Genomic DNA, 56,599 nt, shown 5'->3' with positions numbered 1-56,599 from the left:
CCTCGACCTGCCCGGCGGGCACCGAGGCGATGCCCGCCCGGATGATCTCGGCCATGTAGGCGGCCTCGTTGAGGCCCAGCCCGATGACCGCGAGCACGAAGCCCAGCGACAGTTCGGTCAGGTTGAGCTGCAGCAGCGCCGGCCCGAACGGCACCCCCAGCCGGATCGTGCCGTAGAGGGTGGGCAGCAGGCCCCAGAAGATCAACTGCACGTAGACCGGTGTGCCGCGGAACACCCACAGGTAGAACCAGGCGACCCACCGCAACACCGGATTGGGCGAACCGCGCATGACCGCGAGCAGGACGCCGAGCACCATGGCCAGCAGCATCGCCAGCACGGTCAACTGCACCGTGGTCCACGCCGCCTGCGATATCCGTTGGTCGAACAGGTATTTCGCATACACCGGCCAGCCGTATGCCGGGTTGGTCGCGGCCCCGTAGACGAACAGTGCGCCCAGAACCGCCAGCACCCCGGCGGCCAGCCAGCGCCACGGGTGGCGCAGCGGAACGGCGTCGATGCCGGCCATCAGGCGAGCGCGCCGTTGATCACCGGGACACGGATCATCCCGGATTCGAGGTTCCACGCCTGCGCGATCGCCCGGTAGTCACCGGTGTCGATCAGATGGGTCAACGCCAGCCGCAAGGATTCGGCCAGCGCCGAGCCCTTGGCCACCGGCCAGCCGTAGGGCGAGAGCCCGGCCGACTCCCCCGCCGCGATCAGCCGACCGTCGGTCTGGTCGATGGCCCAGCGGGCCACCGGATGGTCGGCCGACATGGCGTCCACCCGGCCCAGCAGCAGCGCGTTGGTGGCGACGTCCTGGCGTTCGAACTTCACCTTCTCGATCGGGGGGCGCCCGTCCAGTTCGCAGGCGGCGCTTTTGGCCGGGATCTCATGGGTGTCGGCCATGGTCGCGGTCTGCACGGCGACGCGCAGGCCGCAGGCGTCGTCCGGGTCGATCGGTGGGCCGGGGCGCTGGGTCCACAGCGTGCCGGTGGCGAAGTAGGTGACGAAGTCGACGACCCGTTCGCGCTCGACGGTGTCGGTGAACGACGCGATGCCGACGTCGAAGGTGCCGCCCCGCACCGCCGGGATGATCTTCTCGAAATCGGCCTGCTGGTAGCTGGTCGTCAGGCCCAGCACCGCGGCGACCGCATCCATCAAGTCGATGTCGAAGCCGACGACGCGGCCGCGGGCGTCGTGGAACTGGTTGGGCGGCTGGGGCAGGTTCACCCCGATGACCAGGCGACCAGCGTCGGCGATCGGCGCGGGCACGGTGGCCGCGATCGCGTCGACCCGGGTGGCGGTCACCGGCACGGCGGGCAGTCCGTCGGACTCGTCGGCGTTCTGCACGCAGCCGGCCGTGATCGCCCCGACGGCCAGCGCCGGGCCGATCACCCGCAGCCACCGGCTCCGCGCCGCCCTCACACCGGACATCTTCGTCCGATCCGGCGTCGAAGGTCGTCCGGACACGCCACGGCCGCAACAAATGTGAGAGACTCCGGCCATGCAGACGAACTCGGTTCCCAATTTGTTGCCGCACCTGTGGAAGTCCACCCTGGTCTCCGGACTGCTCGCGCTGGTCCTCGGTGTGCTGGTTCTGGTGCTGCCGGGTGAGAGCATCGTGGCGGCGGCGATCCTGTTCGGCGCCTACCTGTTGGTTACCGGTGTCGCGCAGGTGATCTTCGCGTTCAGTCTGCACATCACCGCGGGCGGGCGGGTGCTGTCGTTCATCAGCGGCGCGGCCTCGGTGATCCTGGCGGTGCTGGCGTTCCGGCACTTCGGCGACGACCCGAGCGTCGCGATCTGGCTGCTGGCCATCTGGATCGGGATCGGGTTCATCCTGCGCGGCACCGCCGCCACCGTCTCGGCGATCAGCGATCCCGAACTGCCCGGCCGGGGCTGGACGATCTTCGTCGGGGTGCTCAGCTTGCTGGCCGGTCTGGTCATGCTGGCGTCGCCGTTCGCTTCGCTGTTCATCCTGACCCTGGTCACCGGCAGCTGGCTGATCGTGATCGGGATCTTCGAGATCGTCTCCGCGGTGAGCATGCGCAGCGCCGCCAAGCGCGTCGACCGGGTGTTGGCGCCGCGGTAACCGCGGGCGTCAGCCGTTCTTGCTGGGGAAATAGCGCACGACGCCCTCCTGGACCACGGTGGCCACCAGTTGGCCGGCGCGGTCGAAGAAGTGCCCGGTGCCCAGCCCGCGCAGGTCGGTGGCCACCGGTGAGGTCGTGGCGTACAGCAGCCAGTCGGTGAAGTCGACCGGCCGGTGGAACCAGATCGAGTGGTTGGCGCTGGCGGCGAAGATCCGGTCGAAGCCCCACGACAGGCCGTGGGTGGTGATGATCGAGTCCAGCACGGTGGTGTCCGACGAGTAGACCATCGCCGCGGCGTGGAGCACCGGGTCGTCGGGGATGGGGCCGCCGGCCTTGACCCACACCCGGTTGTAGGTGAGCCGTTCGCCTTTGTCGCGCATCACCCAGGACGGGTCGTTGGTGTAGCGCCACTCGATCGGCTGCAGTGCGCCGACGAACATCGGCACCGTCTTCTCATAGCCCCGCAGCAGTTCGGTGATCGGCGGCAGCGCGTCCGGCGCCGGGACGTCGGGGGGTGCGATGCCGTGTTCGAGGCCGCTGCCGCCGGCCAGGTAGCAGACCATGGTCGACGACAGCAGGGTGTCGCCCTGGTACGCGTCGACCCGCCGGTTGGCGAACCGGCGTTCGTCGCGCAGCCGTACCACCCGGAACTCGATGTCCTTGTCGATGTCGCCGCCGTTGATGAAGTGCACGGTCAGTGCGCTGGGTGGCAGGGCGCGCTCGAGGGTGCGGCTGGCCGCGACGAACGACTGTGCCATCAGCTGGCCGCCGAAGGTGCGTGGCGGATTCTTGCTCGGATGTGAGCCGGTGAACGTGTCGTGGCCTGTCGGCTGCAGATCAAGAAGGGCCAGCAGCTCCTGAAAGTCGTTGCTGCTCACTAGACATCGTCCTCACCGATCCGGTGCACGTGGATCATGTTGGTCGAGCCGACCGTGCCCGGCGGGGCGCCTGCGACGATGACGATGAGGTCGCCGCGGCTGTAGCGGCCGAGTTCGAGCATCGACTTGTCGACCTCGCGGATCATGTCGTCGGTGGACTGTTGGAACGGAACGATGAATGTTTCGGTGCCCCAGGTCATCGCGAGCTGGCTTCGGATCTGGGGCAGCGTGGTGAACGCCAGCAGCGGCAGCCTGCTGTGCAACCGGGCCAGTCGGCGCACGGTGTCCCCGGACTGGGTGAACGCCACCAAGGCTTTGGCGCCCAGTCGTTCCCCGATGTCGCGCGCGGCGTAGGAGATCACGCCGCGTTTGGTCCGCGGGATGTGGCTCAGCGGTGGGGCGCTGATGGAGTCCTCGGCGACGGCGGCGAGGATGCTGCTCATCGTGCGCACCGCCGCCAACGGGTGCTTCCCGACGGCGGTCTCACCGGAGAGCATGACGGCGTCGGTCCCGTCGATCACCGCGTTGGCCACGTCGGAGGCCTCGGCGCGGGTCGGGCGCACGTTCTCGATCATGGACTCCAGCATCTGGGTCGCCACGATCACCGGGCGGGCATTCTCCCGGGCCACCTGGATGGCGCGCTTCTGCACCATCGGCACGACCTCGAGTGGCATCTCCACGCCGAGGTCGCCGCGGGCCACCATGACGGCGTCGAAGGCCAGGACGATGGCCTCCAGGTTGGCGACGGCCTCGGGTTTCTCCAATTTGGCGATCACCGGGACCCGGCGGCCGACGCGGTCCATCACCTCGTGGACCAGTTCGACGTCGTTCGGTGAGCGGACGAAGGACAGCGCCACCATGTCGACGCCGAGTTCGAGGGCGAACTCGAGGTCTTCGACGTCCTTTTCCGACAGGGCGGGCGCCGAGACGTTCACCCCGGGCAGCGAGATGCCCTTGTTGTCGCTGACCGGTCCCCCGACGGTGACGGTGCAGACCACGTCGTCGCCGTCGATGCGGTCCACGACCAGGGCGACGTTGCCGTCGTCGACCAGGACGCGGTCACCGGGCACGGCGTCTTCGGCCAGTTGCTTGTAGGTGGTGGAGACCCGGTCGTGGTCGCCGGGGCAGTCCTCGACGGTGATCCGGACGCTTTCGCCGTCTGCCCAGTACACCGGGCCTTTGGCGAAGCGTCCCAGTCGGATCTTGGGGCCCTGCAGGTCGGCGAGGACGCCGACCGCCCGGCCGCTGGCGTCGGAGGCGTTGCGCACCCGCCGGTAGGCCGCTTTGTGGTCGGAGTGGTCACCGTGGCTGAAATTCAACCGCGCGACGTCCATTCCGGCCTCGACCAGTGCCGTCACCATCTCGTCGCTGCTGGTGGCTGGACCGAGCGTGCAAACAATCTTTCCGCGTCGCGTCACGGCCTCAGCATAGTCGCGGGGTGCGGACTTTGCTGATCGGCAAGAGCCCGGGCGTTGCGGATCTAGTTTCCAGACGTCCCCGCGGCATCCGGTTCGCGCTCGCAGGGAACCTGGCCGGAAGGTGAAATTCGGTCGGCCCCTTGGGCCTCCGCGCTGGTGCCCGACCGTTTACGGCGTAAGCGGCGCGGTGGACGGGCGCGGGTGGAAACGGCCCGGTGGCCCTTTCGATCGGTTTACGACCGTTTGCCGCGGCGACGCCACCGTCGGCGTTTCTTCGGGGGTTCCGGCTCGGCGTCGGTTGGGCTGGTGGCTTCGGGTGCAGGCTCTTCTGCCGGCTCCGGTTCGGAGCCGCTGTGGTCGTCTTCGGACGTGGAGGTGGGCTCCGCCGGATCGGTTTCGTCGTCGCTCGCCTCGGTGTCGGTGGTGCCGTCAGTGTCCTGGGCGGGTGGTTCGGGTTCGTCTGCTGTGTCGTCTGGCTGGTCGGTTTCGGCAGAGGCGTTTTCGTCTTCGACTGTCGCAACGTCTTCGGACGGTTCTTCGGCCACCGGCTCTTCGTCGCTGTCTTGGTCGCTCTCAGCGGTGTCGGTGGCGTCCTGCGCAGTCGGCTCGGCTTCGCCGCTCGAGTCGTCTGGCTGGTCGGTATCGACAGAGGCGGTTTCGTCTTCCTCTGGTGGAGTTTCGGCGGTGTCCGTGGCGTCCTCGACTGTCGGAATATCTTCGGACGGTTCTTCGGCCACCGGCTCTTCGTCGCTGTCTTGGTCGCTCTCAGCGGTGTCGGTGGCGTCCTGGGCAGTCGGCTCGGCTTCGTCGGTGGTGTCGTCTGGCTGGTCGGTGTCGGCAGATGCCGTTTCGTCTTCCTCTGGTGGAGTTTCGGCGGTGTCCGTGGCGTCTTCGACTGTCGCAACGTCTTCGGACGGTTCTTCGGCCACTGGCTCTTCGTCGCTGTCTTGGTCGGTCTCAGCGGTGTCGGTGGCGTCCTGGGCAGTCGGCTCGGCTTCGTCGCTCGAGTCGTCTGGCTGGTCGGTATCGGCCGGGGTGGTTTCGTCTTCGCTTGGTGGAGTTTCGGCGGTGTCGGTGGCGTCTTCGACTGTCGCAATATCGTCGGACGGTTCTTCGGCCACCGGCTCCTCGTCGGTGTCTTGGTCGGTCTCGGTGGTGCCCTCTGCTTCCTGGGCAGTCGGCTCGGCTTCGTCGCTTACGTCGTCTACCTGGTCGGTTTCGACTTCGCTCGGTGTGGTTTCGTCGACGTCCACCTCGTCCTCGCCGACAGGTTCTTCGTCGGCCCCGGTTTCGTCGGCTTCGGCGTCGCCCGTGTCGGAATCAGTGGCGTCCACGTCGGAGGCGGCTTCGTCACCGGCGGCGTCTTCGCTCGCCGACTCCTCGACCGGTTCGATGGTCCCGGCGACCTCGCTCTCGGCCTCGTCGGCATCGGCGAGTTCGGCCGCGGCTACGACCGTTTCGGCAGCCCCTTCATCACCCGTGGCCGACTCGGCCCAGCCTTCGTCGGCAGCCGACTCGGCGAGCTCCGGCGCCGCCTCCTCCGCCTCGTCGATCTCGTCGATCTCGCCGGCCTCGGCTGCCTCGCCGGTCCCCAGCAACGCCGGGTTCTCCCGGCCCTTCGGCGCGAGAATCATGTAGACGACCGCGCCGATGAACACCAGCGCGGCGGTGAAGGAGTTCACCCGGATGTCGGCGATCGGCATCGACGCCGGATCCGAACGCATCAACTCGATGGCGAACCGGCCGACGCAGTAGCCGGCCACATACAGCGCGAACAGCCGGCCGTGGCCGAGGCGGAAACGGCGGTCGACGTAGAGCAGCAGCGCGAAAACGAGCAGGTTCCACACCAACTCGTAGAGGAAGGTCGGGTGCACGATGGCGCATACTTCGCCCGTCGACACCCCGTCGAAGGGTTGGACGCCGAGGCAGCCGTTGGGGCCGCGGTTGAAGATCTCCAGCCCCCACGGTTGCGTGGTCTCCCGGCCGTAGAGCTCCTGGTTGAAGTAGTTGCCCAGCCGGCCGATCGCCTGAGCCAGGATGATGCCCGGCGCGATCGCATCACCGAACGCTGGCAGCGGGATGCCGCGGCGCCGACACCCGATCCACGCCCCCACCGCACCGAGGGCCACCGCACCCCAGATTCCGAGACCGCCGTCCCAGATTCGCCAGATACCCGACGGTCCGACCTCGCCGCCCGGGACATACTTCGGCCAGTCGGTGATCACGTGATAGATCCGGCCGCCCAGCAGACCGAACGGCACCGCCCACAACGCGATGTCGTAGACGACCCCACGGTCGCCGCCCCGCGCCACCCAACGGCGGTCGCCGAGCCACAGCGCCGCCAGGATGCCGGCGACGATGCACAGCGCGTACGCGCGGAGCGGGATCGGTCCCAGATACCAAACGCCGCGCGGCGGGCTCGGCAGGTAGGTCAGCAGATCGGTCATCATGATGGGAAAGTCCTCAGGTTTGGGCAGTCCTTTGCCGCACACCAGCAACCAGTTCGGCCGTCAGATTCCCCAGAGCCGACAGGGAATCGGTCAGAGCGGAGACCAGCGCCGAGCCGACGATCACCCCGTCGGCATAACTGCCTATTTCGGCGGCCTGCGCACGCGACCGCACCCCCAGCCCGACACCGACCGGAATATCGGAGACGGCTCGGACTCGCCGCACCAACTCCGGTGCGGCGTCCGACACCGCGTCGCGAGCGCCGGTCACCCCCATCGTCGAGGCGGCATAGACGAAACCACGTGTCGTTTTGACGGTTTCCTCCAGCCGCTGCGCGGTCGACGACGGGGCCACCAGGAAGATGCGGTCGAGGCCGTGCGCATCCGAGGCGGCCAGCCACTCGTCGGCCTCGTCGACGATGAGGTCAGGGGTGATCAAGCCGTCGGCGCCGGCGGCGGCCAGGTCGCGCGCGAACGCGTCGACTCCGTAGCGCAGCACGGGATTCCAATACGTCATGACCACGGCACGCCCACCCGCGTTGCTGATGGCCTCGACCGCCGACAGCGTGTCGCGGACCCGCACTCCGCCCCGCAGCGCAGCCGCGGCCGCCGCCGCGATCGTCGGGCCGTCCATCCCCGGATCGGAGTACGGCACGCCGACTTCGACGATGTCGCAACCGTTTTCCACCAGCGTGGTCATCGCCGCGATGGAGGTCGGCACATCCGGATAGCCGGTGGGCAGATAACCGATGAGAGTGGAACGGTTTTCGGCACGGCTCGCGCTGAACAGCCCGTCCAGCCGGCTCTGCGGACCCGCCGTCATCCCTGCTCCCGGTTCTCGTCGAGCAGACCGAACCATTTCGCGGCCGTCTCGACGTCCTTGTCGCCGCGGCCGGACAGGTTCACGACGATGATCGCGCCGGTGCCCAATTCGACGCCGAGTTTCAGTGCTCCGGCGACCGCGTGCGCCGACTCGATCGCGGGAATAATGCCCTCGGTGCGGCACAGCAACGCAAAGGCGTCCATCGCCTCCCGGTCGGTGATGGGCCGGTACTCCGCGCGTCCGGTGTCGCGCAGCCAGGCATGCTCGGGCCCCACGCCCGGGTAGTCCAAACCGGCGGAGATCGAGTGCGACTCGATGGTCTGTCCGTCGTCGTCCTGCAGCAGGTAGGAGAACGAGCCGTGGAAGGCGCCCGGTGACCCGCCGGTGAAGGTGGCCGCGTGCCTGCCGGTGTCGACGCCGTCGCCGGCCGCCTCGTAGCCGACCAGGCGCACGGCCGGGTCGTCGATGAATGCGTGGAAGATGCCGATCGCGTTGGAGCCGCCGCCGATACAGGCGGTCACCGCGTCGGGCAACCGCCCGGCCTGGGCCTGGATCTGGGCGCGGGTCTCCAGGCCGATGATCCGCTGGAAGTCGCGCACCATGGCCGGGAACGGATGCGGCCCCGCGGCCGTCCCGAAACAGTAGTAGGTGGTGTCGGCGTTGGTGACCCAGTCGCGGAACGCCTCGTTGATGGCGTCCTTGAGGGTCTTCGATCCCGCTTCGACCGAGACCACCCGTGCGCCGAGCAACTCCATCCGCGCCACGTTCAGCGCCTGGCGGGCGGTGTCCACCGCACCCATGTACACGACGCAGTCCAGGCCGAGCAGCGCGCAGGCGGTGGCGGTGGCAACCCCGTGCTGGCCGGCGCCGGTTTCGGCGATCACCCGCGACTTGCCCATGTGCTTGGCCAGCAGCGCCTGGCCGAGGACGTTGTTGATCTTGTGCGAGCCGGTGTGGTTGAGGTCCTCGCGCTTCAGGAACAGCCGCGCTCCCCCGGCGTGTTCGCTGAGCCGGGTGGCCTCATACAGCGGCGAGGGTCGGCCGCTGTAGTGGGTCTGCAACCGGTCGAGGGTGTCGAGGAACTCCTGGTCGTTGCGCACCTTGTCGTAGGCGACGGTGACGTCCTCGATGACCGCCATCAGGGCTTCGGCGACGAATCGACCACCGTAGACACCGAAATGCCCCCGGGAGTCGGGCTCGTGCGCCGTGGGTTCAGCGACCGCGGCGCTGGGGCGGGGCAGGTCGGGACCCGACAAACCGGCCATCAAACCGGTTAGCGGGTCGGTTTCGGGCAGGACGGATGCGTGCCGGCGGTGACCAGGTCGGCGACGGCCACCCGCGGGTCGCCGCTGGTGACCAGTCCTTCGCCGACCAGGACCGCGTCCGCGCCGGCCCCGGCGTAAGCCAGCAGATCGGCCGGTCCGCGCACGCCGGATTCCGCAACCCGAATGATGTTGCTGGGCAACCCGGGTGCGATGCGCGCGAAGCAATCGCGGTCCACCTCAAGTGTTTTCAGGTTCCGGGCGTTCACACCGATGACCTTGGCCTCGGCCTGCAGCGCCCGGTCGGCCTCCTCCTCGGTGTGCACCTCGACCAAGGCGGTCATCCCCAACGATTCGGTGCGCTCCAGCAGGGAGACCAGCGCCTGCTGCTCCAACGCCGCGACGATGAGCAGCAGCATGTCCGCGCCGTGGGCGCGCGCCTCGTGAATCTGGTACGGGCGAACAATAAAGTCTTTCCGAAGCACCGGGATGGACACCGCCGCGCGCACCGCGTCCAGGTCGTCGAGCGAACCGCCGAAGCGGCGCTCCTCGGTGAGGACGCTGACGACGCGGGCGCCGCCGGCTTCGTAGGCTTGCGCCAACTCGGCCGGGTCCGGAATGTCGGAAAGCTGTCCCTTCGACGGGCTCGAGCGCTTCACCTCGGCGATCACCCCGATGCCGGGCTCCCGCAGAGCCGCCATCACGTCGAGTGGCGCAGGAACCGATTCGGCGGCCGCCTTGACCTCGGCAAGGCTGATGCGCGCCTCGCGAGCGGCAACGTCGGCACGGACTCCCTCGATGATGGAGTCGAGCACTGTCGCCGAGCTCATGGCTGTCGGTTCCTTCCCACGCGTTGATGCACCTCGAAGGGTAGCCGTCGGCACCGCATCGTTGCTCACCGCCCCTCGGTGTCCGTCGGGTCGCGACCCTCATCGAGCGCGTCCCAGATCAGCCGCTCCGACATCGGCCCGGCCTCGGCGTCGTCATCCTGGGCGCTCTCCCGGCGCGCGGCCGGGGTGGCGTACTTCGTGGCAGCACCACGGCCGGCCCCCGACCGCATCAGCAGCACCGCTGCGACCAGCGCACACACCGCGGCGACCATCGTGATCCCGGCACCGAGCAGATGCCGCTCGGTGCCCGCGGTCAGCGACTGGACCGGGATCTGGGCCAGGTGGGCCGCCCGCGCCGCGACATCGCTGGCCGCCCACTGCCCGATCGCCAGATAGCCCAGGGCCAGGCTCAACGCCGCGACCAGCAGCGCCAAGACCCGCAACGGCCACCCGCGCACCGCCAGCGCGGCGACCACGGCGGCCAGCAGCACCAGCGCGGCCGGCAACAACACCGTCGACCATTCGGCGCCGGAGAGTGTCGTCGTCGTGGGCGGGCCCAACTCGTCGAAGGACCGGATGCTCACCCACGGCAGCCGGGAGGCCACCCAGAGCGCGGCGGCGGCCACCGCGAGCAGTACCTGGGCGATCGTCAGCGGGCGCCGCGAACCGGATTCAGCCATCGCGGTCTCCCGCGGGTGCGGCCAGGGTCTGGGCTGCGGCGACGGCCGCCAGCACCGCCCGGGCCTTGTTGCGGGCTTCGGCGTACTCATAGGGCCCGTTGGAGTCGGCCACCACCCCGCCGCCGGCCTGCACGTAGGCGGTGCCGTCGCGCATCAGCGCGGTGCGGATGGCGATGGCGAAGTCGGCGTTGCCGGCGAAGTCGAGGTAGCCCACGACGCCGCCGTACAGACCCCGCCGGGTCTTCTCGACCTGCTCGATCAACTCCATCGCGCGCACCTTGGGCGCCCCCGACAACGTGCCCGCCGGGAAGCAGGCGGTCACCGCGTCCAGCGCCGACCGGCCCTCAGCCAGCAGACCGGTCACCGTGGACACCAGATGCATGACGTGGCTGTAGCGCTCGATGTGGCTGTAGTCCTCGACGCGCACCGTGCCCGGTTGGCAGACCCGGCCCAGGTCGTTGCGGCCCAGGTCGACCAGCATCAGGTGCTCGGCGCGCTCTTTTTCGTCGGCCAGCAGGTCCTTCTCCAGCAGCTGGTCCTCCTCCTCGGTGGCGCCACGCCACCGGGTGCCGGCGATCGGGTGGGTGGTCGCCCGACCGTCCTGCACCGTGACCAGTGCCTCCGGGCTGGACCCGACGATCGAGAACGCCAACGAACCGTCCTCGGCCGGAATGTGCATCAGGTACATGTACGGGCTCGGATTGGAGACCCGCAGCATCCGATAGACGTCGATGGGGTCCACCGGGGTGTCCATCTCGAAGCGTTGCGAGGGCACCACCTGGAAAGCCTCGCCGGCCTCGATCTCGCCGACCAGCCGATCCACGATCGCCCCGTACTCCTCCTCGGTGCGCTGCGACCGGTACTGCGGCTCCGGCCGGGTGAAGGTGGCCACCGTCGACGGCAGCGGCTGGTCGAGGGCGGCGGCCATGACGTCGAGGCGCGCGACGGCGTCGTCGTAGGCCTCATCGACCCGCTCGGCGGTGCCGTCCCAGTTCACCGCGTTGGCGATGAGGGTGATGGTGCCCTCGTGGTGGTCGACGGCCGCGATGTCGGTGGCCAGCAGCATCAGCATGTCCGGCAGGCCGAGATCGTCGTCGGCCAACTCCGGCAACCGCTCCAGCCGGCGCACCAGGTCGTAGCTGAAGAACCCGACCATGCCGCTGGACAGCGGCGGCAGCCCCGGCGGGGTGGCGGTGGCCAGCAGGCGCAGGGTGGCGTCGAGCACCTGCAGCGGGTCACCGCCGGTCGGAGCGCCCTGCGGCGGGGTGCCCAGCCAGAACGCGGCGCCGTCGCGCACGGTCAGCGCGGTGGGCGCGCCAGCGCCGATGAACGACCACCGCGACCACGACCGGCCGTTCTCGGCCGACTCCAGCAGGAAGGTGCCGGGCCGATCGGCGCCGAGCTTGCGGTACGCCGACAGCGGTGTCTCGGCGTCCGCGAGCACCTTGCGGGTGACCGCGACCACGCGGTGCTCGGCGGCCAGCGCTCGGAAATCCTCCCGGGACAGCGTGGCGGCGTTGTCGGTGTGCACGACGCTTATCCTCCCAGACCGCGAGTTGCGGTCCGGCGTAGCGTGGCGGGCATGAAACCTGGTGACCTGGTGGCCGACTTCGAACTGCCCGACCAGACCGGAACGCCGCGCCGCCTCAGCGGCCTGCTGGCCGACGGCCCGGTGGTGCTGTTCTTCTATCCGGCGGCGTTGACGCCCGGCTGCACGAAAGAGGCCTGCCACTTCCGCAACCTCACCGCGGAGTTCGCCGCGGCGGGCGCGACCCGGGTCGGGATCAGCGCGGACCCGGTGGCCAAGCAGGCGAAGTTCGCCGAGAAATACAGCTTCGACTACCCGCTGCTGTCCGACCCCGACGGGACGGTCGCGACCCAATTCGGGGTGAAGCGCGGTCTGCTGGGCCGACTGTTGCCGGTGAAGCGCACGACGTTCGTCATCGACACCGACCGGCGGGTGCTCGAGGTGATCGCCAGTGAATTCAGCATGGAGACCCACGCCGACAAGGCGCTGGAGGTGTTGGGGGCGCGCGGAGCCGGCTAAAACGGCGGCGGATGGAACTTGTCGAGCAGTTCCTGCTTGCGTCGTCGCCGGTGCGCGATCCGGCGCTCGCGCGCCAGCCGCTCTTCGTTGATACGACGCTCGGCGATGATGCGACGCTCCCGATCCTGGGCGCGGGTGCAGCGTCGACTCGGCATCATCAGGCCGCGAACGCTGTCCGGCAGCCGATCTCCGACCCGAATCGAGAGTTCGCCGGTGGGCGAGCCGAGCACCGGGAAGAACACCGCGCCGTCGGGGTGGGTGGTGTAGGTCTGACCACTCGGGGACGTCCAGATCACCGTTCCGTCGGCCAACTGTCGGTCGGACCATCCCTGCGCGCCGGTGTAGAACGTCTTCAGAAGATGATGGAAAACGCAGAGTAACTTCAGGTTTGACGGGTGCGTCGGGCCGAGCGGCCACGGCACGGTGTGGTCGATCTGGCATACCGCCGCCGGCTGGTCGCAGTCCGGGAACCGGCAGGTGAGGTCGCGGCATCGGATGAACTCGGCGAGCGCCACCGACGGCCGATACCCGCGTTCGGGGCACCCCGGCGGCAGCAGCAGGGGCTTGGATTTCGCCGTGTTCGCCATGTCGCGCAGCGCAGCGGGCGGCACCGGACCGAACCCGGGAAGATAACCGGGCGCATCCGTCTTGCCGCTGACGGCGGACTGCTCGGCCAGCACATGGATGACGATCTCGGTGCCGGGACTGCGGCGTGCCGCAGCACAGTCCGGCGAGCCGCTAGAGGCAGCGCATCGCATCGAGACCGGCAACCAGCGCCCCCAACGCGTCGGCGCGGCGCTGCTTCTTGGTGCGCGGATCGTCGGGACAGACGGTGCCGGCCAGCGCATCCAGGCGGCTGTCGAGGGCGGCTCCGTCGGTTCCGTGCAGCTGCGCCCAAACCGCGGCCAGACCGGCACCGATCGGCTCGATGGCGACGTAGCGGTCCTCGTTCCGCTTGCCCGGCACGCGAGTGCCGGCCGGATCGAACCGAGCCACCCACATGTCGATGCGTTCGGCCAGTTTGGGCGCGGAGAGGCGCATCCATCGGTTGGCGTGGGCCGCGATCGCCTTGTCCAACTTGGCCACCACGTCCGGGTCGTAGACCAGCTCGGTGCGATGCACCACGGCGGCCATCACCCGAAAATCGACGTCACCGCGGGCGAAAACCTCGGCGAAGCGGGGCAGCCGCTCCCGCAGGGTGATCGCATATTGCAGCCGACTGTGGGCGCGTCCCCGGCTGATCCGCAGCGCAGCGGAGAGTTCGGCGACCAACTCCGCGTGACCGTCGAGCGCCCAAAGCTCCTTGTCGGTCTGGCTCTCGGGGGCGCGACGTGCGTACAGCTCGCCCATGGCGGCCAGCTCCCGGGCGCACATGATGTTCTGCTGGCGTGCCGCCGCGCTCATGAGGTCGAACACCGCGGCGTCATCGAGACCGGTGAAACCCGCCGGGGTCTGCGACGACGCTGAGGTATCGAACATACTTTCGATTGTAGCGCGTTCCGCCGACACGCGCCCGGCGCGCCGAACCCGCCCCTACTCCGGCCCCAGCAACAGATCCGCGTCGAAGCAGCTGTGCTCCCCAGTGTGGCAGGCTCCGCCCACCTGGTCGACCACCAGCAGCACGGCGTCGCCGTCGCAGTCCAGCCGCACCTCGTGCACGCGCTGGGTGTGCCCGGAGGTGGCGCCCTTGACCCACTGCTCGCCGCGCGAGCGGGAGAAGTACGTGGCCTCCCGGGTCGCCAGGGTGCGGGCCAGCGCGGCGTCGTCCATCCAGGCCACCATCAGCACATCGCCACTGCCGCGCTCGGTCACCACCGCGGTGAACAGCCCGTCGGCGTTGCGTTTGAGCCGGGCGGCGATAGCCGGATCCAACTCGGTCATCGCACCAGGATCCCGTCGGCGGCCATCGCGGCCTTGACATGCGGGATGGTCAGCTCACCGAAGTGGAAGACGCTGGCGGCCAGCACCGCATCGGCTCCGGCGTGCACCGCGGGCGCGAAGTGCTCGACCGCGCCCGCGCCGCCGCTGGCGATCACCGGCACCTGCACGCCCTTGCGTACCGCGGCCAGCATCGGCAGGTCGAAGCCGGCCTTGGTGCCGTCGGCGTCCATCGAGTTCAGCAGGATCTCCCCCACCCCGAGCTCGGCGCCGCGCACCGCCCACTCGATCGCGTCGATGCCGGTGCCGCGCCGGCCGCCGTGGGTGGTGACCTCCCAGCCCGACGGGGTGGGCTCGGCACCGGCGGGCACGGTGCGGGCATCCACCGACAACACGATGCACTGGGACCCGAACTGCCGGGACAGCTCGGCCAGCAGTTCCGGGCGGGCGATGGCCGCGGTGTTCACCGACACCTTGTCCGCCCCGGCGCGCAGCAGCGCGTCCACGTCGGCCACGCTGCGCACCCCGCCCCCGACGGTGAGCGGGATGAACACCTGCTCGGCGGTGTGGCGCACCACGTCGAGCATGGTGGCCCGCCCCGAACTGGACGCGGTCACGTCCAGAAAGGTCAGCTCGTCGGCGCCCTCGGCGTCGTAGCGGGCCGCGAGTTCCACCGGATCACCCGCGTCGCGCAGGTTGGCGAAGTTGACGCCCTTGACCACCCGGCCGTCGTCGACGTCCAGGCACGGGATCACCCGCACGGCAACATCGTTGGCGGTGCTCATCTCAGTAGTCCTCCGGTGCTCCGGTGCGGTGCAGGATGTCCAGGATCTGCTCGTGCACGCCGGGCGCGGCGGCCAGCGCCGAGCGCGACGTGGCCGTCCACGGCTCACCCGCCAGGTCGGTGACGACGCCGCCCGCAGCGCGCACCAGCGCCACCCCGGCCGCGTGATCCCAGATGTGGTCACCGAAACTGAGTGCCCCGCCAAGGATCCCGTCGGCGACGTAGGCGAGGTCGATGCCGGTGGCGCCGTGCATGCGGGGCCGGGAGGTGACCCGGCTGAGGTTCTCCACGATCGCCAGCCGGTAGCGGCCCGGGAACCGGCCGCGCCAGTCGACGTTGAAGGTGCCGATCCCGACGATCGCGTCGGACAACGCGCCGCGGGTCAATGCGGGCCGCTCGACACCGTTGTCGCGCAGCGGCCCACCGGCCACCGCGGTGTAACGCTGGCCGGTGAACGGCAGCCAGGTCAGCCCGGCCACCGGTTCGCCGTTGCTGAGCAGCCCGAGCAGGATGGCCGCCATCGGCGAACCGGCGGCGTAGTTGAAGGTGCCGTCGATCGGGTCGAGCACCCACACCAGCGGCGCGTCGATCGGGGTGCCGCCGAATTCCTCGCCGTGCACCCCGATTCCGGTCGCCGCGGTGAGCGCCTCGGTGACCTGCCGCTCGATGGCCAGGTCCACCTCGGTGGCGAAGTCGTTGCCATTCTTGCGGACCGCGGAATCCGCGCGATGTCCGGACAGAAACGGTTCGCTGGCGGCGTCGAGGATGCGCGACGCCTCGGAGACCAGGGCGTTGAGTTCGGCGGTGTCGGGCGCCACCAGGGCCTACTCCCGCACCGCTAACAGGGCCTGCGGCAGGGTGAACCGGCCCGCGTAGAGCGCCTTGCCGACGATGGCGCCCTCCACCCCCGACTCGGTGAGTTCGGCGATCGCCCGCAGGTCGTCGAGGCTGGACACCCCGCCGGAGGCGATCACCGGCGCGTCGGTGCATTCGGCGACGTTGCGCAGCAGTTCCAGGTTCGGCCCCTCCAGGGTGCCGTCCTTGGTGACGTCGGTGACCACGAAGCGTGAACAGCCCTCGCTGTCCAGGCGTTCGAGCACCGGCCACAGTTCGCCGCCGTCGCTCTCCCAGCCGCGGCCCCGCAGCCGGTGCTCCCCGTCCGGGTTGCCCCGGTCGATCAGCACGTCGAGTCCGACGGCGATCCGGTCGTCGTGTTCGGCCAGCACCCGTGAGCACCACTGCGGGTTCTCCAGCGCCGCGGTGCCCAGGTTGATCCGCGCGCATCCGGTGGCCAGCGCCGCGGCCAGCGAGTCGTCGTCGCGGATGCCGCCGGAGAGTTCGACCTTGACGTCCAGGCGGCCCACCACCTCGGCCAGCAGCTCGCGGTTGGAGCCGCGCCCGAACGCGGCGTCCAGGTCGACCAGGTGGATCCACTCCGCGCCGTCGCGTTGCCAGCCCAGCGCCGCCTCCAGCGCCGAACCGTATTCGGTCTCACTGCCGGCCTTGCCCTGCACCAGTCGCACGGCACGGCCGTCGACCACATCGACCGCGGGAAGAAGTATCAGCGCCACGGGAACCGACCCTAACTCACAGCCCGTCGACCCAGTTGCGCAGCAGTCGCGCCCCGGCGTCGCCGCTCTTCTCCGGGTGGAACTGGGTGGCCGCCAGCGGCCCGTCCTCCACCGCGGCCAGGAACCGGTTGTGGTGGGTGGTCCAGCTCACCCGCGCCCCCGGTGCGCCCGCCCAACTCTGCGCGGCGTAGGAGTGCACGAAGTAGAACCGGGTGCCCGCCGGGATGCCGCGCAGCAGCGCGCTGTCGGGGGCGGCGTCGACGGTGTTCCAGCCCATGTGCGGGATGACCGGCGCGTCCAGCCGGGTCACCGCGCCGGGCCAGTGCCCGCAACCGGCGGTCTCCGCTCCGAACTCGACCCCGCGGGCGAACAGGATCTGCATGCCCACGCAGACCCCCAGCACCGGCCGGCCCAGCGTCAGCCGGTCGGCGATGATCCGGTCGCCGCCGATCGCCACCAGCCCGGCCATGCAGGTCGCGAACGCGCCGACGCCGGGCACCACCAGCCCGTCGGCGGCTTGGGCCGCCGCCGCGTCGGCGGTCACGCTGACCCGGGCGCCGGCACGTTCCAGGGCGCGCTGCGCCGAGCGCAGGTTGCCCGACCCGTAGTCGAGCACCACCACCGCGGGTCCGGTCACAGGGCGCCTTTGGTGGACGGCACCCCGCGCACCCGCGGGTCGGGCTCCACCGCCTCGCGCAGCGCCCGCGCGACCGCCTTGTACTCCGCCTCGGTGATGTGGTGCGGGTCGCGCCCGTAGAGCACCCGCACGTGCAGCGCGATGCGGGCGTTGCCGGCCAGGGTTTCGAACACGTGCCGGTTGATCACGGTGTGATAGGGCACCGCGCTGCCCGCGATCGTGGTGTGCAGCAGGTGGTCCGGTTCGCCGGTGTGCACGCAGTAGGGCCGGCCGGAGACGTCGACGGCCGCGTGCACGAGGGTCTCGTCCATCGGGATGAACGCGTCGCCGAACCGGCGGATCCCCTTCTTGTCCCCCAGCGCCTGCCCCAGCGCCTGGCCGAGCACGATCGCGGTGTCCTCCACGGTGTGGTGGGCCTCGATGTCGACGTCGCCGGTGGCGCGCACGGTCAGGTCGAAGCTGGCGTGGCTGCCCAGCGCGGTGAGCATGTGGTCGAAGAACGGGATGCCGGTGTCGATCTGCACCGCGCCGGTCCCGTCGAGGTCCAGTTCGACGGCGATCTCCGACTCGCGGGTCTTGCGTTCCACCCGGGCGCGGCGCGGGTCGGTCATGACGGCTCCTTCACGGTTACGGCCGGGATCAGGTCGGTGGCCGCCAGGTGTCGGCTGGCGGCCAGCAGCGCGTCGTTCTCGTCGGCCAGCCCGATGGTGGCGCGCAGATAGCCCGGAATGCCCACGTCGCGGATCAGGATGCCGGCGTCGAGGTAGTGCTGCCAGGTGGCCGGGGCGTCGGCGAACTCGCCGAACAGCACGAAGTTGGCGTCGCTGGGGATCACCCGCAAGCCCATGCCGCTCAGTGCGGCGGCGACCCGCTCCCGCTCGGCGATCAGGGTGGCGACGCCGGCCAGGGTGTCCTCGGCGTGCCGCAGCGCGGCCCGGGCGGCCGCCTGGGTGAGTGCGGAGAGGTGATAGGGCAACCGCACCAGCAGCATCGCGTCGATCACGGCCGGGTCGGCGACCAGGTAGCCCAGCCGCCCACCGGCGAACGCGAACGCCTTGCTCATGGTGCGGGTGACGATCAGCTTGGCCGGGTAGCGCTCGATGAGCGCGGCGGCGCTGGGGGCGGCGGAGAACTCGCCGTAGGCCTCGTCGACGATGACCACCCCGGGCGCGGCGTCGAGCAGCCGGCCCAACTCCGCGGCGGTGACGCTCTGCCCCGAAGGGTTGTTCGGGCTGGCCAAGAAGACCACGTTGGGGCGGCGCCGTTCGATCGCGGCGACCGCGACGTCGATGTCGAGGCCGAAGTCGGCGGCCCGGCGCGCCTCGAGCCACTCGGTCTGGGTGGCGTCGGAGATGATCGGGTGCATCGAGTACGACGGCACGAACCCGATCGCGCTGCGGCCCGGCCCGCCGAACGCCTGCAGCAGTTGCTGCAGGATCTCGTTGGAGCCGTTGGCCGCCCAGACGTTCGCCGCCGTCAGCGGCACGCCGGTCTGGGTGACCAGGTAGGCGGCCAGGTCGGTGCGCAGCGCCACCGCGTCACGGTCGGGGTAGCGGTGCAGCTCGGCGGCGACGGCGCGCACCGAGGCGGCGACGTCGTCGACCAGCGCGCGGCTCGGCGGGTGCGGGTTCTCGTTGGTGTTCAGCCGCACCGGGACGTCGAGTTGCGGTGCGCCATAGGGGGTTTTGCCGCGCAGGTCGCCGCGCAGCGGCAGGTCGTCGAGGCTGATACGCGACCCGGTCACGGCTGGAACCTCCGCCGCACCGCCTCGCCGTGGGCGGGCAGGTCCTCGGCGTTCGCCAGGGCCAGCACCGCGCCGCTCACCTCCTTGAGGGCGGCCTCGTCGTAGTCCACGACGTGGATGCCGCGCAGGAAGGTCTGCACCGACAGGCCGCTGGCGTGGCGGGCCGACCCGGCCGTGGGTAGCACGTGGTTGGAGCCGGCGCAGTAGTCGCCCAGTGAGACCGGCGCGTACGGGCCGACGAAAATCGCTCCCGCCGAACGGATCCGGCCGGCCACGGCGGCGGCGTCGGCGGTCTGGATCTCCAGGTGCTCGGCGGCGTAGGCGTTGACCACCGCGATCCCGGCGTCGAGGTCGTCGACCAGCACGATCGCCGACTGCGCTCCGGTCAGTGCGGCGCTGACCCGGGCGGCGTGCACGGTGGTGCGCAGCTGCGTGTACAGCTCGGCGTCCACCGCGTCGGCCAGCGCGGTGCTCGCGGTGACCAGCACGCCCGCGGCCATCTCGTCGTGCTCGCCCTGGCTGATCAGGTCGGCGGCGACCAGCGCCGGGTCGGCGGTGTCGTCGGCCAGGATGGCGATCTCGGTCGGGCCGGCCTCGGCGTCGATGCCCACCCGGGAGCGGCAGAGCCGCTTGGCGGCGGTGACGTAGATGTTGCCCGGCCCGGTGATCATGTCGACCGGGGCCAGCTCGGTGTCGTCGGTGTCGGTGCCGCCGTAGGCCAGCAGCGCCACCGCCTGCGCGCCGCCGACCGCCCACACCTCGGTCACCCCGAGCAGCGCGGCCGCGGCCAGCACCGTCGGGTGCGGCAGGCCGTCAAATCCAGCCTGCGGCGGGCTGGCCACCACCAGCGACTCGACGCCGGCGAGCTGGGCGGGCACCACGTTCATCACCACGCTGGACGGGTAGACCGCGGCCCCGCCGGGCACGTACAGGCCCACCCGCTGCACCGGCACCCAGCGTTCGGTGACGGTGGCGCCCGGCCCGAGCGTGGTGGTGACATCGGTGCGGCGCTGGTCGGCGTGTACCGCGCGGGCCCGCTCGATGGCCAGCTCCAGCGCCGCGCGCACCGCCGGGTCGAGTCGGTCGAGCGCCTCGGTCAGCGCCGCCGCGGGTACCCGCACGGCCGGCGGGCGCACCCCGTCGAAGTCGGCCCCGAAGTCCAGGGCGGCGGCGGCGCCCCGCTCGGCGACCGCCTCGACGATGGGCCGGACCCGCGGCAGCACCGCGTCGACGTCGACGCCGCCGCGCGGCAGCACGCCGCGCAGCCGGGCCGGCGACAGCTGCTGCCCGCGCAGGTCGACGCGGGCCATCTGGACGGGCGGCGGCGGGGACTCGGTCACGTCCCCCATTGTCCCAGAGCAGCTCAACCGAGTTTTCGTCGCGGGGCGCCCGGCCACCCGCGGGCGGTAGGGTGAGGCCACCGCCCGATCATGAACGGAGCCCGCCGTGTCGACGAAGAACCACCCGAAAAGCGTGCCGGGGATACCGGTGGTGTTCCCGGCCTGGCTGGACCGCTGGCAGATGAAGTACATGAACCCGGTGGTGAAACCGGTGGCGCGGTATCTGCCGGGCACCGCGGTCATCAAGCACCGCGGCCGCAAGTCCGGCAAGCCCTACGAGACGGTGGTCACCACCTACCGCACGGGTGACCTGATGGCGATCGTGCTCGGCCACGGCAAGGCCGACTGGGTCAAGAATGTGCTGGCCGCCGGGGAGGCCGACGTCCAGCTGTTCCGCCGCGAGCTGCGCCTGACCAGCCCGCGCATCATCCCGGCCGGCGCGGACGGCGAGGGCCTGCCGTGGGCGGTGCGGCTGCAGCTCCGCCGCGCGGCCGTGCTGGTCGCCGACGTCAGCGGCTGAGCCCCGAGCTCACATGTCCAGGCCGATGTCGAGCACCCGCACCGAATGGGTGAGCGCCCCGACGGCCAGGTAGTCCACGCCGGTGGCGGCGTACTCCGCGGCGGTGGCCAGCTCCAGCCCGCCGGAGGACTCCAGCAGCACCCGCGGGGCGCGGGCGTCGCGGCGCTGCACCGCGATCTGGGTCTGCCAGACCGGGAAGTTGTCCAGCAGCACCAGCTCCACGTCCTCGGCGAGCACCTCGTCGAGCTGGTCGAGGGAGTCCACCTCCACCTCGCACGGCAGGTCGGGGGCGGTGGTCCGGACGGCGCGCAGCGCGGCCACCACCGAGCCGGCGGCCGCCACGTGGTTGTCCTTGATCAGCGCGGCGTCGCCGAGCCCCATCCGGTGGTTGACGCCGCCGCCGACCCGCACCGCGTACTTCTGCAGGGCGCGCAGCCCGGGCAGGGTCTTGCGGGTGTCGCGGATGCGGGCCTTGGTGCCGTCCACCGCGTCCACCCAGGCCGCGGTGGCGGTGGCGATCCCGGACAGGTGACACACCAGGTTGAGCAGGGTGCGTTCGGCGGTGAGCAGGCCCAGCGTCAGCGCCTCCACGGTCAGCAGCGCCGCCCCGGCGTCGACCCGGGCGCCGTCCTCGCTGCGGTCGATGATGCGGAAGCCCTCCGGGCCGAGCACCTCGTGCAGCACCAGCAGCGCCAGGTCCACCCCGGCGATCACGCCCGGCGCGCGGGTGACCAGCGACGCGGTCGCCATCGCCCCCTCGGGCACGGTGGCCAGCGTGGTGATGTCCGGGCCGTAGCGCAGGTCCTCGTCGAGGGCGCGGCCGATGACCGCGCGGGCCTCGGCGTACTCGGGTTCGGTCAGCGCCATCACGCCACCGCCACCGTCGTCGCGGCGCCGACCCGCGGGCCGGGCGCGTGGATGTCGATGCTGGCGGCCCGGTCCGGGTCGGTCCCGGGGTGGTCGCGGCGGTGGTGGCAGCCGCGGCTCTCGGTGCGGGCGGCGGCCGCGGCGGCGACCGCGCCGGCGGCCAGGGTCAGCGCACTGTCCTCGACGTCGGCGCGGCTGCGCACCGGCCGGGTCTCCGCGGCGGCCAGGACGGCGGCCAGCCGGTCCAGGCCCGCGGCGTCGCGGACCACCGCGGCGTCCCGGGCCATCGCCTGCTGCAGTGCGGCGCGGGGCAGCACCCGCCGGTGCGGCGGTTCCAGCCAGACCGCGTGCGCCCCGCCGGCGCTGCGGGCGTGCGCGGCGGCTGCGCGGCCGGCGCGCTCCCCGACCACCAGGCCCTCCAGCAGGCTGTTGGAGGCCAGCCGGTTGGCGCCGTGCATGCCGGTGCGGGCGACCTCCCCGGCGGCGAACAGCCCGGGCAGGGCGGTGCGGCCGGTCACGTCGGTGCGCACTCCGCCGCAGCTGTAGTGCGCGCCGGGCACCACCGGGATGGGTTGGCGGGCCGGGTCGACGCCGATGGCGCGGCAGGCCGCGGTGACGGTCGGGAACCGCCGGGCGACGTCGGGCAGGTGGCGGGCGTCCAGGTAGACGCACGGCGCACCGGTGGCCGTCATCCGGGCGTCGATGGCGGCGGCCACCACGTCGCGGGGGGCCAGATCGCCCATTGGGTGCACCCCGTCGGTGATCGCGTCGCCGCGTGCGTCGACCAGCCGGGCGCCTTCGCCGCGGATGGCCTCGGTGACCAGCGGGCGTCGCGCGCCGCCGGGCCCGCCGAACAGCATGGTCGGGTGGAACTGGATGAACTCCAGGTCGGTGACCGCGACCCCGGCGGTCAGCGCCAGCGCGATGCCGTCGGCGGTGGACACCGCCGGGTTGGTGGTGGCGCGGTAGAGCTGGCCGAGCCCGCCGGTGGCCAGGATGACCGACGGTGCCTCGATCACCCCGATGCCGTCGGCGGTGAGCACCTGCACCCCGGTGACGGCGGTGTCGTGCAGCACCTCCACGACCAGGTGGCCGGTGCGGACCGCCAGCCCGGCCGCCGCGGCGTCCAGGGCGCGCTGCACCTCGGCGCCGGTGGCGTCGCCGCCGGCGTGCACGACGCGGCGCCGCGAGTGCCCGCCCTCCCGGGTCAGCGACCAGCCGCCGCTGGCGGCGGCGTCGAACCGGGCCCCGTCGGCGACCAGGGCGGCCACCGCCCGGTAGCCGTCGGCGACGATCGAGTGCACCGCCTCGGGGTCGCACAGTCCGGCGCCGGCGGCCAGGGTGTCGGCGACGTGGGCGGCCACCGAGTCGTCGGCGTCGGGCACCACCACCGCGATGCCGCCCTGCGCGTAGCGGGTCGCGGTGGCCTCCGGGCCGCTGCCGGCCTTGCTGAGCACCACCACCCGGGCACCGGCGCGGTGCGCCGCCAGCCCGGCCGCCAGCCCGGCCACCCCGGTGCCGACGACCGCGACGTCGACGCGCTGCCGCCAGGCCGGGCGCAGCGTCATTCGCCGCCGCCGGGCTGGCCGATCGCGACCATCCGCTGCACCGAGCCCAGGGCGGCCTCCCGGGTGACCGGGTCGACGTCGACCTCGTCGGCGCCCTCGAGCAGGCAGCGCAGCAGCGCCGCCGGGGTGATCATCTTCATGAACTTGCAGGAGGCCTTCTCGTTGACCGCCCGGAAGTCGACGTCGGGGGCGGCGTTGCGCAGCTGGTAGAGCATGCCGACCTCGGTGGCCACCAGCACCTGTTTGGCGCCGGTGGACCGGGCGGCCTCGAGCATGCCGCCGGTGGACAGGATCTTGACCCGCTCCTCGGGCACCGCGCCCGCCCCGGCCAGGTACAGCGCCGAGGTGGCGCAACCGCACTCGGGGTGGACGAACAGTTCGGCGTCGGGGTTGCTGCGGGTCTGCGCGGTCAGCTCGTCGCCGTTGATGCCGGCGTGCACGTGGCACTCCCCGGCCCACACGTGCATGTTCTTGCGGCCGGTGAGGCGCCGCACGTGGGCGCCGAGGAACTGGTCGGGGCAGAACAGCACCTCCCGGTCCGGGCCGATGGCGTTGACCACGTCCACCGCGTTGGAGGAGGTGCAGCAGTAGTCGGTGAGCGCCTTGACCGCGGCGGTGGTGTTGACGTAGGACACCACGACCGCCCCGGGGTGCTCGGCCTTCCAGGCCGCCAGGTCCTCGGCGGTGATGGAGTCGGCCAGCGAGCAGCCCGCCCGCTGGTCGGGGATGAGCACGGTCTTGTCCGGGCTGAGGATCTTGGCGGTCTCGGCCATGAAGTGCACGCCGCAGAACACGATGGTGTCCTCGCCGGCGGCGGCCGCCGCGCGGGCCAGCGCCAGCGAGTCCCCCACGTGGTCGGCGATGTCCTGGATCGCCGGCAGCTGGTAGTTGTGCGCCAGGATGGTGGCGTTGCGCGCCTCGGCCAGCGCCCGGACCGCGTCGGCCCAGCGTTGGTCGGGTTCGACACCGCCGTAGCCGGTCGGGGTGTCGACGATCTGCGCCGCGAGGCTCTCGGCCGCGGTGACCGTCTCGGTGCGATTGAGGATCGTCATCGCCGTTCCTTCCGCCGGAGAGGTTTTCGACTTACAATCGAAAACATGGTTTATGGTAACACTCGCCACGAAGTGCTCGCCGTCGTGTTCCAGGTTCGCGACCTGGAGACGGCGAACCCGCAGCTCAGCGTGCTGCTGTGGCAGCGGGCCCGCGAACCGGCCCGGGGCGCCTGGTCGCTGCCGGGTGGGCGGCTGCGCGACGACGAGGACCTGACCACCTCGGTGCGCCGCCAGCTGGCCGAGAAGGTCGACCTGCGGCAACTGGCCCACCTGGAGCAGCTCGCGGTGTTCTCCGACCCCGCCCGGATGCCCGGGCCGCGCACCGTCGCCGCCACCTTCCTGGGGCTGGTGCCCTCTCCCGCCACCCCCGAACTGCCGTCGGACACCCGCTGGCACCCGGTGGCCGACCTGCCGCGGATGGCGTTCGACCACGGCCCGATGGTCGCCCACGCCCGCACCCGGCTGGTGGCCAAGATGTCCTACACCAACATCGCGTTCGCTTTGGCGCCAACCGAATTCGCGGTCTCCACGCTGCGCGACGTCTACGAGGCGGCGCTGGGCTACCAGGTCGACGCCACCAACCTGCAGCGGGTGCTGACCCGGCGCAAGGTGCTCAGCCGCACCGGCACCACCGCCCAGTCCGGGCGGGCCGGCGGGCGGCCCGCCGCGCTGTACCGGTTCAGCGACGCCGAACTGCGCATCACCGACGAGTTCGCCGTGTTCCGGCCGCCCGGCGACACCCGACTGGATTCTTAACGTCCTCTTAAGCCAGAATGTCTCCTGGCCGACCCCGGCCGCGAAGGGAGACAGCTGATGGACTTGGGCAGCGTTGCGACCGCCGGCCAACCGCAATGGATCGGGCAGGCGCCGCACGAGGAGCTGCCCAGCCCGCGCCCCAAGGGCGCGCCGCCGCTGCCCACCGACGACCCCTTCTATCAGCCGCCGGCCGGCTACGAGCACGCCCGGCCCGGCACCGTGCTGCGCAGCCGCGACGCCGAACCGGCCTTCCTGGGGCTGATCCCGGTGCGCGTCACCGCCATCCAGCTGCTGTACCGCACCACCGACATGAACGGCGACCCGGAGGCGTCGGTGACCACCGTGCTGGTCCCCGCCGACCGGGCCCCCGGGATCGCGCACCCGCTGCTGTCCTACCAGTGCGCGATCGACGCGATCACCGCCCGCTGCTTCCCCTCCTACGCGCTGCGCCGCGGCGCCAAAGCCTTCGGCTCGCTGGCCCAGCTGGAGTTCCTGCTGATCGGCGCCGCGCTGGCCGAGGGCTGGACCGTCTCGGTCCCCGACCACGAGGGCCTGGCCGGGCTGTGGGGCTCGCCCTACGAGCCCGGCTACCGGGTGCTCGACGGGCTGCGCGCCGCGCTGGCCTGCGACCGGCTCGCCCTGCCCGCCGACGCGCCGCTGGGGCTGTGGGGCTACTCCGGCGGCGGGCTGGCCAGCGCCTGGGCCGCCGAGCTGTGCGGCCAGTACGCCCCCGAACTCGAGATCGCCGGCGCGGTGCTCGGCTCCCCGGTCGGCGACCTGGGCCACACCTTCCGCCGGCTCAACGGCACCGTGTTCGCCGCGCTGCCCGCGCTGGTGGTCGCCGCGCTGAGCCACCGCTACCCGGGCCTGCGCCAGGTGATCGACGAGCACGCCACCGAGGCGGGCCGGGACCTGCTGCGCTCGCTGGAGTCGATGACCACCATCGGGGCGCTGTTGCGGCTGCGCGGCACCGACATGGACGACTTCGTCGACTGGCCGCTGGAGCAGGTGCTGGACCTGCCCGCGGTGCAGCACGTGTTCACCCACACCCGGTTGGGGGTGCAGACCCCCGCCCCGCCGGTGCTGCTGGTGCAGGCGGTCCACGACCCGATCATCGGCGTGGCCGACATCGACGCCCTCGCCGACACCTACCGGGCCGGCGGCGCGCACGTCACCTACCACCGCGACGCGTTCTGCGAGCACCTGCTGCTGCACCCGCTGTCGGCGCCGATGTCGCTGCGCTGGCTGAGCGACCGGTTCGCCGGGCGGCCGCACCCCGAGCGCCCCGCCCGCACCCGCTGGCCGACCCTGTTCAACCCGGCCACCTACCAGGGCATGGCCCGGCTGGTGGTGGTCAGCGCACAGCTGCTGACCGGGCGGCTGGTTCGCCGGCGGCCGCTGTGACCGGCTCCGGCGGGTAGGCGTCCAGGTCGTCGCGCACCGCGGCGACCACCCCGACCGCGTAGGCCAGCGCGCCGGCCGCCGCCGGCAGCAGCAGCGTCGTCGCCACCTGCAGCGGCAGCGGCCCGAAGAACGCCCCGGGCGCCTGGGCGAAATACCAGATCCGGTCGTCGGGGGTCACCGGCGCGGCGGCGACGTCGACGGTGCCGTAGCGCAGCGCGACCAGCACCTCCCCGACGACGGTGGCCAGCACCGCGGCGCTGATCGTGCCGAGGGAGAACGCCACCACCATGGCCGGGCCGCGATGCGCCCGCCACTGCCACACCGCGCTGGCCGCCACCACCGCGACCACGACCAGCATGCCGAGCATCAGGAACGCCGCGTCAAAGAAATGGTCGTGCTCGTTGCCCAGGTAGGCGTGGATGCGCTCCCCGCTGCGGGCCAACGCCACCACGCCGTGCACCGGCGGGGCCAGCCAGGCCCACAGCCCGCCGACCGCCACCCCGGCCGCGGCCAGCGCGCCGACCACGATGGCCAGCGCCCGGGCCCGCGGGATGCGCGGCGGCGCGGTCACCGGTGCGGGTCCAGCTCGGTGGAGTCGACCTCGCCGTGCCGCGCGCAGCGTGCCCGCCAGCCGTCCGGGCGGATCTGCACGACCATCCGCCGGCCGCACTCGGCGCAGTACCGCGGCGGCTCCAGCCCCAGTTGGGCGGCGGTGGGCAGCGCCGATCCCGCCGGGCCGCCGGTGTAGACGTTGTAGACCCCGGCGCCGACCGGGGCGGGCAGCTCAGCGAGCATCACGGTGCATCACAGGCTGGCGTTGAACGCCTTGAGCGGCATCTGCAGCTCGTCGAGCATGTCCAGGTCGTCGTCGATGGAGCGGCCCAGGGTGGTCAGGTAGTTGCCGACGATCACCGCGTTGATGCCGCCGAGCAGGCCGCGCTTGGCGCCCAGGTCGCCCAGGGTGATCTCGCGGCCGCCGCTGAACCGCAGCATGGTGCGCGGCAGCGCCAGCCGGAACGCGGCGATCGCGGCGAGCGCCTCGGGCACCGGGACCAGGTCGACGTCGGCCAGCGGGGTGCCCGGCCGCGGGTTGAGGAAGTTCAGCGGCACCTCGTCAGGGGCCAGCTCGGCGAGCTCGACGGCGAACTCGGCGCGCTGCTCGAGGGTCTCGCCCATGCCCAGGATGCCGCCGCAGCACACCTCGATGCCGGCGTCGCGCACCATCGACAGGGTCTGCCAGCGCTCCTCCCAGGTGTGGGTGGTGACCACGTTGGGGAAGTGCGACCGGGCGGTCTCCAGGTTGTGGTTGTAGCGGTGCACGCCCATCTCGGCGAGCCGGTCCACCTGGTCCTGGGTGAGCATGCCCAGCGACGCGGCGATCTGGATGTCGACCTCGCTGCGGATCGCCTCGATGCCGGCGGCCAGCTGGGCCATCAGCCGCTCGTCGGGGCCGCGCACCGCGGCCACGATGCAGAACTCGGTGGCGCCGCTCTTGGCGGTCTGCTTGGCCGACTCCACCAGGTTGTCGATGTCCAGCCAGGCGCTGCGCACCGGGGAGGCGAACAGCCCCGACTGCGAGCAGAAGTGGCAGTCCTCGGGGCAGCCGCCGGTTTTGAGGCTGATGATGCCCTCGACGTCGACCTCCGGGCCGCACCAGCGCATCCGGACCTCGTGGGCCAGCTCCAGCAGTTCGTCGAGCCGGTCCTCGGGCAGTTCCAGCACCGCGAGCACCTGGTCCTTGTTCAGGCCCTCGCCGCGGTCGAGCACCTGCTCGCGGGCCACCGCCAGGATGTCGGAGTTGTCCATTGCCGCCTGCGTCACCCGTGCTCCCTTGATCGTGCTCGACTTGAACGGTGTTCAGGTTAGGGTAGCGATGTGCCACCGCACAAACGTGACCCCCGCGCGGAGATCGTCGCCGCGGCCGCCGGGCTGCTGGACCGCTACGGCATCGCCGACCTGACCATGCGCCGGCTGGCCCGCGACCTGGAGCTGACTCCGGGCGCGCTGTATTGGCACTTCGCCAACAAGCAGGAGCTGCTCGGCGCGGTCGCCGACCGGCTGCTGGCCCCGGTGCGCGCGGCCGGCGCCGCGCCCGGCTGGCGGGAGCGGATCGAGGGGCTGTGCCTGCGGCTGCGCGACGCGCTGCTGTCGCACACCGACGGCGCCGAACTGGTGGCCGCCAGCCACGCCGCCGGGCAGTCCGCCACGCTCGACGAGGTGGTGGCCCGGCTGGCGGGCGCGGCCGCCGAGGCCGGGTTCGGCCCCGGGCACGCCGAGTTGGCCGCCCGCACCGTCTTGTACTACGTGCTCGGCTTCACCGTCGACGAGCAGTCCCGCAGGCAGTGGGACGCCGCCGGGTCGGCGCTGTCCGCGCAGGCCGCCCCGGCCGCCGACCCCGACCGGCAGTTCGCGTTCGGGCTGAACCTGGTGATCGACGGGCTGGCCGCCCACCAGCGGGTGCCGGTCGGCTAGAGCGGGTGCTCGACGCGCCGGTCGCCGTCCCAGCGGCGTAGCCCGGTGAACGTGCCGGCCAGCTCGGCCGGCCGGGCCGCGATCGGCACCGCGGCGGCCAGCTGATCGGGGCGGACCCGCCGCGCCAGCGTGGTGTGGGCGGTCCAGCGCCCGGGTGCGGCGGTGGGCATCGGCGCGGGCCGCGAAAACGGGCCGGCCACCCGGTCCACCGCGGCGTGCACGGCGAGCAGTTCGGCGCTGGGCACGATCAGCCGGACCAGCACCAGCCGGTCCCGGCCGAACAGCACCGGCGCCCCGACCCGGGCGGGCAGCGGCAGCCGCGCCGCCACCTCGCCCAGGGCCGCGTCGACGCCCGGGTCGATGCGCTCGGCGACGGTGAGGGTGACGTGCGGGCGCGCCGACGCCGGCGGGGCGGCCAGCCCGGCCTCGCGCAGCGCCGCCCAGATCCGCCGCAGCCGCGTCTCGGTCGCCGGGTCGAAGAGCAGCTCGACCGAGTGCGCCACCGGCTAGCCCACCAGCCCGGCCGGCCACGCCGGATCGAACGCGTCCGCGCTGAGGGCGGCGAACGCGGCGGGCGCCAGCCGGCCGGCCCCGGCGGGCAGCACCGCGCGCAGTGGCGCGTAGCCGGCCAGCACCTCCCGGTTGCCCGCGGCCACCGTGTCCGGCTGCGCCGGCCAGCTGCCCAGCACCAGACCCGCACACGAAATATTATGGGCGGCAAGGGCTTCCAGGGTCAGGGCGGTGTGGTTGAGGGTGCCCAGCTCGGGGCCGGTGACCACCAGCACCGGCGCGCCGAGATCGGCGGCCAGCTCCCGGAGGGTGACCCCGCCGGCGGCGAGTTCGACCAGCAGCCCGCCGGCGCCCTCGACCAGGGTCAGCCGCCCGGGCCGGTCGAGGGCGGTGAGGAACTCCCCCACCGCCGCGCGGGACGGCAGCGCGGCGCCGGCCAGCGCCGCCGCGGCGGCGGGAGCCAGCGGGCGTGGGTAGCGGGCCAGTCCGGCCAGGGCGGTGACGCCGGCCAGCCGGGCGATCTCGGCCAGGTCGTCGTCACCGGCTGCGGTGCCGGTCTGCACCGGCTTGGCCACCGCCACGTCGAGGCCGGCCAGCCGGGCGTGGCAGGCCAGCGCCGCGGTGGCCACCGTCTTGCCGACCCCGGTGTTGGTGCCGGTGACGAACAACAGGCTCACCGGCGGGCACCGGCCAGCACGTCGGTGAGCACCCGGCGGGCCAGCTCGAGGTCGGCGTCGGTGAGGGAGGCGCGGGCGGTCAGCCGCAGCCGGGAGGTGCCCGCCGGCACGGTGGGCGGGCGGAAGCAGCCCACCCGCACCCCGGCGTCCCGGCAGGCGGCCGCGGCCGCCACCGCCACCTCGGGGTCGCCGAGGATCACCGACACCACCGCGGCGTCCGGCGGGTCGGGCACCGCGCAGTAGCCGGCCAGCAGTCCGGCGTTGCGCAGCACCGCGGCGGGCAGGTCGGGCCGGGCGATCAGCTGCGCCAGCGCGGCGTCGGCCGCACCGACCGCCGCGGGCGCCAGCGCGGTGTCGAAGATGAAGCTGCGGGCGGCGTCGATGAGGTGCTCGCGCACCGCGACCGGACCCAGCACCGCCCCGCCCTGGCTGCCCAGCGCCTTGGACAGGGTGGCGGTGATGACCACGTCGGGGGCGTCGGCCAGGCCCACCTCGGCGAGCAGGCCGCGCCCGCCGGGGCCGCGCACCCCCAGTCCGTGCGCCTCGTCGACGATGAGCAGCGCCCCGTGCCTGCGGCACACCGCGTGCAGCTCGGGCAGCGGGGCCAGCGCCCCGTCGGCGGAGAACACCGACTCGGTGATGACCACCGCGCGCTCCTCGGTGCGGGCGGCCAGGGCGGCGGCGACCGTGTCGACGTCGCGATGCGGGGTGACCGCCACCCGCGCCCGGGACAGCCGGCAGGCGTCCACCAGCGAGGCATGGCAGGCGGCGTCGGAGACCAGCAGCGTCCCCGGCCCGGACAGCGCCACCACCGCGCCCAGGTTGGCGGCGTAGCCGGAGGAGAACACCAGCGCGGCGGGGGCGCCGACGAAACCGGCGAGCCGGCGTTCGAAGTCCTCGTGCAGCTCGGTGGTGCCGGTGACCAGCCGTGACCCGCCGGCCCCGGCGCCCCAGGTGCGCAGCGCCGCCACCCCGGCGTCGACGACGGCGGGATGGGTGGCCAGGCCCAGGTAGTCGTTGGAGGCCAGGTCCAGCCCGGTGGGCGCCGGGGGGCGGGCGCGCAGGGTGCGGCGCAGCCCGGCGGCGCGGCGCGCCCGGGCCACCTCGGCCAGCCAGGCCAGCGGGGACACCCCCGTGCTCCTCACCCGATGCTCCTCCGCCGGTGCCGCTTGAACACCGTTCAGGCTAGTGCACCGGCGGCCGCGACCATGCCCGCACCGATGGCGGCGATCTCCTCGGCGGTGCAGACGTAGGGCGGCATCGCGTAGACCAGGTTGCGGAACGGGCGCAGCCACACCCCGGCGTCCAGGGCGGCGGCGGTGGCGGTGGGCAGGTCGACCGGCTCGTGGGTCTCGATCACCCCGATGCCGCCGAGCACCCGCACGTCGGCGACCGCGGGCAGCGCCGCGGCCGGGGCCAGCGCGGCGCGCAGGCCGGCGCCGATGGCGGCCACCTCGGCGCGCCAGTCCCGGGCGAGCAGCAGCTCGACGCTGGCCACCGAGACCGCGCAGGCCAGCGGGTTGGCCATGAAGGTCGGGCCGTGCATCAGCGCGCCGGCCTCCCCGGCGCTGATGGTGGCGGCGATGTCGGCGCTGCACAGGGTCGCGGCCATGCTCAGGTAGCCGCCGGTCAGCGCCTTGCCCACGCACATGATGTCCGGCCTGACCCGCGCGTGGTCGGCGGCGAACAGCTCCCCGGTGCGCCCGAACCCGGTGGCGATCTCGTCGAAGACCAGCAGCACGTCGTGGCGGTCGCAGATCGCGCGCAGGTCGGCCAGGTAGCGCGGGTCGTGGAAGCGCATGCCGCCGGCGCCCTGCACCACCGGCTCGACGACCACCGCGGCCAGCTCGTCGGCGTGCGCGGCGAGCTGGGCCTCGAACGCGGCGCTGTAGTCGGGGTCGTAGCCGGCCGGCACCGCGGGCGCGAACAGCTGGCGGGCCAGGATGTCGGTCCACAGCGAGTGCATGCCGCCGTCGGGGTCGCAGATGCTCATCGGGGTGAAGGTGTCGCCGTGGTAGCCGCCGCGCCAGGTCATCAGCCGGTGTTTGGCCGGCCGGCCGCGAGCCCGCTGGTACTGCAGCGCCATCTTCACCGCGACCTCCACCGCCACCGAGCCGGAGTCGGAGAAGAAGACGGTGTCCAGTCCGGGCGGGGTGATCTCGACCAGCAGCCCGGCCAGCCGGGCGGCCGGTTCGTGGGTGAGGCCGCCGAACATGACGTGGTTCATCACCTCGAGCTGGCGGGTGAGCGCGGCGTCGAGCACCGGGTGGCCGTGGCCGTGCACGGCGGTCCACCACGAGCTCATGCCGTCGAGCACCGACACCGGCTCGCCGTCGCGGATCAGGGTCAGCCAGGCGCCGCGGGCGGCCACCGCCACCAGCGGGGCGTCGGTCCCGGCGACGCCGATGGTGCTGTAGGGGTGCCACACGTGCGCCGCGTCGAGGGCGCTGATCTGTGCGGGGGTGAGGGCGGGGGGCGGCGCGGCCACGTGCACCGAGGGTAGTGCAGCCCGCCCGGGGCGGGGGACGTCACCGTCGGGTCACGGTACGACGAATTCTGCTGCACAAAACGCCGCACCGCTGGCACACTGCCCCGCCGGTGTTGTAGAAGTGACAGTAGTTACGTGTGTTGTTTGAGAGAACGGATCGACCGATGAAACGCCTCACCGCCCTCCTGATCGGCCTGATGCTGGCGGTGGCCACGCCCGGAGTGGCGTCGGCGCTGCCGGGTGCCACCGCGCCGGGCAACGGCTCGATGATCGACTACGTCATCGCCCGCGGGCTGTCCCAGCGCGGCGTGCCGTTCTCCTACGGCGGCGGCGGGGTCGGCGGCCCCACCCACGGCGTCGGCCGCTACCTCAACGTGGTCGGCTTCGACGCCTCCGGGCTGACCCAGTACGCGTTCGCCGGCGCCGGCATCAAACTGCCCCGTTCCTCGGCCACCCAGTACCAGGTCGGCCGCAAGGTGCTGCCCGCGCAGGCGCAACGCGGCGACCTCATCTTCTACGGGCCCAACGGCACCCAGAGTGTCGCGCTCTACCTGGGCAACCAGCAGATGCTCGAGGTCTCCTCGGCGGTCACCGTCGCCCCGGTGCGCGCCGCGGAGATGGCGCCGTATCTGGTGCGCATCCTCGATTCCTGACCCCCGGCCGCGCGGGCCTGCGCCGCGGGCCTGCCCCGCGGGCCTGCACGATGCGGGACGGGGCGCCATGATTCGGTAGATTGTCTGATCGATCATGTTGACCCTGTCCCGGCCGATACCTGCTGCCCCGCCCCGCATCACCGCTGCTCGCGGTGCCGCACGCGCACCCGAGATGGGCAGCCGGACGTCCGGGTTCTACCGCCACGACCTCGACGGGCTGCGCGGCATCGCGATCGCGCTGGTGGCGATGTTCCACGTCTGGTTCGGCCGGGTCTCCGGCGGCGTGGACGTGTTCCTGGCGCTGTCGGGCTTCTTCTTCGGCGGCAAACTGCTGCGCGCCGCGCTGAACCCGACCGCCTCGCTGGCGCTGCGCCCCCAGCTCACCCGGCTGGTGCGCCGGCTGCTGCCCGCGCTGGTCGTGGTGCTCGCTGCCGGCGCGGTGCTGACCATCCTGGTCCAGCCGCAGACCCGCTGGGAGGCGTTCGCCAACCAGAGCCTGGCCAGCCTCGGCTACTACCAGAACTGGGAGCTGGCCAACACCGCCGCGGACTACCTGCGCGCCGGTGAGGCGGTCAGCCCGCTGCAGCACATCTGGTCGATGTCGGTGCAGGGCCAGTTCTACCTGTCGTTCCTGCTGCTGATCTTCGGGCTGGCCTACCTGCTGCGCCGCCGGCTCGGGCGGGCGCTGCGGCCGGTGTTCGTGGTGCTGCTCACCGCGCTGACCATCGCCTCGTTCGTCTACGCGATCATCGTCCACCAGGACAACCCGGCGCTGGCCTACTACAACAGCTTCGCCCGCGGCTGGGAGCTGCTGCTCGGCGCGCTGGCCGGCGCCCTGGTCGGCTACATCCGCTGGCCGATGTGGCTGCGCACCGTGGTGGCCACCGCCGCGCTGGCGGCGATCCTGTCCTGCGGCGCGCTCATCGACGGGGTCAACGAGTTCCCCGGGCCGTGGGCGCTGGTGCCGGTGGGCGCGACCGTGCTGTTCATCCTGGCCGGGGCGAACCTGTCCGCCACCCCCGGCGGCAAGATGCCCTGGCCCAACCGGATGCTGTCGATCAAACCGCTGTTCACCCTCGGCTCGATGGCCTACTCGCTGTACCTGTGGCACTGGCCGCTGCTGATCTTCTGGCTGGCCTACACCGGACACCGGCACGCCACCTTCCTGGAGGGCACCGCGGTGCTGCTGGTCTCCGGGGTGCTGGCCTACCTGACCATGCGCTTCGTCGAGGAGCCGCTGCGGGTGCGCAAGACCGCCGCCGCCCCGGCGGTGCACACCGTGCCGTGGCGCACCCGGATGCGCCGGCCGACGATCGTGCTGGGCTCGACGGTGGCGCTGCTGGGGGTCACCTTGACCGCGACCTCGTTCACCTGGCGCGAGCACGTGACCGTGCAGCGCTCCAGCGGCAAGGAACTGGCCGGGCTCAGCGCCCGCGACTATCCGGGGGCGCGCGCCCTGCTCAACCACGTCCGGGTGCCCAAACTGCGGATGCGGCCCACCGTGCTGGAGGCCAAGAAGGATCTGCCCGCCTCCACCCTCGACGGCTGCATCAGCAACTTCAAGAACCCGGCGATCATCAACTGCAGCTACGGCGACCAGGACGCCACGCGCACCATCGCGCTGGCCGGCGGCTCGCACGCCGAGCACTGGCTCACCGCGCTGGACATCCTGGGCCGCCAGTACAACTTCAAGGTGGTCACCTACCTGAAGATGGGCTGCCCGCTGTCCACCGAGCGGCTGCCGCGCATCATGGGCTCCAACGCCGCCTACCCGGAATGCCACGACTGGGTGCAGCGCACGATGGCCAAACTCGTCGCCGACCGCCCCGACTACGTCTTCACCACCTCCACCCGGCCGTGGAACGTCAAACCCGGCGACGTGATGCCGGGCACCTACGTCGGCATCTGGCAGACCTTCCAGGACCACGACATCCCGGTGCTGGCGATGCGCGACACCCCGTGGCTGGTCTCCGACGGCAAAGCGGTGGTGCCCGCCGACTGTCTGGCCAAGGGCGGCACCCCGGTCTCCTGCGGCGGGGACCGCTCCGACCTGCTCGCCGACACCAACCCGACCCTGGAGTTCGTCGACCGGTTCCCGGTGCTCAAGCCGCTGGACATGACCAACGCGGTCTGCCGCGCCGACACCTGCCGGGCGGTGGAGGGCAACGTGATGGTCTACCACGACTCCCACCACCTGTCCGCCACCTACATGCGCACCATGGCCGGTGAGCTGGGCCGACAACTCGCCGCCGCCACCGGCTGGTGGTGAGCAGCGGCGCGCGGGCCGCCGGCACCGATAGGCTCGACCGATGACCTCCGTCGCACCGCCGCACCAGACCGCCGTGTGGCCGGGCGCCCGCTACCCGCTCGGCGCCGCCTACGACGGTGCGGGCACCAACTTCGCGCTGTTCTCCGAGATCGCCGAGCGGGTCGAGTTGTGCCTGATCGCCCGCGACGGCACCGAGACCCGGATCGACCTCGACGAGGTCGACGGCTACGTCTGGCACGCCTACCTGCCCGCCGTCGGGCCCGGCCAGCGCTACGGCTACCGGGTGCACGGCGAGTTCGACCCGGCCAACGGCCACCGCTGCGACCCCAGCAAGCTGCTGCTGGACCCCTACGGCAAGGCCTTCCACGGCGACTTCACCTTCGGGCCCGCCCTGTTCTCCTACGACGTGGACGCCGCGGCCGCCGACCCCGGCGACGCCGGCACCCCGCCGATGATCGACTCGCTGGGCCACACCATGACCAGCGTGGTGATCAACCCGTTCTTCGACTGGGCCGCCGACCGCGCCCCCCGCACCCCCTACCACGAGACCGTCATCTACGAGGCCCACGTCAAGGGCATGACCCAGACCCACCCGGGCATCCCCGAGGAACTGCGCGGCACCTACGCCGGGCTGGCCCACCCGGCGATCATCGAGCACCTGCAGGAGCTCAACGTCACCGCGATCGAGCTGATGCCGGTCCACCAGTTCATGCACGACAGCCGGCTTTTGGACATGGGGCTGCGAAACTACTGGGGCTACAACACGTTCGGGTTCTTCGCCCCGCACCACGGCTACGCCGCCAACACCAGCGCCGGCGGCGCGGTCGCGGAGTTCAAGGCCATGGTGCGCACCTTCCACCAGGCCGGGATCGAGGTGATCCTCGACGTGGTCTACAACCACACCGCCGAGGGCAACCACCTGGGCCCCACGATCAACTTCCGCGGCATCGACAACGCCGCCTACTACCGCCTCGACGAGGACCCGCGCTTCTACACCGACTACACCGGCACCGGCAACAGCCTCAACGCCCGCAACCCGCACACCCTGCAGCTGATCATGGACTCCCTGCGCTACTGGGTGACCGAGATGCACGTCGACGGCTTCCGCTTCGACCTGGCCTCCACCCTGGCCCGCGAACTGCACGACGTGGACCGGCTGTCGGCCTTCTTCGACCTGGTGCAGCAGGACCCGGTGGTCAGCCAGGTCAAACTCATCGCCGAGCCGTGGGACGTCGGCGAGGGCGGCTACCAGGTCGGCAACTTCCCCGGCCTGTGGACCGAATGGAACGGCAAATACCGCGACACCGTGCGCGACTACTGGCGCGGCGAGCCGGAGACCCTCGGCGAGTTCGCCTCCCGGCTCACCGGCTCCTCGGACCTGTACGAGGCCACCGGGCGCCGGCCCAGCGCCAGCATCAACTTCGTCACCTGCCACGACGGGTTCACCCTGGCCGACCTGGTGTCCTACAACGAGAAACACAACGACGCCAACGGCGAGGACAACCAGGACGGCGAGAGCTACAACCGGTCCTGGAACTGCGGTGTGGAGGGCCCCACCGACGACCCGGAGATCCTGGAGCTGCGCGGCAGGCAGATGCGCAACATCCTGGCCACCCTGATGGTCTCCCAGGGCACCCCGATGATCGCCCACGGCGACGAGATCGGCCGCAGCCAGTCGGGCAACAACAACGTCTACTGCCAGGACAACGAGCTGTCCTGGATGGACTGGACCCTGGTCGACGAGAACGCCGACCTGCTGGCCTTCACCCGCCGGGTGACCGCGCTGCGCCGCGACCACCCGGTGTTCCGGCGGCGCCGCTTCTTCCAGGGCGGGCCGCTCCGCAGCGGCGCCCAGACCCGCGACATCGCCTGGCTGACCCCGGCCGGGCGGGAGATGACCCAGCAGGACTGGGACACCGACTTCGGCAAGTGCGTGATGGTGTTCCTCAACGGCGAGGCCATCCCCGAGCCCGACGCCCGCGGCGAACGGGTCGTCGACGACTCGTTCCTGCTCTGCTTCAACGCCCACGACCAGGCGGTGGACTTCGTCCCGCCCGACGGCGGCTACGCCGCCCAGTGGATCGCCGAGGTCGACACCACCGAGCCGACCGGCGCCACCGACCTGGTGATCGACGCCGGCGAACCGCACTCGGTGCCCGGCCGGTCGGTGCTGATCCTGCGCAAGGCCCGGTGAGCGGTGCCCGCGCGGGTGCTCTCCACCTACCGGGTGCAACTGCGCGGGCCGGCCAGCGGCGCCGCGTTCACCTTCGCCGACGCCGAGAACCTGCTCGACTACCTCGATGAGCTCGGCGTCTCGCACCTGTACCTGTCCCCCATCCTGACCGCGGTGCCCGGCTCCAGCCACGGCTACGACGTCACCGACCCGACGTCGGTCTCCGCCGAGCTGGGCGGCGCGGCGGGGCTGGCCCGGCTCGCCGCGGCCGCCGCGGCCCGCGGCATGGGCCTGATCGTCGACATCGTGCCCAACCACGTCGGGGTGGCCCGCCCCGAGCAGAACCGGTGGTGGTGGGACGTGCTGCGGCACGGTCGCGCCTCCCGCTACGCGCACTTCTTCGACATCGACTGGGACCCCGAGGACCGGGTGGTGCTGCCGGTGCTCGGCGCCGACGACGACCTGGCCGACCTCACCATGACCGGCGACCGGCTGCGGCTGGGCGAGCGGACCTGGCCGATCGCCCCGGGCACCGGCGGCGGCGACCCGGTCGCGGTCCACGACCGCCAGCACTACCGGCTGCGGGGCTGGCGCAGCGGCGAGTGCGGCTACCGGCGGTTCTTCGCGATCACCGAGCTGGCGGCGCTGCGCCAGGAGGACCCCGAGGTGTTCGCCGCCAGCCACCCCGAGGTGGCCCGCTGGTTCGCCGAGCAGCTGGTCGACGGGGTGCGCATCGACCACCCCGACGGGCTCACCGACCCCGGCGGCTACCTGCGCCGGCTGCGCGAGCTGACCGGCGCCGACGCCTGGATCGTGATCGAGAAGATCCTGGCCGCCGACGAGGCGCTGGAACCGACCCTGCCGGTCGCCGGCACCACCGGCTACGACGCGCTGCGCCTGATCGGCGGGGTGTTCCTCGACCCGGCCGCCGCGGCCCCGCTGACCGCGCTGGCCGGGCCGCCCGACGACGAGGCCGCCCTGAAGACCGCCGCGGTCACCGACACCCTCGGCGCCGACCTGCGCCGGCTGCGCAGGCAGGTCGCCGCCGCCGCGGGCGCCGACCACCCGCTGCTGCCCGCCGCGCTGGCCGCCCTGATCGGCGGCATCGGGGTCTACCGCTGCGACTACCCGGCGCTGGCCGCACTGCTGCCCACCGCGCTGGCGGCCACCGAGGCGGCCCGGCCCGACCTGGCCGAAGCGCTGCAGCTGGTGGCCACCGCCCTGGCCGTCGACGCGACCGCGGCCGCCCGGCTGCAGCAACTCTGCGGGGCGGCCACCGCCAAGGCCGTCGAGGACTGCCTGTTCTACCGCGACGCCCGGCTGGTCAGCCTCAACGAGGTGGGCGGCGACCCGTCCCGGTTCGGGGTGGGCGCCGCGGAGTTCCACCACGCCAACACCGTCCGCGCCCGCGACTGGCCGCACGCCATGACCACCCTGAGCACCCACGACACCAAACGCGGCGAGGACGTGCGGGCCCGCATCGGGGTGCTCTCCCAGCTGCCCGACCGCTGGGCGCGCACCGTCACCGACTGGCAGCAGCGCCTGCCGTGCCCGGACCCGGCCACCGGGATGTTCCTGTGGCAGAACATCATCGGCGTCTGGCCGGTCGACGGGCAGGCCGACGACGCGCTGCGCGGGCGGCTGCACGCCTACACCGAGAAGGCGCTGCGCGAGGCCGGCAGCCACACCAGCTGGGCCCGGCCCGACGCGGCATTCGAGACCGCCGTGCACGACTGGCTGGACCGGGTGCTCGACGGGCCGCTGACCGCCGAGCTGACCGAACTGGTGGCCGAGATCGACCCGCACGCCCGCTCCGACGCGCTGGGCCAGAAACTGCTCTCGCTCACCGTGCCCGGCATCCCCGACGTCTACCAGGGCAGCGAACTGTGGGAGGACAGCCTCGTCGACCCCGACAACCGCCGCCCGGTCGACTACCGGCTGCGCCGCGCCGAACTGCGCGCCGGCACCCACCCGAAGCTGCGGGTGGTCACCGCCGCGCTGCGGCTGCGCCGCGCCCGCCCGGACACTTTCCGGGACGGCGGCTACCTCCCGCTGCCGGCGGTCGGCGCCGCCGCCGGGCACCTGCTGGCCTTCGGCCGCGGCGCCGACGTGGTCGTGGCGGTCACCCGGCACACCGTCGCGCTGGCCGAAACCGGCTGGGGCGACACCACGCTGGTCCTGCCGGCGGGCCGCTGGACCGACGTGCTCAGCGGCGCCGAGCACACCGGGGCGACCGGCGCGGCGGCCCTGTTCGGCGAGCTCGGGGTGGCGCTGCTGGAGCGCGCCGATGACTGAGTTCGGGGTCTGGGCGCCGCTGCCGGCCACGGTGGCCCTCGACGTCGAGGGCAGCCGCCACCCGATGACCCGCGGCGAGGACGGCTGGTGGCGCGCCGAGTTGCCCACCGCCGCCGACGCCCGCTACGGGTTCCTGCTCGACGACGATCCGCAGGTGCTGCCCGACCCGCGCTCCCCCCGCCAGCCCGACGGCGTGCACGCCCGCTCCCAGCTGTGGGATCCGGCCGCGGCGACCTGGACCGACACCGGGTGGGCGGCCCGCCCGCTGCGCGGCGCGGTCGTCTACGAACTTCACGTGGGCACCTTCACCGCGGCGGGCACCTTCGACGCCGCGATCGACCGGCTGGACCACCTGGTGGACCTCGGGGTCGACTTCGTCGAGTTGATGCCGGTCAACGCCTTCGCCGGGGACCGCGGCTGGGGCTACGACGGGGTGGGCTGGTACGCGGTGCACGAACCCTACGGCGGCCCGGACGGGCTGGTCCGGTTCGTCGACGCCTGCCACGCCCGCGGTCTGGGTGTGCTCATCGACGCCGTGTACAACCACCTGGGGCCGTCGGGCAACTACCTGCCCCGGTTCGGCCCCTACCTGTCGGCCGCCGAAAGCCCGTGGGGCGCCGGGATGAACATCGCCGGCCCGGACTCCGACGAGGTGCGCCGGCACATCCTCGACAGCGCGCTGCGCTGGATGCGCGACTTCCACGCCGACGGCCTGCGCCTCGACGCCGTGCACGCCCTGGTCGACACCACCGCGGTGGACCTGCTCGAGGAGCTGGCCTGCCGCACCGACCGGCTCGCCGAGCAGCTGGACCGGCCGCTGGCGCTGGTGGCCGAGAGCGACCAGAACAACCCCCGGCTGATCACCCCCCGCGCCCGGCACGGCTACGGCCTGACCGCGCAGTGGGACGACGACATCCACCACGCGATCCACGCCGCCGTCTCCGGGGAGCGGCAGGGCTACTACGCCGACTTCGGGTCGCTGGCCACCCTGGCGCAGACCCTGCGGCACGGCTTCTACCACGCCGGCACCTACTCCTCGTTCCGGCGCCGCCGGCACGGCCGCCCGCTGGACCTCGACACCATCCCGGCCACCGCGCTGCTGGCCTACACCTGCACCCACGACCAGGTCGGCAACCGCGCCGTCGGTGACCGGCCGTCGGCCTACCTGACCGCCGGGCAGCTGGCCGTCAAGGCGGCGCTGGTGCTGCTGTCGCCCTACACCGCGATGCTGTTCATGGGCGAGGAGTGGGGGGCGAGCACCCCGTTCCAGTTCTTCAGCTCGCACCCGGAGCCGGAGCTGGCCCGCGCCACCGTCGAGGGCCGCCGCCGCGAGTTCGCCGACCACGGCTGGCCGGCCGAGCAGATCCCCGACCCGCAGGACCCGGCCACCTTCGCCCGCTCCAAGCTGGACTGGGCGGAGGCCGGCCACGGCGCGCACGCCCGGCTGCACCGGTTCTACCGGGACCTGATCGCGTTGCGGCGCACCGCACCCGAGTTGGCCGACCCGTGGCTGCCGGCGCTGCGGGTCGAGCACGACGAGGCGCGGCGCTGGCTGGTGCTGCACCGCGGCACGCTCGCGGTGGCGGTCAACCTGGGCGCCGAGCCGGCGGCGGTGCCGGTCACCGGCGACACCGTGCTGGCGTGGGAGCCGCCGACGCCGGCGGCGGGGGCCACGCTGGTGCCGGGGCATTCGGTGGCGGTGCTGCGGCGCGGCGGGGATCAGGTCAGGTAGCGGTAGGCCGGGGAGTCCGGCTCCAGGCGCTCCACGTTCAGCTGGGAGGCCCGCATCCGGGCCAGCAGCCCGTCGAGGCCGGCCGCCGACCCCAGCTCCACCCCGACCAGCGCCGCCCCGGTCTCCCGGTTGTTGCGCTTGACGTACTCGAACAGGGTGATGTCGTCGTCGGGGCCGAGCACCTCGTCGAGGAAGCGGCGCAGCGCGCCGGGCTCCTGCGGAAAGTCCACCAGGAAATAGTGTTTGAGGCCCAGGTGCACCAGCGAGCGCTCGAGGATCTCGCCGTAGCGGGACACGTCGTTGTTGCCGCCGGAGATCAGCGCGACCACCGTCGAGCCGGCGTCGAGGTCGGCGGCCAGCAGCCCGGCCACCGACAGCGCCCCGGCCGGCTCGGCGACGATGCCCTCGTTCTGGTACAGGTCGAGCATCGCGGTGCACACCGCGCCCTCGTCCACCGTGGTCAGCGACACCATGTCGCCGGCGGCGGCCAGCGCGGCGTAGGTCAGGGCGCCGGCCCGGTTGACCGCCGCGCCGTCGACGAACTGGTCGACCCGGTCCAGGGTGACCGGCCCGCCGGCGGCCAGCGCGGCCATCATCGAGGCCGCCCCGGCCGGCTCGACGCCGAGCACCGCGGTGTTCTCGGTCCGTTCGGCCAGGTAGGTGGTGATCCCGGCGATGCAGCCGCCCCCGCCGACCGGCACCACCACCAGGTCGGGTTCGGCGTCGAGCTGGGTGAGCAGTTCGGCGGCGATCGTGCCCTGCCCGGCCATCGTGCGCGGGTCGTCGTACGGCGGCACCAGGGTGGCGCCGGTGCGTTCGGCGTCGGCGCGGGCGGCGTCGGCGGCCTGGTCGTAGGTGGCGCCGCCGACGATCAGCTCGATGCAGTCCCCGCCGTGATAGCGGATGCGGTCGCGTTTCTGCTTCGGGGTCTTGCCCGGCACGTAGATGCGGCCGCGCAGCCCCAGCGCCCGGCAGGCGTAGGCGAAGCCCTGCGCGTGGTTACCCGCCGAGGAGCACACCACCCCGGCGGCGGTCTCCGCCGCGGAGAGCTGCACCAGCAGGTTGTAGGCGCCGCGCAGCTTGTAGGAGCGCACCGCCTGCAGGTCCTCGCGCTTGAGGTACACCCGGGCGCCGGTGGCCGTCGAGAGCCGGTCGCTGTACTGCAGCGGGGTGTGCAGCACGACGTCGTTGAGCCGGGCCGCGGCCGCGTCGACGTCGGCCGCCGTCAGCGGTGCCGCGGGCGGCGACGAGGTCGGTTCGGCGGACACCGGTCAATCGTGCCACCCGGCGGTTGGGTCAGCGCACCGGGGTGAGCACAAAAACCGGGATCTGCCGGTCGGTTTTGGCTTGGTAGTCGGCGTAGGCGGGCCAGGCCGCCACGGCCCGCTCCCACCACAGCGCCTTCTCCGCGCCGAACACCTCCCGGGCGTCGTAGTCGCCGGTGACGGTGCCGTCCTGCAACTCCACCCGCGGGTTCTTGGTGACGTTGTGGTACCAGACCGGGTGCTTGGGGGCGCCGCCCAGCGAGGCGACGATCGCGTACTCGCCGTCGTGTTCGACCCGCATCAGCGGGGTTTTGCGCAGTTTGCCGGTCTTGGCGCCCACGCTGGTCAACAGCACCACGGGCCGGCCCTTGAGTTCGGTGCCCTCGGTGCCGCCGGAGGCCATGATCTTCTCGGCGTTCTCCCGCGACCAGTCCAGGGCGCCCGGGGCATATTCTCCGGAGAGTGGCATGCCTCCCAGCGTAACCGCGGCTTAACCGCGCCCGCAGGTTTCGGCTAGCCGAAATCGAGGTTACGAGTTATCGTTGAGGCATGACGACGCTGACCGAGACCCGCGCCCGGCTGGGCGAGCAGATCTCGGTCGCGGGCGTGCCGTGGCCGGTGTACAAGCTGGTGGCGCTGCTCGCCGGGCTGCTGACCGTGCTGGTGATCGCGGCGGTCAGCGCCAGCCCCGCCGCCGCGGTGCTCTCCGGTGCCGGCGTCGCCACCCTCATCTGGTTGGGCGCGGCCGCGCTCGGCGCCGACCGGCGCTAGGACGGGTCGGGCGCGGCGTCGTAGACCAGCAGGTCGTCGGCGACCCGGGCCTCGGCGGTCGGCCGGTGCTCGCGCAGTTTCCCGTCGTGCATCAGGTGCCGCACCGGCAGCTCGCGCACCAGCGTCAGGTAGTCGGCGACCAGTTTGCGGTGGCACCGCCACCACACCGTCTCCCCGCACATGATCGCGGTGCGCTCCGCGGCGGCGCCGGCCAGCAACTCCGCGATCGCGTCCCGGAACTCCGGGGTGCGCATGTGGGCGGCGTAGGCCCGGAACGACCGGTTGCGCAGCTCGGTGTCCACCGCGTCCTGCGCGTCGCGGCGCCAGCCGCCCAGCCGCGGCTCCCACCGGTAGCCGATCCCGGCGGCGGGCAGCCAGTCGGCCATCGCCTCGCGCATGGTGTCGGGGTTGTGCCTGCTGCCCGGCGCGGTGCGCACGTCGACCAGCCGGGCCACCTGCGCCCCGCGCAGCAGCGCGGTGATCTCCGCGGCGTCGGCGGTGCCGTGCCCGAACGTGACCACCTCGGCGGTCATGGCGCCCCCGCCGGTTCGTGGACGTGCGGGCCGGGCCGCTCGGCGTAGAGTTCGTCGATCTCCCGGGCGTATTTGGTCAGGATCGGGCGGCGTTTGAGCTTCATCGTCAGCGTGATCTCGTCGCCGCCGGGCTCCCACAGCGTGGGCAGCACCCGGAACCGTTTGATCTGTTCCACCCGGGACAGCCGGGTGTTGCCGGCGGCCACCCCGGCCGCGATCTGCGCGATCACCGCCGGGTGGGCGGCCAGCGCCGCCGCCGAGGCCTCGGCCAGCCCGTGCTGGGCGGCGTAGGGGCCCACCGAGTCGGCGTCGAAGACCAGCAGCGCGGTGTTGTAGGGCCGGGCGTCGCCGATGGTCACCATCGACCCGATCAGCGGGCAGGCGGCCAGCACCGCGTTCTCGATGTTGGCCGGGGACATGTTCTTGCCCGCGGCGTTGATGATCAGTTCCTTCTTGCGGTCGACGATCCGCAGGTAGCCGTCGGCGTCCTGCTCGAGGATGTCGCCGGTGTGCAGCCAGCCGTCGGGGTCGATGGTCGCGGCGGTCTTCTCCGGTTCGCGGCGGTAGCCGCGCATCACCAGCGGCCCGCGCACCAGGAACTCCCCGTCGTCGGCGATGCGGCCCTGAAGCCCGGGCAGCAGCTTGCCGACCGTGCCGGGCCGGGCCTGCGCGGGGTGGACCACCGAGGCCACACAGCTCAGCTCCGACATGCCCCACACCTCGGCGATCGGCAGGCCGATCCCGGCGAAGAACCCGAGGGTCTCCTTGGGGATCGGGGCGGCACCCGAGACCGCCCAGCGCAGCTGGTCCAGGCCGAGTTTGGCGCGCAGCGGGGCCAGCACCAGCGCGTCGGCGCGGTCCCAGTCGGCGGTGGTCTGCGCGGGCAACGCCGTGCCGGCGATCAGGGCGGCGGCCCGCTCGGCGGCCAGCCCGAGCGCCCACTGCAGGGCCTGCCGGCGCTGCGGGTCGGGTTCGTGGGTGACCGCGAACTCGATGGCGGCCTTGAGTTTCTCCCACACCCGCGGCACCGCGCCCCAGATGGTGGGGCGCACATCGGGCAGCGCCGCGGCGATCGCCTTGGGGTCCTCGACGGTGGTGACCTGGACGCCGAACACCTCCTGGTTGTACAGCGCCATCATCCGGTCGGCGATGTGCGCCGACGGCAGAAACGAGGTGATGCGGTCGCCGAACCGCACGCCGAGCACCGCGTCGAGGGCCCGCGCCTCGAACAGCAGGTTGGCGTGGGTCATCTCCACCCCCTTGGGCGGCCCGGTCGTGCCGGAGGTGTAGATGAGGGTGACGACGTCGTCGGGTTGCACGGCCCGCCAGGCGGATTCGAAATCGAAGGCGGGATCGCCGGCGGCCAGCAGGTCGTCGACCGAGACGGTGCCGGGGGGCCTGCCGTCGATGCAGACGATGTGTTCCACCGCGGCACCCGCGGCCCGGATCCGTTCGACGTACTGCTGCTCGCAGAACACCAGTTTGGTGCCGGCGTTGGCGAACAGGTAGCTCAGTTCCTCGGCGGGCAGGGTGTTGTACACCGAGAACGAGGTCGCCCCGACGTGCTGGGCGCCGACCTCCAGCGGGTAGAACTCGATCCGGTTGCCCATCATCAGCGACACGGTGTCGCCGCGGCCGACCCCGAGGGCGGCCAGCCCGGCGGCCACCCGGCGCACCCGCTGCGCGTAGTCCCGCCAGGTCAGCGTCGCCGTCCCGCCGACCGTGCGCAACGCCACCGCGTCGGGGTCCACCGCGGCGCTGCGCTGGAACGCCGCGCAGAGGGTGTCCGCCGGCGTCGTCACGACGACCTCCGCACCCGGGTGAGGTAATCGGTTGCGGCGCGCCGGGATTCGGGGTCGTGCACGGCGGTGACCAGGGTGTCGGCGTCGCTCCAGGACCGGGCGGTGCCGACCATGGCCGCGGTGACGGCGTTGGTGTGCTGCTTGGTCGCCGTCAACGTCAACGCCGACTTGGTGACCAACGTGGCCACCAGGTCCGCCACCGCGGCATCCAACTCGGCTTCGGGCACCACCCGGTTGAGCAGGCCGACGCTGAGCGCCTCGGCGGCCCCGAACGGCCGGCAGGTCATCACCAGCTCCTTGGCGCGGGCCGCGCCGATCTCGCGGACCAGCCGCGGAATGCCGCCCCAGGCCAGCGGGATGCCCAGGTCGACCTCCGGGATCGCGAACCGGGTGGTGTCCGCGGCGATCCGCAGGTCGCAGGCCGCGGCGAGCACCAGCCCGCCGCCGACGCAGTGGCCGTGCAGGCGGGCCACGGTGACCGCGGTCATCGCCTCGATCGCGTCGGCCATCCGCCGGCCGGCGTCGGCGGCGGCGCGCAGCGCGGCGGCGTCGGTGCCCGGATCGGCCAGGTCGGCCAGGTCGGCGCCGGCGGAGAAGGCCCGGCCCGCCCCGGCGATCGTCACCACCTTCACCGTCGGGTGGGTGTCGAACCAGCGCGCCGCCTCGACCAGCTCGGCCAGGGTGCGGGTGCCCAGCGGATTGAGCTTGTCGGGCCGGTTCAGCGTGATCGTGCCACGCGGTCCCGCCGCGGTCACCTCCAGGGTCGTCGCGCTGAACCTCTTCATACTCCCGACGTTAGCGGTCCGCGGCGCTTAGCGTGGGGGGATGGCCGCCACGCTGCTCACCGGCGCCCGGGTGTGGGACGGGCTCGCCGACACCGCCGTGGCGCAACAGGTGCTGGTGACCGGGGACCGGATCAGCGCGGTCGGCGCGGACCTGGCCGCGCCGCCCGGCACGACGGTGGTGGACCTGACCGGGCACACCCTGTGTCCGGGCTTCATCGACTGCCACACCCACGTCGCGGTGCGCCCGCCGCTGGGCGCGCTGGCGGCCGAGTCGGCCACCGCCAAGGCGCTGCGGGCGCTGCCGGTGCTGCGCACCCTGCTGCACAACGGGTTCACCACCATCCGCGACCTGGGCTGCGCCGACCTGGGTTACCCGACCGTGGACCTGCGCGACGCGGTCGCCGCCGGCCTGGTCGAGGGGCCGCGGATGGTGGTGGCGCCGCACCTGCTGTCCGCGCGCGGCGGGCACGGCGACTTCAGCGGGCTGCTCGCCGACCAGTACCAGGACCCGGTGCGGCCGCTGGAGCTGGCGGCCGCCGACGGGGCCGCGGAGATCCGCGGCCGGGTGCGCCGCGAGATCCGGGCCGGGGCGGACTGGATCAAGTTCGCCGCCACCGGCGGGTTCGCCTCCCCCACCGACGATCCCGGCCACGCCACCTACAGCCAGGAGGAGATGACCGCGCTGGTGACCACCGCCGCGGACCTGGGCGTGCCGGCCACCCCGCACTGCTACGGCGACGAAGGCATCCGCCGCGCGGTGCGCGCCGGGGTGCGCAGCATCGAACACGGCAACCTGGCGTCAGCGGCGGCGCTGCGGATGATCGAGGACGCCGGGGTGTTCGTGGTGCCCACCCAGTACGCCATCCTCACCGGGGCGCACCGCGAACCCGACGACCCGTTCTTCGCCGACCTGCCCGAGCACGTGCTGCGCAAGTTCCGCCGGTACCGCGGCCCGCTGCTGGAGGCCGCGGAACGGCTGGCCGACAGCGACGTGCGGATCGCGTTCGGCACCGACGCGGGCATGTTCGACCATGCCGAGAACTGGCGGGAGTTCCCGATGCTGGTCTCCACCGGGATCAGCCCGCTGCGGGCGCTGCGGGCGGCCACCAGCGTCGCCGCCGAACTGCTGCGCCTCGACGACCTCGGGGTGATCGCCGCGGGCAAGACCGCCGACCTGATCGCCGTGCCCGGCGACCCGCTGACCGACATCGCGGTGACCGGCCGGGTGGCCTTCGTGATGAAGGCCGGGCAGATCCATCGCCGCCCCGAGTAACGAATCGGCGCCGCGGAGCGACTTGGGTGTCGAGAAGCACTGCCCTTACCATGCGATACGACCTGACAAAGGAGTCGATTGTGAAGATTCGCGCCGGGAGATCCCTCGGGGTGGCCGTGCCGGGCGCGCTCGCCGTCTCGTTGCCGCTGGCCGTGGACGCCGCGGCCGAACCCGACCCCACCACCCCGGCCGCGCGGGTCCCCGACCCGCAGGGGCCCGGCTGCGACGACTTCAAGGAGGCGGTGCCGGACTGGAAGGAGCTCAACAGCGACACCGTCGGCCCGGCGCTGGCCGCCATTCCCGAGATCTCCACGTTCAACGGGCTGATCTCCGGGCAGGTGAACCCCGGCGCCAACATCATCCCGGTGCTCGAGAACGGGCTGTACGTGGTGTTCGCGCCGACCAACGAGGCGTTCGCCGCGCTGCCGCCCGGACAGCTGCAGGCCCTCAAGGACTCCAGCGTGGAGGAGTTGACCCGGTTCGGCTACTACCACGTGTTCCTGGGCCTGCTGGCCCCCGACGACGTGCACGGCGAGCGACCCACCCAGGACGGCGCCCTGATCAAGGTGACCGGCAAGGGCGGCGACGTCGAGGTCAACGACACCGCCAAGGTGGTCTGCGGCGGCATCCAGGCCAGCAACGCCCAGATCTACCTCATCGACGCCGTGCTCGACCCGGACCAGGCGCCCGGCGCGACCCGCTCCCCCGGCACCACCGAGACCAGCGAGCCCACCGAGGCCACTGAGACGACCGAGGCACCCGCGGCGCCGGAGACCACGGCGACCACCGCCGAAGCCGAGCCGCCGCAGGAGGGCTGAGCCGGCGCGGCTCAGCCGCTCAGACAGCCCGGCCCCAGCAGCGCCTTGAGGTCGCCCATCAGCGCTGAGGACGGGGTGACCCGCCACGAGGAGTCCAACTCCAGCACGGTCACCCGGTCGCCGTTGACCAGCCGCAGCTGCACCTGAGCGGTGCCGGGGTGGCGGGTGAGCACCTGTTTGAGCGCGCTCACCTTGTCGATGGTGCACTGCCGGGTGGGCAGGCTCACCGCCAGCGGCCGGTCGGCCGCCCCGGCGGAGAAGTCCGGCACCACCAGCTCGTTGGCGATCAGCGAGATCCGGTCGTCCTGGATGCGCACCTTGCCACTGACCAGCACGACCGCGTCGTCGGCGACCTCGGCGCCGTAGGCGGAGTAGGTGTGCGGGAAGAACATCACCTCGATGCCGCCGGTGAGGTCCTCGATCTGCGCCGACGCCCACGGCATGCCGTTGCGGTTGACCCGCCGGTTCACCGACGCCAGGATGCCGCCGACCCGCACCTGGGTGTCGTTGGCCACCGCCCCCTCCAGGATCGCCGGAATCTGGGTGTCGACCTGGGCGGCCAGCAGGTGCGCGATGCCGGTCAGCGGGTGCCCGGAGACATACAGGCCCAGCATCTCGCGCTCCAGCGCCAGCTTGTGCTTGTCGTCCCACTCTTCCTCGGGCACCCGGATGGTGAACACCGCGTCGCCGCCGGCCGCGTCGCCGCCGCCGAACAGGTCGAACTGGCCCACCGCGGCGGCCTTCTTGGTGCCCAGCACCGACTCGACCGCGTCGGTGTGCACCAGGAACAGCCCCTTGCGGGGATGGCCGAGCGAGTCGAACGCGCCGGCCTTGATCAGCGACTCGGTCACCTTCTTGTTGCAGGCGCCGATGTCGATCTTGTTGAGGTAGTCGGAGAAGTCGGTGAACTTGCCCTTCTCGGTGCGGCTGGCGATCAGCGAGCTGACCACGTTGGCGCCGACGTTGCGCACCGCGCCGAGCCCGTAGCGGATGTCGGAGCCCACCGAGGCGAAGTTCATCCCGGACTCGTTGACGTCGGGCGGCATCACGGTGATGCCCAGCCGCCGGCAGTCGGCCAGGTACACCGCCGCCTTGTCCTTGTCGTCGCCGACCGAGGTCAACAGCCCGGCCATGTACTCCGCCGGGTAGTTGGCCTTCAGGTAGGCGGTCCAGTAGGACACCAGGCCGTAGCCGGCGGCGTGCGACTTGTTGAACGCGTACCCGGCGAACGGCAACACGGTGTCCCACAGCGCCTTGATCGCGGCGGCGGAGAACCCGTTGGCGGTCATGCCCTCGGAGAAGCCGGAGAACTCGGCTTCGAGCACCTCGGCCTTCTTCTTGCCCATCGCCTTGCGCAGGATGTCGGCGCGGGCCAGGGAGTAGCCGGCCACCTTCTGCGCGATCCGCATGATCTGTTCCTGGTAGACGATGAGCCCGTAGGTCTCGGCCAGGATCTCCGCGAGCGGCTCGGCCAGCTCCGGGTGGATGGGTTTGACCGCCTGGCGGCCGTTCTTGCGGTCGGCGTAGTCGTTGTGGGCGTTCTGGCCCATCGGGCCGGGCCGGTACAGCGCGAGCACCGCGACGATGTCGTCGAAGCCGGTGGGCTGCATGCGCCGCAGCAGATCGCGCATCGGGCCGCCGTCGAGCTGGAAGACCCCCAGGGTGTCGCCGCGGCCGAGCAGTTCGTAGGTGGCTGGGTCGTCCATCGGCACCGACTCCAGGTCCAGGTCGATGCCGCGGTTGGCCTTGATGTTGTCGATGGCGTCGCCGATGATCGTCAGGTTGCGCAGCCCGAGGAAGTCCATCTTCAGCAGGCCGATCGCCTCGCACGACGGGTAGTCCCAGCCGGTGATGATCGCCCCGTCCTGCGGGCGTTTCCACAGCGGGATCGCGTCGATGAGCGGCTCGGAGCTCATGATCACCGCACACGCGTGCACCCCGGCGTTGCGGACCAGGCCCTCGAGGCTGAGCGCGGTCTGATAGATGGTGCGCACGTCGGGGTCGGTGTCGATCAGGCCGCGGACCTCGGCGGCCTCCTTGTAGCGCTCGTGGGTCGGGTCGGTGATCCCCGACAGCGGGATGTCCTTGGCCATGATCGGCGGCGGCAGCGCCTTGGAGATCCGGTCGGCGATCGCGAAACCCGGCTGACCGTAGTGCACCCGCGCCGAATCCTTCAGCGCCGCTTTCGTTTTGATCGTGCCGAAGGTGATGACCTGCGCCACCCGGTCGCTGCCCCACTTGTCGGCGGCGTAGCGCACCATCTCGCCGCGGCGCCGGTCGTCGAAGTCGATGTCGATGTCGGGCATCGAGGTGCGTTCCGGGTTGAGGAACCGCTCGAAGAGCAGGCCGTGCGGGATCGGGTCGATGTCGGTGATGCGCAGCGCGTAGGCCACCAGCGACCCGGCGGCCGAGCCGCGCCCGGGCCCCACCCGGATGCCGACCGAGCGGGCGTAGTTGATCAGGTCGGCGACGATGAGGAAGTAGGACGGGAACCCGGCGTTGCAGATCACCTCGATCTCGTAGCCGGCCCGCTCGGTGTAGCCGGCGGGCACCCCGGCGGGGAACCGGGCGGCCAGCCCGGCGTCGACCTCGTGGCGCAGCCAGGACGCCGGGTCGTGGCCGTCGGGCACCGGGAAGACCGGCATCCGGTTGCGCGGGGTCCACACGTCGGCGTAGGACTCCACCCGCTCGGCGATCAGCAGGGTGGCGTCGCAGGCGCCGGGCACCTGCTGGTCCCACAGCGCGCGCATCTCGGCGGCCGACTTCAGGTAGTAGCCGTCGCCGTCGAACTTGAACCGGGTCGGGTCCGACAGCGTCTTGCCGGTCTGCACGCACAGCAGCGCCTCGTGGCCCTGGGCGGCGTCGCGGGTCACGTAGTGGCAGTCGTTGGTGGCCAGCGGCGGGATGTCGAGGGTCCGCCCGATCTCCAGCAGGCCGTCGCGCACCCGCTGCTCGATCTGCAGCCCGTGGTCCATCAACTCCAGGAAGTAGTTGTCCGGCCCGAAGATCTCGCGCCATTTGGCGGCCGACTCCAGCGCCTCACGGAACTGCCCCAGCCGCAGCCGGGTCTGCACCTCCCCCGACGGGCAGCCGGTGGTGGCGATGATGCCGGCGGCGTGCTCGGCGAGGATCTCCGCGTCCATCCGCGACCACTTGCCCAGCTGACCCTCGAAGGAGGCCAGCGAGGACAGCTTGAACAGGTTGCGCAGCCCGGTGGCGTTCTCGGCGACCATGGTCAGGTGGGTGTAGGCGCCGCTGCCGGAGACGTCGTCGCCCTTCTGGCTCGGGTCGCCCCAGCGCACCCGTTTGGTGTCGAAGCGGGAGCCGGGCGCGACGTAGGCCTCCACCCCGATGATCGGTTTGATCCCGGCGTCGGTGGCGGCGTTGTAGAAGTCGCTGGCGCCGAACATGTTTCCGTGGTCGGTCATGCCCACCGCCGGCATGCCGAGACGCTCGGCCTCCGCCAGCATCGGGCCGATCTTCGCGGCACCGTCGAGCATCGAGAACTCGGTGTGATTGTGCAGATGCACGAAGGAACGGTCCATAGGTCGCCCAGTCTAGGCTCGGCCACCGACGCGGTCGGGCGTGTCGCCTCCGTGTGTCGGCCCCGGCCGCGACGGAATCCGGGGTTGCCCGGACAGCGCCGCCCCACCTGTTCTAGCTTGAGGGTTCGCGGAAGCTTGAGGAGGCAGCGAATGAGCGTGTACAAGGTCACCGAGTTGATCGGTACCAGCCCGGTGTCGTGGGAGGACGCGGCGGCCGAGGCGGTGCGCCGGGCCCAGCACACCATCCACGACGTCCGGGTCGCCGAGGTCGTCGAGCAGGACATGGCCCTCGATGAGTCCGGCAAGATCACCTACCGCACCAAGCTGCGGATCTCGTTCAAGATCAGGCCGCCGCAGAACTCCGCGCAGTGAGCCGCCGGCTCGGCGCGCTGGCCGCGGCGCTGCTCCTCGGGCTGGCCGCCGGCTGCGGCGGCGGTGGTGACCGGACCGGGTCGGACAGCAGCACCGCGCCCACCGCCAGCCCCGCGGTGGGGTCGGTGTGGGTGGCCGACGACGGTGCCGACAGCCTCACCGTCATCGACGCCGCGAGCAGCACCGTCACCGTCACCCTCACCGGGCTGGTCAACCCGCACAACGTTCAGGTCAGCCCGGACGGAATGACCGTCTACGCCGTGCAGGCCGACGACACCGTGGTCGCGATCGACCCGGTCACCTACGCCGTCACCGGGATCGCGCGCACCGGGGCGCACCCGGCGCATGTGGTGGAGACCGCTGGCAAGGTCTACGTGACCGCCTCCGACGACGGCGCGGTCTGGGTCTACCAGGCGCCCGGCCTGCAGCCGCTGGGCCGCGTCGAGCTGGGCGGCAGCCCGCACGGGCTGCGGCCGGCGCCCGACGGGTCGCTGGTGGTGGTCGCCAACACCGGCAGCGGCGCACTGGATCTGATCGACCCGGCCACCGACACGGTCACCGGGTCGATCCCGGTGGGTGCCGGGACGGTGCAGGTGGCGGTGAGCCCGGACGGGCGCCACGGCTACGCCGGGGTCGCCGAGCCGCCGTCGGTGGTCAAGGTGGACCTGGACAGCCGCGCGGTGGTCGGCTCGGTCGGGGTTCCGGCCCTGCCGGTGCAGCTGGCGATCACCCCCGACGGCGCCACGGTGCTCTCGGCCAACGAGGGCACCGCCGACCAGCCGGGCACCACGGTGTCGCTGATCGACACCGCCGCGATGAGCGTGCGCCAGTCGGTGGCCACCGGCACCGGGCCGCACGGGGTGGCCGTCGACGAGGCGGGCAGCCACGCCTGGGTCACCAACAGCGCCGACGACACCGTCTCGGTGGTCAGCCTGGACCCGGCCGCCGAGGACACCGCGGTCCCGGTCGGCGCGCACCCGGCCGGGGTCAGCTACTCGCCGTTCCCGCCGACCGCCGCCAGCGTGGACGTGCTGCCGCTGGAGATCCCGGCGCCGGCCTAGCCGCGGGCGCGCAGCACCGCCAGCGCGTGCGCCAGGTCGGCCGGGTAGTCGCTGGTGATCTCCATCCGGCGGCCGTCACCGGGATGGGTGAACGCCAGCGACACCGCGTGCAGCCACTGCCGCTCCAGGCCCAGCCGGCCGGCCAGCACCGGGTCGGCACCGTAGGTCAGATCCCCGCAGCACGGGTGATGCAGGGCGGCGAAGTGCACCCGGATCTGGTGGGTGCGGCCGGTCTCCAGGTGCACGTCGAGCAGGCTGGCGGCGACGAACGCCTCCAGGGTGTCGTAGTGGGTGCGGCTGTCGCGGCCCCGCTCGGTGACCGCGAACTTCCAGTCGTGGCCGCGGTGCCGCCCGATCGGCGCGTCGATGGTGCCGCTGGACGGGTCCGGGTGGCCCTGCACCAGCGCGTGGTAGCGCTTCTCCACGGTGCGGGCCTTGAACGCCCGCTTCAGCGCGGTGTAGGCGCGCTCGGACAGCGCCACCACCATCACCCCCGAGGTGCCGACGTCCAGGCGCTGCACGATGCCCTGGCGCTCCGGGACCCCGGAGGTGGTGATCCGGTAGCCGGCGGCGGCCAGCCCGCCCAGCACCGTCGGGCCGGTCCAGCCGACCGAGGCGTGCGCGGCCACCCCGGGCGGTTTGTCCACCGCCACGATGTCCTCGTCGGAGTACAGGACCGTCATACCCTCCACCTCGACCGGGGTGTTCTGCGGCGGCGCGGCCGGCTCGGGCAGCCGCACCTGCAGCCAGGCCCCGGCGGTGAGCCGGTCGGATTTGCCCACCGGCGCCCCGTCGAGCTCGACGCCCCCGCTCTCGGCGATGGTGGCCACCGCGGTGCGCGACAGCCCGAGTAGCCGGGCCAACCCGGCATCCACCCGCATGCCCGCCAGGCCCTCCGGCACCGGCATCGCCCGGTCGGTCATCGGGTCTGGTCGGCCTGCTGCCGTCCCACCGTGTCGAAGTCGAAGCCGAGCAGCGACAGCGCCACCAGCAGGATGGCGCCGCCGACCACGGCCGGGTCGGCGACGTTGAACACCGGCCACCAGCCGATCGACAGGAAGTCGACGACGTGGCCCTGCAGCGGGCCCGGTGAGCGGAAGAACCGGTCGACCAGGTTGCCCATCGCGCCGCCCAGGATCATGCCCAGCCCGATCGCCCACCACGGCGACACCAGGCGCCGGCCCATCCACACGATGCCGACCACCACCCCGGTCGCGATCAGGGTGAGCAGCCAGGTGTAGCCGGTCGCCATCGAGAACGCCGCACCGGAGTTGCGCACCAGCGTCCAGGTGACGGTGTCACCGATGATCGACACCGGCTGGCCCGGGGTGAGCAGCCGCACCGCCAGCACCTTGGTGACGATGTCGACCGCCAGCACCACCGCGGCCACCGACAGCAGCAGCCGCAGCCGACGCGGTGGTCTGCCTGCGGCGTCGGCGCCGGGCGAGCCACTCGCCGTCTCCACGGAGTCCGTTGATTCCTCGGCCACGGGTCCATCATCCCCCAACCGGGTTCACCCCCGACGTCGTGGGGGATGATCGGGCCATGGCCACCCTCACCGTCATCACCACCGGAGGAACGATCGCCACCAGCGACGATGGGCACGGCGTGCTGCGCCCCACCCGCTCCGGCGCGGATCTGGTCGCCGGACTGGCCGGCGACCGGCCGGTGCGCGTGGTCGACCTGCTGGCCGCCGACAGCGCGGCGCTGACCCCGACGGACTGGCAGCGGATCGGTGCGGCGGTGAGCGCCGCCGCCGAGCACGGCGGCGTGGTGGTCACCCACGGCACCGACAGCATCGAGGAGACCGCGCTGTGGCTGGAGCTGACCTATCCCGGCGCCGCCCCGGTGGTGGTGACCGGCGCGCAGCGCAGCGGCGACGCCCCCGACGCCGACGGGCCGGGCAACCTGCGGGATGCGCTGACGCTGGCCGCCAGCCCGGAGGCTGCCGAGCGGGGTGTGCTGGTGTGCTTCGCGGGGCGGGTGCTGGCCCCGCTGGGGGTGGTCAAGACCACCACCACCGACCTGGTCGGGTTCGCCGGTCCGGTGCTCGGCGCGGTGCGCGACGGCGCGGTCGAGTTCACCGCGGCCAAGGAGCGCCCGCAACTGGCTGGTGCGGCCGACCCGCCGCGGGTGGACATCGTCGCGGTCTACCCCGGCGCCGACGGCACGGCGCTGGATGCCGGGGTGGCCGCGGGGGCGCGCGGGCTGGTGCTCGAGGCGTTGGGCACCGGCAACGCCGGCCCCCCGGTCATCGAGGCGGTGGCGCGGCACTGCGCGGCCGGGGTGCCGGTGGCGGTGTCGACCCGGGTCGTCGGCGGGCAGGTCCGGCCCGCCTACGGTCCGGGCCGGGCGCTGCTGGACGCCGGGGCGGTGCTGGTGCCGCGGCTGCGCCCGTCGCAGGCGCGGGTGCTGATGATGGCGGCGCTGGCCATCGGCGCACCGGTGGCCGAGGTGATCGAGCGGTGGGGGTAGCGACGGGCGGAGGCCCGGCCGGGCCTCCGCC

The 56,599-nt window shown here is 72.4% G+C and carries 54 protein-coding genes and 1 pseudogene (1 of these 55 cut by a window edge); 17 read left to right on the top strand and 38 right to left on the bottom strand.

Features of this window, described 5'->3' with window-relative positions; all coding sequences use genetic code 11:
* Together A5643_RS06435 and A5643_RS06430 are read right to left on the bottom strand one after the other, a co-directional pair.
* Positions 1-526 carry the 5' portion of an amino acid ABC transporter permease gene (locus tag A5643_RS06435; RefSeq protein WP_066853140.1) on the bottom strand. The gene continues 305 nt to the left of window position 1, outside the view, so the window shows 526 of its 831 coding nt (coding positions 1-526); its start codon is at positions 524-526; its stop codon lies off the left edge, out of view.
* The gene (locus tag A5643_RS06430) at positions 526-1,434 is read right to left on the bottom strand and encodes an ABC transporter substrate-binding protein (protein ID WP_066853138.1); all 909 of its coding nucleotides are present in this window, start codon (positions 1,432-1,434) and stop codon (positions 526-528) included. The genes A5643_RS06435 and A5643_RS06430 overlap by 1 nt, the downstream gene beginning before the upstream one ends.
* Before the next feature lie 70 nt (positions 1,435-1,504).
* On the opposite strand from A5643_RS06430, the gene A5643_RS06425 reads away from it, so the two are divergent.
* Complete coding sequence (locus A5643_RS06425; protein WP_066853136.1) at positions 1,505-2,092, top strand: HdeD family acid-resistance protein; 588 nt, start codon at positions 1,505-1,507, stop codon at positions 2,090-2,092.
* 9 nt (positions 2,093-2,101) lie between these two features.
* Here the strand turns inward: A5643_RS06425 and A5643_RS06420 are convergent, their stop codons facing one another.
* The 8 genes from A5643_RS06420 to A5643_RS06385 form a co-directional block, all read right to left on the bottom strand.
* Positions 2,102-2,971, bottom strand: a complete 870-nt coding sequence (locus A5643_RS06420; protein ID WP_066853134.1) for an acyl-CoA thioesterase II — start codon at positions 2,969-2,971, stop codon at positions 2,102-2,104.
* Positions 2,971-4,389: a pyruvate kinase gene (gene pyk, locus A5643_RS06415; protein ID WP_066853132.1), complete on the bottom strand. Its 1,419-nt coding sequence runs from the start codon at positions 4,387-4,389 to the stop codon at positions 2,971-2,973. Before pyk ends, A5643_RS06420 begins: the two co-directional genes overlap by 1 nt.
* A gap of 233 nt (positions 4,390-4,622) precedes the next feature.
* On the bottom strand, positions 4,623-6,839 hold the full coding sequence (lgt, locus tag A5643_RS06410; RefSeq protein ID WP_066853130.1) for a prolipoprotein diacylglyceryl transferase: 2,217 nt from the start codon (positions 6,837-6,839) through the stop codon (positions 4,623-4,625).
* Positions 6,840-6,852: 13 nt separating this feature from the next.
* Complete coding sequence (trpA, locus tag A5643_RS06405) at positions 6,853-7,659, bottom strand: tryptophan synthase subunit alpha (RefSeq protein ID WP_066853128.1); 807 nt, start codon at positions 7,657-7,659, stop codon at positions 6,853-6,855.
* Entirely contained in the window at positions 7,656-8,924 is a 1,269-nt protein-coding gene (gene trpB, locus A5643_RS06400) for a tryptophan synthase subunit beta (protein WP_066853126.1), read from the bottom strand. Before trpB ends, trpA begins: the two co-directional genes overlap by 4 nt.
* A gap of 8 nt (positions 8,925-8,932) precedes the next feature.
* Positions 8,933-9,751: an indole-3-glycerol phosphate synthase TrpC gene (gene trpC, locus A5643_RS06395; RefSeq protein WP_066853124.1), complete on the bottom strand. Its 819-nt coding sequence runs from the start codon at positions 9,749-9,751 to the stop codon at positions 8,933-8,935.
* Positions 9,752-9,816: 65 nt separating this feature from the next.
* Positions 9,817-10,431, bottom strand: a complete 615-nt coding sequence (locus A5643_RS06390; RefSeq protein ID WP_066853122.1) for a TIGR02234 family membrane protein — start codon at positions 10,429-10,431, stop codon at positions 9,817-9,819.
* Complete coding sequence (locus tag A5643_RS06385) at positions 10,424-11,962, bottom strand: anthranilate synthase component I (RefSeq protein WP_066853120.1); 1,539 nt, start codon at positions 11,960-11,962, stop codon at positions 10,424-10,426. Before A5643_RS06385 ends, A5643_RS06390 begins: the two co-directional genes overlap by 8 nt.
* Before the next feature lie 51 nt (positions 11,963-12,013).
* Between A5643_RS06385 and A5643_RS06380 the strand changes: the two genes are divergently transcribed.
* The gene (locus A5643_RS06380) at positions 12,014-12,478 is read left to right on the top strand and encodes a peroxiredoxin (protein WP_066853115.1); all 465 of its coding nucleotides are present in this window, start codon (positions 12,014-12,016) and stop codon (positions 12,476-12,478) included.
* On the opposite strand, the gene A5643_RS18985 is transcribed toward A5643_RS06380, so the two are convergent.
* Genes A5643_RS18985 through hisD form a run of 10 tightly spaced genes read right to left on the bottom strand, consistent with a single transcriptional unit; the run spans position 12,475 to position 20,402 of the window.
* Entirely contained in the window at positions 12,475-13,236 is a 762-nt protein-coding gene (locus A5643_RS18985; protein ID WP_502686215.1) for an HNH endonuclease signature motif containing protein, read from the bottom strand. The two genes, A5643_RS06380 and A5643_RS18985, sit on opposite strands and share 4 nt — an antisense overlap.
* The gene (locus A5643_RS18980) at positions 13,217-13,957 is read right to left on the bottom strand and encodes a DUF222 domain-containing protein (RefSeq protein WP_502686212.1); all 741 of its coding nucleotides are present in this window, start codon (positions 13,955-13,957) and stop codon (positions 13,217-13,219) included. Before A5643_RS18980 ends, A5643_RS18985 begins: the two co-directional genes overlap by 20 nt.
* 54 nt (positions 13,958-14,011) lie before the next feature.
* Positions 14,012-14,359: a phosphoribosyl-AMP cyclohydrolase gene (gene hisI / locus A5643_RS06370; RefSeq protein WP_066853113.1), complete on the bottom strand. Its 348-nt coding sequence runs from the start codon at positions 14,357-14,359 to the stop codon at positions 14,012-14,014.
* Positions 14,356-15,141, bottom strand: a complete 786-nt coding sequence (gene hisF, locus A5643_RS06365) for an imidazole glycerol phosphate synthase subunit HisF (protein WP_066853112.1) — start codon at positions 15,139-15,141, stop codon at positions 14,356-14,358. The genes hisI and hisF overlap by 4 nt, the downstream gene beginning before the upstream one ends.
* A gap of 1 nt (position 15,142) precedes the next feature.
* Positions 15,143-15,958 (bottom strand): inositol monophosphatase family protein, encoded by an 816-nt coding sequence (locus A5643_RS06360; RefSeq protein ID WP_066853110.1) that lies wholly within the window; start codon positions 15,956-15,958, stop codon positions 15,143-15,145.
* Positions 15,959-15,964: 6 nt separating this feature from the next.
* On the bottom strand, positions 15,965-16,711 hold the full coding sequence (gene priA, locus A5643_RS06355) for a bifunctional 1-(5-phosphoribosyl)-5-((5-phosphoribosylamino)methylideneamino)imidazole-4-carboxamide isomerase/phosphoribosylanthranilate isomerase PriA (RefSeq protein ID WP_066853108.1): 747 nt from the start codon (positions 16,709-16,711) through the stop codon (positions 15,965-15,967).
* 16 nt (positions 16,712-16,727) lie between these two features.
* Positions 16,728-17,348, bottom strand: a complete 621-nt coding sequence (gene hisH, locus A5643_RS06350) for an imidazole glycerol phosphate synthase subunit HisH (protein ID WP_231995476.1) — start codon at positions 17,346-17,348, stop codon at positions 16,728-16,730.
* The gene (gene hisB / locus A5643_RS06345) at positions 17,345-17,959 is read right to left on the bottom strand and encodes an imidazoleglycerol-phosphate dehydratase HisB (RefSeq protein ID WP_066853106.1); all 615 of its coding nucleotides are present in this window, start codon (positions 17,957-17,959) and stop codon (positions 17,345-17,347) included. Before hisB ends, hisH begins: the two co-directional genes overlap by 4 nt.
* Complete coding sequence (locus A5643_RS06340; protein ID WP_066853101.1) at positions 17,956-19,092, bottom strand: histidinol-phosphate transaminase; 1,137 nt, start codon at positions 19,090-19,092, stop codon at positions 17,956-17,958. The genes hisB and A5643_RS06340 overlap by 4 nt, the downstream gene beginning before the upstream one ends.
* The gene (gene hisD / locus A5643_RS06335; protein ID WP_156628582.1) at positions 19,089-20,402 is read right to left on the bottom strand and encodes a histidinol dehydrogenase; all 1,314 of its coding nucleotides are present in this window, start codon (positions 20,400-20,402) and stop codon (positions 19,089-19,091) included. Before hisD ends, A5643_RS06340 begins: the two co-directional genes overlap by 4 nt.
* A gap of 136 nt (positions 20,403-20,538) precedes the next feature.
* Here hisD and A5643_RS06330 point away from each other — a divergent pair, with 136 nt between their 5' ends.
* Complete coding sequence (locus A5643_RS06330; protein ID WP_066853099.1) at positions 20,539-20,952, top strand: nitroreductase family deazaflavin-dependent oxidoreductase; 414 nt, start codon at positions 20,539-20,541, stop codon at positions 20,950-20,952.
* Between the two features lie 9 nt (positions 20,953-20,961).
* Here the strand turns inward: A5643_RS06330 and nadC are convergent, their stop codons facing one another.
* The 3 genes from nadC to nadA are packed head-to-tail and all read right to left on the bottom strand — an operon-like array spanning position 20,962 to position 24,439.
* Complete coding sequence (gene nadC, locus A5643_RS06325; protein ID WP_066853098.1) at positions 20,962-21,819, bottom strand: carboxylating nicotinate-nucleotide diphosphorylase; 858 nt, start codon at positions 21,817-21,819, stop codon at positions 20,962-20,964.
* Positions 21,819-23,387, bottom strand: coding sequence for an L-aspartate oxidase (locus A5643_RS06320; protein ID WP_066853096.1), 1,569 nt, complete (start codon positions 23,385-23,387; stop codon positions 21,819-21,821). The genes nadC and A5643_RS06320 overlap by 1 nt, the downstream gene beginning before the upstream one ends.
* On the bottom strand, positions 23,384-24,439 hold the full coding sequence (nadA, locus tag A5643_RS06315) for a quinolinate synthase NadA (RefSeq protein ID WP_066853094.1): 1,056 nt from the start codon (positions 24,437-24,439) through the stop codon (positions 23,384-23,386). Before nadA ends, A5643_RS06320 begins: the two co-directional genes overlap by 4 nt.
* A 45-nt stretch (positions 24,440-24,484) precedes the next feature.
* Between nadA and A5643_RS06310 the strand changes: the two genes are divergently transcribed.
* Together A5643_RS06310 and A5643_RS06305 are read left to right on the top strand one after the other, a co-directional pair.
* Positions 24,485-25,195, top strand: coding sequence for an NUDIX hydrolase (locus A5643_RS06310; protein ID WP_066853093.1), 711 nt, complete (start codon positions 24,485-24,487; stop codon positions 25,193-25,195).
* A gap of 57 nt (positions 25,196-25,252) precedes the next feature.
* Positions 25,253-26,599 carry a lipase family protein gene (locus A5643_RS06305; protein WP_082948767.1) on the top strand — a complete coding sequence of 449 codons (1,347 nt, stop codon included), beginning with the start codon at positions 25,253-25,255 and terminating at the stop codon, positions 26,597-26,599.
* On the opposite strand, the gene A5643_RS06300 is transcribed toward A5643_RS06305, so the two are convergent.
* The 3 genes from A5643_RS06300 to bioB are packed head-to-tail and all read right to left on the bottom strand — an operon-like array spanning position 26,550 to position 28,405.
* Positions 26,550-27,170 (bottom strand): DUF2567 domain-containing protein, encoded by a 621-nt coding sequence (locus A5643_RS06300; protein WP_066853089.1) that lies wholly within the window; start codon positions 27,168-27,170, stop codon positions 26,550-26,552. The two genes, A5643_RS06305 and A5643_RS06300, sit on opposite strands and share 50 nt — an antisense overlap.
* On the bottom strand, positions 27,167-27,394 hold the full coding sequence (gene bsaP, locus A5643_RS06295) for a biotin synthase auxiliary protein BsaP (protein WP_066853087.1): 228 nt from the start codon (positions 27,392-27,394) through the stop codon (positions 27,167-27,169). The genes A5643_RS06300 and bsaP overlap by 4 nt, the downstream gene beginning before the upstream one ends.
* A 9-nt stretch (positions 27,395-27,403) precedes the next feature.
* Positions 27,404-28,405, bottom strand: coding sequence for a biotin synthase BioB (gene bioB, locus A5643_RS06290; protein WP_066853085.1), 1,002 nt, complete (start codon positions 28,403-28,405; stop codon positions 27,404-27,406).
* Between the two features lie 69 nt (positions 28,406-28,474).
* Between bioB and A5643_RS06285 the strand changes: the two genes are divergently transcribed.
* The gene (locus tag A5643_RS06285; RefSeq protein ID WP_066853078.1) at positions 28,475-29,071 is read left to right on the top strand and encodes a TetR/AcrR family transcriptional regulator; all 597 of its coding nucleotides are present in this window, start codon (positions 28,475-28,477) and stop codon (positions 29,069-29,071) included.
* Here A5643_RS06285 and A5643_RS06280 read toward each other — a convergent pair.
* From A5643_RS06280 to A5643_RS06265, 4 genes are read right to left on the bottom strand one after another with little or no spacing between them, the layout of a single operon-like run.
* Positions 29,068-29,574 (bottom strand): 2'-5' RNA ligase family protein, encoded by a 507-nt coding sequence (locus A5643_RS06280; protein WP_066853077.1) that lies wholly within the window; start codon positions 29,572-29,574, stop codon positions 29,068-29,070. The genes A5643_RS06285 and A5643_RS06280 overlap by 4 nt on opposite strands.
* Before the next feature lie 3 nt (positions 29,575-29,577).
* Positions 29,578-30,258, bottom strand: coding sequence for a dethiobiotin synthase (gene bioD, locus A5643_RS06275; protein WP_066853075.1), 681 nt, complete (start codon positions 30,256-30,258; stop codon positions 29,578-29,580).
* Complete coding sequence (locus tag A5643_RS06270; RefSeq protein WP_066853073.1) at positions 30,255-31,403, bottom strand: 8-amino-7-oxononanoate synthase; 1,149 nt, start codon at positions 31,401-31,403, stop codon at positions 30,255-30,257. The genes bioD and A5643_RS06270 overlap by 4 nt, the downstream gene beginning before the upstream one ends.
* A gap of 35 nt (positions 31,404-31,438) precedes the next feature.
* Positions 31,439-32,746 (bottom strand): adenosylmethionine--8-amino-7-oxononanoate transaminase, encoded by a 1,308-nt coding sequence (locus tag A5643_RS06265; RefSeq protein ID WP_066853071.1) that lies wholly within the window; start codon positions 32,744-32,746, stop codon positions 31,439-31,441.
* Between the two features lie 164 nt (positions 32,747-32,910).
* Here A5643_RS06265 and ripD point away from each other — a divergent pair.
* From ripD to treZ, 5 genes and pseudogenes are all read left to right on the top strand, one after another.
* Positions 32,911-33,390, top strand: a pseudogene (ripD, locus tag A5643_RS06260) (NlpC/P60 family peptidoglycan-binding protein RipD); the annotation flags it as partial.
* 103 nt (positions 33,391-33,493) lie between these two features.
* Complete coding sequence (gene sucT / locus A5643_RS06255; RefSeq protein ID WP_502686211.1) at positions 33,494-35,668, top strand: acetyltransferase SucT; 2,175 nt, start codon at positions 33,494-33,496, stop codon at positions 35,666-35,668.
* 40 nt (positions 35,669-35,708) lie between these two features.
* Positions 35,709-37,862 (top strand): glycogen debranching protein GlgX, encoded by a 2,154-nt coding sequence (gene glgX / locus A5643_RS06250; RefSeq protein ID WP_066853066.1) that lies wholly within the window; start codon positions 35,709-35,711, stop codon positions 37,860-37,862.
* A 3-nt stretch (positions 37,863-37,865) separates the two neighbouring features.
* Positions 37,866-40,136 (top strand): malto-oligosyltrehalose synthase, encoded by a 2,271-nt coding sequence (gene treY / locus A5643_RS06245; RefSeq protein ID WP_066853064.1) that lies wholly within the window; start codon positions 37,866-37,868, stop codon positions 40,134-40,136.
* On the top strand, positions 40,129-41,868 hold the full coding sequence (gene treZ, locus A5643_RS06240) for a malto-oligosyltrehalose trehalohydrolase (RefSeq protein WP_066853062.1): 1,740 nt from the start codon (positions 40,129-40,131) through the stop codon (positions 41,866-41,868). Before treY ends, treZ begins: the two co-directional genes overlap by 8 nt.
* Here treZ and ilvA read toward each other — a convergent pair.
* On the bottom strand, positions 41,856-43,136 hold the full coding sequence (gene ilvA, locus A5643_RS06235; RefSeq protein ID WP_066853060.1) for a threonine ammonia-lyase IlvA: 1,281 nt from the start codon (positions 43,134-43,136) through the stop codon (positions 41,856-41,858). The genes treZ and ilvA overlap by 13 nt on opposite strands.
* Positions 43,137-43,164: 28 nt before the next feature.
* Positions 43,165-43,602, bottom strand: coding sequence for a nitroreductase family deazaflavin-dependent oxidoreductase (locus tag A5643_RS06230; RefSeq protein ID WP_066853059.1), 438 nt, complete (start codon positions 43,600-43,602; stop codon positions 43,165-43,167).
* 80 nt (positions 43,603-43,682) lie between these two features.
* Here A5643_RS06230 and A5643_RS06225 point away from each other — a divergent pair, with 80 nt between their 5' ends.
* Positions 43,683-43,904, top strand: a complete 222-nt coding sequence (locus A5643_RS06225) for a hypothetical protein (protein WP_066853056.1) — start codon at positions 43,683-43,685, stop codon at positions 43,902-43,904.
* Here A5643_RS06225 and A5643_RS06220 read toward each other — a convergent pair.
* The 3 genes from A5643_RS06220 to A5643_RS06210 are packed head-to-tail and all read right to left on the bottom strand — an operon-like array spanning position 43,901 to position 47,024.
* Complete coding sequence (locus A5643_RS06220; protein WP_066853054.1) at positions 43,901-44,437, bottom strand: DUF488 domain-containing protein; 537 nt, start codon at positions 44,435-44,437, stop codon at positions 43,901-43,903. The two genes, A5643_RS06225 and A5643_RS06220, sit on opposite strands and share 4 nt — an antisense overlap.
* Positions 44,434-46,239, bottom strand: coding sequence for a fatty acid--CoA ligase FadD11 (gene fadD11 / locus A5643_RS06215; protein ID WP_066853052.1), 1,806 nt, complete (start codon positions 46,237-46,239; stop codon positions 44,434-44,436). The genes A5643_RS06220 and fadD11 overlap by 4 nt, the downstream gene beginning before the upstream one ends.
* A complete protein-coding gene (locus tag A5643_RS06210) occupies positions 46,236-47,024 on the bottom strand; it encodes an enoyl-CoA hydratase/isomerase family protein (protein WP_066853049.1) in 789 nt (262 codons plus the stop codon). The genes fadD11 and A5643_RS06210 overlap by 4 nt, the downstream gene beginning before the upstream one ends.
* A 40-nt stretch (positions 47,025-47,064) precedes the next feature.
* Between A5643_RS06210 and A5643_RS06205 the strand changes: the two genes are divergently transcribed.
* Together A5643_RS06205 and A5643_RS06200 are read left to right on the top strand one after the other, a co-directional pair.
* A complete protein-coding gene (locus tag A5643_RS06205) occupies positions 47,065-48,297 on the top strand; it encodes a metal-dependent hydrolase family protein (RefSeq protein ID WP_066853048.1) in 1,233 nt (410 codons plus the stop codon).
* An 80-nt stretch (positions 48,298-48,377) separates the two neighbouring features.
* Positions 48,378-49,115, top strand: a complete 738-nt coding sequence (locus A5643_RS06200; RefSeq protein ID WP_197497665.1) for a fasciclin domain-containing protein — start codon at positions 48,378-48,380, stop codon at positions 49,113-49,115.
* An 11-nt stretch (positions 49,116-49,126) separates the two neighbouring features.
* Here A5643_RS06200 and dnaE read toward each other — a convergent pair whose 3' ends face one another.
* Positions 49,127-52,660: a DNA polymerase III subunit alpha gene (dnaE, locus tag A5643_RS06195; RefSeq protein ID WP_066853044.1), complete on the bottom strand. Its 3,534-nt coding sequence runs from the start codon at positions 52,658-52,660 to the stop codon at positions 49,127-49,129.
* 150 nt (positions 52,661-52,810) lie between these two features.
* Between dnaE and A5643_RS06190 the strand changes: the two genes are divergently transcribed.
* Together A5643_RS06190 and A5643_RS06185 are read left to right on the top strand one after the other, a co-directional pair.
* On the top strand, positions 52,811-53,032 hold the full coding sequence (locus tag A5643_RS06190; protein ID WP_066853041.1) for a dodecin family protein: 222 nt from the start codon (positions 52,811-52,813) through the stop codon (positions 53,030-53,032).
* Positions 53,029-54,093, top strand: a complete 1,065-nt coding sequence (locus A5643_RS06185) for a YncE family protein (protein WP_066853039.1) — start codon at positions 53,029-53,031, stop codon at positions 54,091-54,093. Before A5643_RS06190 ends, A5643_RS06185 begins: the two co-directional genes overlap by 4 nt.
* On the opposite strand, the gene A5643_RS06180 is transcribed toward A5643_RS06185, so the two are convergent.
* Complete coding sequence (locus tag A5643_RS06180; protein WP_066853037.1) at positions 54,090-55,016, bottom strand: RluA family pseudouridine synthase; 927 nt, start codon at positions 55,014-55,016, stop codon at positions 54,090-54,092. The two genes, A5643_RS06185 and A5643_RS06180, sit on opposite strands and share 4 nt — an antisense overlap.
* The gene (lspA, locus tag A5643_RS06175) at positions 55,013-55,600 is read right to left on the bottom strand and encodes a signal peptidase II (protein ID WP_156628575.1); all 588 of its coding nucleotides are present in this window, start codon (positions 55,598-55,600) and stop codon (positions 55,013-55,015) included. The genes A5643_RS06180 and lspA overlap by 4 nt, the downstream gene beginning before the upstream one ends.
* Before the next feature lie 38 nt (positions 55,601-55,638).
* Here lspA and A5643_RS06170 point away from each other — a divergent pair, with 38 nt between their 5' ends.
* Positions 55,639-56,568 (top strand): asparaginase, encoded by a 930-nt coding sequence (locus A5643_RS06170; protein ID WP_066853032.1) that lies wholly within the window; start codon positions 55,639-55,641, stop codon positions 56,566-56,568.
* Positions 56,569-56,599 lie beyond the last annotated feature (31 nt).

The sequence above is a fragment of the Mycobacterium sp. 1274756.6 genome (assembly GCF_001668625.1).
Classification (GTDB): domain Bacteria; phylum Actinomycetota; class Actinomycetes; order Mycobacteriales; family Mycobacteriaceae; genus Mycobacterium.
This window is presented reverse-complemented; position numbering and strand designations above follow the sequence as displayed.

Coding starts and splice junctions, on each gene's coding strand:
- A5643_RS06430 (WP_066853138.1), bottom strand. CDS start 1,434: ATGTCCGGTGTGAGGGCGGCGCGGAGCCGGTGGCTGCGGGTGATCGGC.
- A5643_RS06170 (WP_066853032.1), top strand. CDS start 55,639: ATGGCCACCCTCACCGTCATCACCACCGGAGGAACGATCGCCACCAGC.
- hisI (WP_066853113.1), bottom strand. CDS start 14,359: ATGACCGAGTTGGATCCGGCTATCGCCGCCCGGCTCAAACGCAACGCC.
- nadC (WP_066853098.1), bottom strand. CDS start 21,819: ATGGCGCTGACCGAACCCGAGTACGCCGAGGCCCGCGCGGTCATCGGC.
- nadA (WP_066853094.1), bottom strand. CDS start 24,439: ATGACGATCCTCAATCGCACCGAGACGGTCACCGCGGCCGAGAGCCTC.
- lgt (WP_066853130.1), bottom strand. CDS start 6,839: ATGATGACCGATCTGCTGACCTACCTGCCGAGCCCGCCGCGCGGCGTT.
- A5643_RS06380 (WP_066853115.1), top strand. CDS start 12,014: ATGAAACCTGGTGACCTGGTGGCCGACTTCGAACTGCCCGACCAGACC.
- sucT (WP_502686211.1), top strand. CDS start 33,494: ATGTTGACCCTGTCCCGGCCGATACCTGCTGCCCCGCCCCGCATCACC.
- hisD (WP_156628582.1), bottom strand. CDS start 20,402: ATGGCCCGCGTCGACCTGCGCGGGCAGCAGCTGTCGCCGGCCCGGCTG.
- trpC (WP_066853124.1), bottom strand. CDS start 9,751: ATGAGCTCGGCGACAGTGCTCGACTCCATCATCGAGGGAGTCCGTGCC.
- A5643_RS06220 (WP_066853054.1), bottom strand. CDS start 44,437: ATGACCGCCGAGGTGGTCACGTTCGGGCACGGCACCGCCGACGCCGCG.
- treZ (WP_066853062.1), top strand. CDS start 40,129: ATGACTGAGTTCGGGGTCTGGGCGCCGCTGCCGGCCACGGTGGCCCTC.
- A5643_RS18985 (WP_502686215.1), bottom strand. CDS start 13,236: ATGCGATGCGCTGCCTCTAGCGGCTCGCCGGACTGTGCTGCGGCACGC.
- A5643_RS06190 (WP_066853041.1), top strand. CDS start 52,811: ATGAGCGTGTACAAGGTCACCGAGTTGATCGGTACCAGCCCGGTGTCG.
- A5643_RS06225 (WP_066853056.1), top strand. CDS start 43,683: ATGACGACGCTGACCGAGACCCGCGCCCGGCTGGGCGAGCAGATCTCG.
- glgX (WP_066853066.1), top strand. CDS start 35,709: ATGACCTCCGTCGCACCGCCGCACCAGACCGCCGTGTGGCCGGGCGCC.
- bsaP (WP_066853087.1), bottom strand. CDS start 27,394: ATGCTCGCTGAGCTGCCCGCCCCGGTCGGCGCCGGGGTCTACAACGTC.
- A5643_RS06230 (WP_066853059.1), bottom strand. CDS start 43,602: ATGCCACTCTCCGGAGAATATGCCCCGGGCGCCCTGGACTGGTCGCGG.
- A5643_RS06180 (WP_066853037.1), bottom strand. CDS start 55,016: ATGACCGACCGGGCGATGCCGGTGCCGGAGGGCCTGGCGGGCATGCGG.
- A5643_RS18980 (WP_502686212.1), bottom strand. CDS start 13,957: ATGTTCGATACCTCAGCGTCGTCGCAGACCCCGGCGGGTTTCACCGGT.
- dnaE (WP_066853044.1), bottom strand. CDS start 52,660: ATGGACCGTTCCTTCGTGCATCTGCACAATCACACCGAGTTCTCGATG.
- A5643_RS06205 (WP_066853048.1), top strand. CDS start 47,065: ATGGCCGCCACGCTGCTCACCGGCGCCCGGGTGTGGGACGGGCTCGCC.
- hisF (WP_066853112.1), bottom strand. CDS start 15,141: ATGAGCACCGCCAACGATGTTGCCGTGCGGGTGATCCCGTGCCTGGAC.
- A5643_RS06390 (WP_066853122.1), bottom strand. CDS start 10,431: ATGGCTGAATCCGGTTCGCGGCGCCCGCTGACGATCGCCCAGGTACTG.
- A5643_RS06310 (WP_066853093.1), top strand. CDS start 24,485: ATGGTTTATGGTAACACTCGCCACGAAGTGCTCGCCGTCGTGTTCCAG.
- A5643_RS06210 (WP_066853049.1), bottom strand. CDS start 47,024: ATGAAGAGGTTCAGCGCGACGACCCTGGAGGTGACCGCGGCGGGACCG.
- A5643_RS06305 (WP_082948767.1), top strand. CDS start 25,253: ATGGACTTGGGCAGCGTTGCGACCGCCGGCCAACCGCAATGGATCGGG.
- A5643_RS06320 (WP_066853096.1), bottom strand. CDS start 23,387: ATGACGCTGCGCCCGGCCTGGCGGCAGCGCGTCGACGTCGCGGTCGTC.
- A5643_RS06425 (WP_066853136.1), top strand. CDS start 1,505: ATGCAGACGAACTCGGTTCCCAATTTGTTGCCGCACCTGTGGAAGTCC.
- bioB (WP_066853085.1), bottom strand. CDS start 28,405: ATGGACAACTCCGACATCCTGGCGGTGGCCCGCGAGCAGGTGCTCGAC.
- trpB (WP_066853126.1), bottom strand. CDS start 8,924: ATGGCCGGTTTGTCGGGTCCCGACCTGCCCCGCCCCAGCGCCGCGGTC.
- hisB (WP_066853106.1), bottom strand. CDS start 17,959: ATGACCGACCCGCGCCGCGCCCGGGTGGAACGCAAGACCCGCGAGTCG.
- trpA (WP_066853128.1), bottom strand. CDS start 7,659: ATGACGGCGGGTCCGCAGAGCCGGCTGGACGGGCTGTTCAGCGCGAGC.